Source organism: Caballeronia glebae (genome assembly GCF_001545035.1).
Lineage (GTDB): Bacteria > Pseudomonadota > Gammaproteobacteria > Burkholderiales > Burkholderiaceae > Caballeronia > Caballeronia glebae.
In genome coordinates, this window is the sequence record NZ_FCOJ02000049.1 from 1 (window position 1) to 56877 (window position 56877).

Below are 56877 nucleotides of genomic sequence, written 5' to 3' on the forward strand. Positions count from 1 at the left end.
GGCTGACGCTGCTACGCAGCGCCAGCCTTCACCACAAAACGATTCGTCGGTGACAACTAGCCGGGAGTAACATCATTCCGTGAGGCAACACGGGCGGCCACAGTAGTTGACGCCATACATCAGTTGACCCAACAGGGCGAACGGCTCCGAATCAGCTTCAGCGAGCGTCTGAAAGCGATAGCCTGCGGTTTCATCGTCGCCCGCAAGCTCGAATGCTTCGAGGGACAGCTGATCGCCGAGCAACAAACTGCGAAAGTGAAATTCGTGATCGTTGCCGTCCGCATCCCGGAGACGCAACGGTGTAAAGCTCGGATGTTCGAATCCCTGCATGTCAGCGAACCGCGCCATTTCAGTGTTGAAGCACCGGCTGCAGAGCAGGCGCCAAGTGCCGTCCGACCCCGCGCTCACGAAGTCGTGCGCCGGCCCAGTCGCGCTGCAGTGATCACATCGGGATTGCGTCATTAGAGCACCGGCTACACGTCGTCCATTTTGAGGACATTGTCGCACCAGCTGCCGACGCTGCGCGTGGCCTGAAATGGGTGATGAGACCGGTTTCTCCAGTCGGCATACGAAAGTTCGATCATGTTAATTATGTAAAATGAAGTGTGAACTTCGCCGCGCTGTTGTCCGAAATTGCGCGGGCGGCTGCGGCGCTTCGACTTCAGCCCCGCGTCATATCATTAATCCCCTCGGCCGCGGCCAAGAAAGATTGACCGAGTGGGCTAATATGGACTAGACTAACCTTAGTCCACATGGGGGAAATTATGCAAACCGTCAATATTCACGACGCCAAGACGAACTTTTCGAAGTTGGTCGACGCTGCGGCGGGCGGAGAAGAAATTATCATCGCCAAAGCAGGAAAGCCGACGGCCAAGCTCGTTCCGATCGAGCCGGCGCGGCCGACGCGCGCTTTTGGCCGGCTAAAAGGAAAACTGCACATTGCCGATGATTTCGACGCGCCGTTGCCAGACGACGTGCTCGCTTCTTTTGAGGGTCGTTAATGGTGCGCGTGCTCCTGGATACGCACATCTACCTGTGGGTGCTTCAAGACGATCCGCAACTGAGCCACATCGCCCGCGGCCTGATAACCGAGGCCGACGACGTTTTCGTCAGCAGCGCGTCGATTTGGGAAGCGTCGATTAAAGCGGGGCTGGGGAAGCTCGACGCGGATCCGAAGATGCTGGTAGCGGAGATCGAGGGCAGCGGCTTTCGTGAGCTGCCAGTGCTTGGAAAACATGCGGTGTTGGTTCGCGACCTGCCGGACATTCATCGAGACCCCTTCGACAGACTGCTGGTGGCACAAGCCATGTCGGAACCGCTGATCCTGCTGACGGCCGATGGCCACCTCTCGGCCTACTCCAAGCTGGTCATGACAGTTTGAAAATTGGGAAACGCTAAGATGGCAGACTTAACCCTGGCACTCGCCTGCGGGCCGCGATCAACCGGCTATTCGACTCTGCGGAGTGGAGAAAGCGACCGAGCGGAGATCGACGACGCGTTGATTCAACTGCACCAGCAGGCAGCGGATACGGTGAAGGCCTCTCTGGCTGATCTTCGAGAGTTCGAAAGAAAAAGGCGTGCCCTTTCTGACGCATTGATTGCTGGTCAACTCCATGGAAAATTGCAGAGGTATGGCATGCTCGAATGGGTTTCAAGCGTCGCTGGAGAGTATCAGTCACGGGGGCCATATTTTGTCGGCCTGGGGGCTGTCCTCACAGCGTTTGGCGGTGCGATGAAATGGCAATACGAAATCAGGAAGGCGAAAGCTGAAGCGAAGGCATCACCGAAGGTTGGCGCCTCCCGGTGTTGTTGTTGCCCATTAATTTAGGCGTTTATGGATGTTACCTTATGTGCCTGATATTCCTGCGTAGGAAGTTTCGACTCGCAATTCAGAGGGCCCGCGAAGAAACTTGAACGCACCGTGGCGCCATATTATTTGGCGATGTCATGGCCCGCGGTGAGGCCCCCGACGCCACGTGATCAGCTGCTAGCGACGCGGCCCTTACTTGCATGCGAGAATGCTGTTGAAGATGGGTGCCCAGGGGCACCTTGCTAACGCCCTATTCCTTCCGCTTCCAAGGGCCCGTCAATGTTGAGGATCACTAGGATGGGGTATCATAAAAAAACATTAGGACACCTACAGAAAAAGTGCTGATGTTACTTATGTAAAATCACGACCGTTTTCGCTTACCGAGATACGTGAGTTCACGGACTTTTGAAGGATGACGGGCATGAGAGCGTGCTTTACTGGTCTTCATCAAGGGTAAGCGCCGCCTCGTAATCTTGGCCTCCGTAGAAGACACCAACGATCGAAACGACCTCTTTCTCCACCGTATAGGCGATGATGGTCCGCTTGCGGAAATGAGTGACTCGAAGTCCGGGCAGCAAATCGTCACGTGCGACACCGCGCGCTGGGAATGTCTGGAGCTTCATGCAGAAATCGACGATCGAATCAACGTATCGTTCGGCCGTCATCGGAGCGCCCGCGTTTGCGATGCGCTTTTCAATGCTCTGCAGTTGATCGAGCGCTTCGGGCGCAAACTGAACGCGCCAATTCATTCGTGGCGCGTGCGAGATTTTTTCAGTTCGGCACGTACCTGGTCTGCTGATAGTGCACGGCTTGGATCGTCCCGAAGTGCTTGCGCTGCAGGAACGACTTCGTTTCGTAACCATGCTTCAACGGCACGGTCACGCTCGCGGAGCACGCGAAGCGCGTCTCGCAGCACCTCGCTGTCAGACGCGTAGTCGCCGCTTGCGACCTTTGTGCGGACGAATTCGGCCATCTCGTTGGGTAAAGTGATGCGGAACTGGGCGGCGTCGATCGGGCCGCGCTCGAACGCAACTTGCGCGAACTGGTCGCCCAGCGTCTTTCCCTGCCCACGCAGCGGGTGGATCAGTGGATTCGCTTCGACGTGTTGCCGGAAGTCGCCGCCCGCGAGCTGAAAATAGAAAATGGTCAGCCGGGGTTCATCATGGAAATGCGGGGCTACACGCTGCGCAACCGGCCTCTTTACTATCAGTCCGTGTATTCCGGGCCCTTTGCCGAGCGACTCATCATCCTGCGGGAGCACGAATGACGCGCCATGCGCCACGGACCGTGCAAAAGAAAACGACGAGCTGTGAGACAGAAGAATTGCTTCGTCTCACGGCGCGTCGAAATCGCAGCCGCTGAATAAAGCGCCGTTCAGGCGACCGCCCTCTTTTCCTCTCCGATGAACAACTGACGCGGACGGCCGATCTTCTGCTCCGGATCCGCGATCATCTCGTTCCACTGCGCGATCCAGCCGACCGTACGCGCCATCGCGAAGATGCACGTGAACATCGACGTCGGGATCCCCAGCGCGCGCTGCACGATGCCCGAGTAGAAGTCGACGTTCGGGTACAGCTTGCGCGACACGAAGTATTCATCTTCCAGTGCGATCTTTTCCAGTTCCATCGCGAGCTTGAAGAGCGGATCGTCGTGCAGGCCGAGTTCGTTCAGCACTTCGTGGCACGTTTCGCGCATCAGCTTCGCACGCGGGTCGTAGTTCTTGTACACGCGGTGACCGAAGCCCATCAGCTTCACGCCCGAATTCTTGTCCTTCACCTGCTTGATGAACTCGGGGATGTGGTCGACCGAGCCGATCTCTTCGAGCATGTTCAGTGCGGCTTCGTTCGCGCCGCCATGCGCCGGGCCCCACAGACACGCGATACCGGCCGCGATGCACGCGAACGGGTTGGCGCCCGACGAACCCGCGAGACGCACCGTCGAGGTCGACGCGTTCTGCTCGTGGTCCGCGTGCAGAATCAGGATGCGGTCGAGCGCGCGCACGAGCACGTCGTTGACCTTGTACTCTTCGCACGGGTTCGAGAACATCATGTGCATGAAGTTCGCGCTGTACGACAGTTCGTTCTTCGGATAGACAAACGGCTGGCCGATGCTGAACTTGTATGCCATCGCAACGAGCGTCGGCAGCTTCGCGATCATGCGAATGGCCGACACTTCACGGTGGCGCGGATCGTTGATGTTCAGCGAGTCGTGATAGAACGCCGAAAGCGCGCCCACCGCCGCCGTCAATACCGCCATCGGGTGCGCGTCGCGACGGAAGCCGCGGAAGAAGAAGTGCATCTGCTCGTGCACCATCGTGTGACGCGTGACCGTGTCCACGAATTCCTTGTTCTGCGCCACGTTCGGCAGTTCGCCCTTCAGCAGCAGATAGCAGGTCTCGAGAAAGTCGGCATTCACGGCCAGCTGCTCGATCGGGTAGCCGCGGTACAGCAGCTCGCCCTTGTCGCCGTCGATGTACGTGATCGCGGAATTGCACGCCGCCGTCGACATGAAGCCCGGGTCATACGTGAACTTGCCGGTCTGACCGTACAGCTTGCGGATGTCGATCACGTCCGGGCCCATCGTGCCCTTGTAGATCGGCATTTCGACGCTCGGCGTGTTGTCGCTAAACGATAGCGTGGCTTTGATGTTTGACCGCTTCATGATGCGTTCCATGAGACTTGATGATGAGCGCGCCCAAGTTCAAGCGCGAAATTCGGCTCGTGTAATGACGATCGGCCCGACGGCCGAATCCGTTGCCCTTCTCGCCACGATTTCCATGATCGCGGGTTGTCCGAACGCGAAGGCTTCGCGTCGGGACATGATCTGATCGACGCCGGTTGCGGCGCTCAACGCATGTTCCGTCAGGACGCAGTTGACCGTGACGCCATCGACGATCGCGTCGAAATAGAGGAGGCCTTCGCCTACGTACACGCTGTCGACGTGTGGAAACAGAATATTCACTTGTACCTCTATGGGAATCGCAGCGCCGATGGCGCCATGGGTTATGCCTGCTTCGCGATCCGCCCGCTTTCGATGAAGTCGAGTACGCGCATTCCGCGTCGGCTTTGAGTGCTTCCAGCTGTTCATCCGCTATACGTTCACGTGCGGATCGAGGGATCGTTTCGCGATGTGGTCAGCGTGCGCTGCGTGCCACAACGTAAGGCTAACCAACGCTCGCGAGCCGAACACCTCTCGCCACGGGAGGGATGAGGGAAAACGAGCAGTTCGGTGAAACGCGGAGCGTGTGTCAGACAGACCGCAACGGCGGGTTAATCGTCCCGCCCCGCAAGCCTGGCGCAGCCGTGCGCCGGCGAGCTTCGGGCGCGTCCGGAAGCTCGTGCAGGATCAAGGCTGCGGCTTGGCGGAAGTAGCCAAACTGCGTCTAGCGAGCCATCGAGATGAACGGCTCGTTAATGAATGCATCGATTGAAGCGCGTACGCTCAGGCTGAATAGTCGTACACTCCGCGACCGGATTTACGACCGAGACGTCCGGCCGCGACGAGTTCGCGCAACAGATTGCACGCGCGATATTTCGGATCGCCGAAATCCTTCACGAACACGTCCATCACGGACAGACACACATCCAGCCCAATGAGATCGGCGAGCGCGAGCGGTCCGATCGGATGGTTCGCGCCGAGCTTCATGCCTTCGTCGATTTCCGCCGCGCTCGCCACGCCTTCCTGCAGCACGAAAAACGCCTCGTTGATCATCGGTACCAGAACGCGATTGACGACGAAGCCCGGCGAATTGCGCACGCCGATCGGCGATTTGTCGAAGCGCTCGGTGAGCGCGCGCACGGCTGCCGAAGTTTCATCGCTCGTTTGCAGGCCGCGAATGATCTCGACGAGCGGCATCATCGGCACCGGATTGAAGAAATGCATGCCGAGAAAGCGCGACGGTTCCGCCAGTTGCGCGGCGAGCGCGGTAATCGAGATCGACGACGTGTTCGTCGCGATAATCGCCTCCGGCCGCGCAGCCGCCTCGATCTGCTTCAGAATGCGCCCCTTCAGCTCGACGTTCTCGGTCGCCGCCTCGATGACGATATCGACCGAAGCCAGCAGCGCGTAGTCGGTCGATGTCTCGACGCGTCCGAGCGCGGCCTCCTGCGTCGCCGCGTCGAGCTTGCCCTTCGACACCAGTCGCTCCAGGCTCGACTTGAGCGCCGCGCGTCCCTTGCCGAGCGCAGCGTCGGTGACGTCGATCATTACGACGCGAAGCCCTGCGACGGCCGCGGTTTGCGCAATGCCGCTGCCCATCGTGCCTGCGCCGATCACACCAATCGATTCGATATTCATGCGTGTCTCTCCGTCGATCACTGAAGGTTTTCTAAGATCGCCGCGATCCCCTGACCGCCGCCGATGCACATCGTCACGAGCGCGTACCTGCCGCCGACGCGCTTTAGCTCATAAAGCGCTTTGACGGTGATCAGTGCGCCAGTCGCGCCGATAGGATGGCCGAGTGAAATACCCGAACCGTTCGGATTAACTTTCGCCGGGTCCAGTCGCAGCTCGTTCGTGACCGCGCATGCCTGCGCGGCGAAGGCTTCGTTCGCTTCGATCACGTCGAGCTGGGCAACGTCGAGACCCGCGCGTTCGAGCGCCTTGCGCGTCGCCGGCACGGGGCCGATGCCCATATAGGCCGGATCGACACCCGCATGCGCGTAGGACACGAGCCGTGCAAGCGGCCGCGCGCCGCGCCGCTCGGCCACGCCGCGCTCCATGAGCAGCACGGCCGCCGCCGCGTCGTTGATGCCCGAGGCGTTGCCGGCCGTCACCGTGCCGTTCTCCTTGACGAACACCGGCTTCAGGGTTTCGAAGTCCCTGGCGCTCGCATCGAGGCGCACGTGCTCGTCGGTGTCGAAGACCGCTTCGCCCTTTTTCGTGCGCAACGTGACCGGCAGGATCTGGTCGCGGAAGCGTCCTTCCGCGATCGCACGCTCGGCACGGCGATGCGATTCGAGCGCGAGCGCGTCCTGCGCATCGCGGGCAATGCCGTATTTGCGCGCGACGTTCTCCGCCGTCACGCCCATATGAATCGTCTGGAACGGGTCGTGCAGCGCGCCGAGCATCATGTCGACGAGCTTCCCGTCGCCCATGCGCTGGCCGAAGCGCGCGCCGGGCAACGCGTACAGCGCGCGGCTCATGGATTCAGCGCCGCCGCCGATGGCGATGTCCGCATCGCCCAGCAGAATGGTCTGCGCGGCCGAGATGATCGCCTGCAGGCCCGAGCCGCACAGCCGGTTCACCGTCAGCGCCGGCACATGCTGCGCGACGCCGCCGTTGATCGCCGCGACGCGCGCGAGATACATGTCCTTCGGCTCCGTATGCACCACGTGGCCGAACACGACGTGGCCGACTTCGTCGCCTGTGACGTTCCCGCGCCCGAGCACTTCGCGCACCGTCATCGCACCCAGTTCGGTCGGCGCGAAATCCTTCAGACTGCCGCCGAAATCGCCGATCGCGGTCCGCACGGCGCTCACCACGACTACTTCACGTTTTGCTTCGCTCATTGATTCGCTCCGGTTTGTTTGCGCGTGCGCGCCGCGCGATTACATGTTCGGATAGTTCGGCCCGCCGCCGCCTTCCGGCGTCACCCATACGATGTTCTGCGTCGGGTCCTTGATGTCGCAGGTCTTGCAGTGCACGCAATTCTGCGCATTGATTTGCAGCCGGTCTTCGTCCTTGCCGTCCGTCTCGTCCCTGACGAACTCGTACACGCCCGCCGGACAGAAGCGCGCTTCCGGGCCCGCGTAGGTGCGCAGATTGACGTCGATGGGCACGTTCCCGTCTTTCAGCGTCAGATGCGCGGGCTGGTTCTCTTCGTGATTGGTGTTCGAAATGAACACGGACGACAGCCGGTCGAACGTCAGCTTGCCGTCCGGCTTCGGATAGACGATCGGCGTGCACTGCGCGGCAGGCTTGAGCGTCTCGTGATCCGCGTGCCGGTGATGCAGCGTCCACGGCACCTTGCCGCCCAGCAGCTTCTGCTCGATGCCCACCATCAGCGTGCCGAGGTAGAGGCCCTTGCCCATCCATTGCTTGAAGTTGCGCGCGCGGTGCAGCTCCGTGTGCAGCCAGGAGCGCCGGAACGACTCCGGATAGGCCTCCAGCTCGTCCGATTCCCGCCCGGCCTGCAAGGCGTCGAATGCGGCATCGGCGGCGAGCATGCCGGTCTTGAGCGCCGCGTGCGAGCCCTTGATGCGCGACGCGTTGAGAAAGCCCGCATCGTCGCCGACGAGCGCGCCGCCCGGAAACACCAGCTTCGGCAAGGACATCAACCCGCCCGCCGCGATCGCGCGTGCGCCGTACGACACGCGCTTGCCGCCTTCGAGGAACGTGCGGATTGCCGGGTGCGTCTTGTAGCGCTGAAATTCCTCGAATGGCGAGAGGTACGGGTTCGTATATCCGAGTCCGACGACGAAGCCGACCATCACCTGATGATTGTCGAGGTGATAGAGGAACGAGCCGCCGTAAGTGTCGGTCTGGAGCGGCCAGCCTGCCGTGTGAATGACGAGCCCGGGCTTGTGCTGCGCCGGATCGATCTCCCACAGCTCCTTGATGCCGATGCCGTACACCTGCGGATCGACGCCCTCGCTCAGGCCGAAGCGCGCCGACAGCTGCCGCGCGAGATGACCGCGCGCGCCTTCGCAGAACAGCGTGTACTTCGCGTGAAGCTCCATGCCGAGCTGGAAGGCCTCGGTCGGCTGTCGGTCGCGGTCGACGCCCATGTTGCCCGTCGCCACGCCTTTAACCGAGCCATCATCGTGATAGAGCACTTCGGCGGCGGCGAAGCCCGCGAAGATCTCGACGCCCAGTGCTTCGGCCTGCTGACCCAGCCAGCGCGTCAGGTTCGCGAGGCTGATCACGTAGTTGCCGTGATTCCTGAAGTTCTCCGGCAGCGCCCAGTTCGGCACGGCCCGCGCGCCTGTTTCCGACAGGAACAGAAAGCGGTCCTCGGTCACCGCGACATCGAGCGGCGCGCCTTGCGCTTTCCAGTCGGGAATGAGCTCGTCGAGCGCACGCGGGTCCATGACTGCGCCCGACAGAATATGCGCGCCGATCTCCGAGCCCTTTTCGAGCACGCACACGCTGATCTCGGCGCCCTGCTCCGCCGCACGCTGCTTCAGGCGAATCGCGGCGGACAGTCCGGCCGGGCCGCCGCCGACGATCACCACGTCGTACTCCATCGATTCACGCGGACCGTATTGCTCGATCCAGTTCGTCGACGCCTCCGTGCGGGCGTTGTCCAACGTCATACCGCCTCCTTCTCTCAGGCTCAGGACACGCGTACGCGTCAGAATTGCGCTTCGTTCAATGCGAACAGCGGATCGTCGCCGTGCGCGCAGACGATGGCGGTTTCGAGTCCGCGGGCCTGCGTCAGCACGTATTCGGAGAAGCAGTGCGCGGTCGCGATCTTCGCGCCGTAGAACTGCGGGTCTTCGGCCCGCTTGCGTTGCGCCGCGAGCAGCGCACGCGCCATCTGCCAGCCCGACAGCACGATGCCCGCGAGCTTCAGATACGGCACGCCGCCGGCGAACACCGCGTTCGGGTCGCGCTTGCCCGATTCGAGCACGTAGGCGACGACGTTCGCGAGCGCCTCGCGTCCATCGGCGAGACGCCGGTGCACCGCCTCGAAAACACGCGCGGCGTCGCCGGCATCGGTCGAGCGCAACGATTCGAGCGTCGCGTCGATTTCCTCGAGCAGCGCATGTGCCGCCGCGCCGCTGTCGCGAAGCGTCTTGCGGCCGACGAGATCGTTGGCCTGAATCGCCGTCGTGCCTTCGTAGATCGACAGGATCCGCGCGTCGCGATAGAACTGTGCCGCGCCCGTCTCCTCGATGAAGCCCATCCCGCCATGCACCTGAACGCCGAGACTCGTGATGTCGACGGCCATTTCGGTGCTCCAGCCCTTCACGATCGGCACGAGATATTCGTTAATCGCCTGATGCCGTGCGCGGCTCGCCGCATCCTCGTCGTGATGCGCGAAATCCGCGTGCGCGGCCGCGACATAGGCAAGCGCACGCGCGCCTTCGGTCAGCGCGCGCATGGTGCCGAGCATCCGGCGCACGTCGGGGTGGCGGATGATCGCGACCGAGCCCGCGTCCGAACCGTCGACGGGGCGGCTCTGAATCCGCTCCTTCGCGTACTCGGCGGCCTTCTGATAAGCCGCATCGGACAGCGCGATGCCCTGCAAACCGACGCCGAAGCGCGCCGCGTTCATCATGATGAACATGTACTCGAGACCGCGGTTCTCCTCGCCCACGAGATAGCCGATCGCACCACCCTTGTCGCCGTACTGGAGCACGGCCGTCGGACTCGCCTTGATCCCGAGCTTGTGCTCGATCGACACGCAGTGGACGTCATTGCGCGCGCCGAGGCTGCCGTCGTCGTTCAGCAGGAATTTGGGCACGAGGAACAGCGAAATGCCCTTCACGCCTTCCGGCGCATTCGGGGTGCGAGCCAGCACGAGATGGACGATGTTCTCGGCCATGTCGTGCTCGCCCCAGGTGATGAAGATCTTGGTGCCGGACACCTTGTAGGTGCCGTCGCCCTGCGGTTCGGCGCGCGAACGCACGAGCGACAGATCGGAGCCCGCCTGCGGCTCGGTCAGATTCATCGTGCCGGTCCAGGCGCCCTCGACCAGCTTCGGCAGAAAGCGCGCCTTCAACTCCTCCGAGCCCGCGGTCAGCAATGCCTCGATAGCGCCGTCGGTGAGCAGCGGGCACAACGCAAAGGAAAGGTTGGACGCGTTGAGCATCTCGATGCACGGCGACGCGATAAGCTTCGCGAGGCCCTGACCGCCGAATTCCACCGGATGGCTGATGCCTTGCCAGCCGCCTTCGGTATATTGGCGGTAGGCGTCGCTGAAGCCGGGCGTCGCCGTGACCATGCCGTCGCGCCATTCGCTCGGCCGCTGGTCGCCCGCAGCGTTCAACGGCGCGATGACTTCGGCGGCCAGCTTCGCGCCTTCGTCGAGGATGGCTTGCGCCGTGTCCGCATTCGAATCCGCAAGACCCGAAAGCTGGCTGATTCTTGCAAGACCTGCCAACTCTTCCATGACAAACATCATTTCCTTGACGGGCGGCGTGTAGCTCATCTGATCGCTCCTGGCACACAGCATTCCGAGGAGAGTCTCGCGGCTGCGGCAAACGTTGATATGTTGCGATGCATGGTATCAACGCTGCCCGGCTCCTTTGATACCGGAAGCTGCCTTTTCATTGACAAAACGTGCCAAATGAGGCGAGCCATCGAAGTGAAATGGCCGTGTTGCCGCGAATTAGCCGTCCGTTCTCTGCCGATAGGCGGCGGGCGTGCTGCCGGTCCAGTGACGGAAGGCGCGATGAAACGCGGTCGGATTATCGAAACCGACATCGTAGGCGATCGTCGCGAGGGCATCGTCCGACCGGGTGAGGCGCTGAATCGCAATGTCGCGGCGCACTTCGTCCTTGATCGCCTGGAAGGTTGTGCCCTCCGCTTCGAGACGGCGGCACAGCGTGCGCACCGAATAGTGAAGCTGCTGCGCGACGGCATCGACGGTCGGCGTTGTTGGCAAGCCGCCGGCGATGCACTGGCGCACCCGGTGACACACCACCTCTTCCGTGAACGACACAAAAATCCAGTCCTCCGGCGCACGCTGAAGGAAGGCGTTGAGGTCCGATTTTCGCTGCCGGATCGGGCGATCGAGATAAGCCGCATCGAACGCGATGAGGGTGCGATCGCGCCCGAAACGCACCGGGCCGGGAAACAGATACAGCAGATCGCTGGGCTGCGGGGGGCGCTGAAATTGGAACACTGCTTCGATGAGCGGAATCTTCTCGCGTATCAGCCATGACGCCACGCCGTGCACGAGCTTGAGCATTAGCTCCCGCGCGAGTGCGCTTGCCTGCGGACCGCCCGGGTTCGCTGCGAATTCGACGGTCCCGTGCGGTCCATCGCGGCGCGAGACAAGCTGGAAATCATCGAGAATCAGATGAAAGAACTGCCCGAAACGATGCAGCGCGACTTCGAGCCGTGGCGCGTCGAGCAAACTGAGGCACAGGAACTTGAGCGTGCCGTTGCGCAACGGACGCGCAAAGACGCCGGGCATCTCGTCGTCGAGTTCCATGGCGAGCAGCCGGTAGAGCGTCGAGAATTGCTCCTGCGTGACGCGCGCTGCCGGAATGCCGAGCAACTCGTGCGGGATGCCGGAATGCTCCGCGAGCCGCACGACCGCGGCGCGGTCGGCGCCGGAAAGGAAGCCGTTGACGATTGAAATCGGAACTGTGGCGGGCGGAGGGGCCATGACGAGATCGGCTAGATGCTAAGGCGAGACAGAATTCTGTCATATAAGTCGCGTGGTCCGCCGCGATATCCCGATCTCACGGGGAACGTCCCTATCCGACCCGCTTCGGTCAGATCACCTCCTCCAACGGTCATTCAGCCGATGTCGGTTCCTTCGAACCGAATTGGCCGAACTTCGACGGATGATTACCGTCTCAGTTCGCTCCTCGGCGGCCTTTCGCAGCGGCCTGCCCACGGACAGTTCCTCGCGCCGAAAGAGGCCGTGGGCCGGTCTGCAACGATCACTGCGCTACAATCGCCCCATGTAAATGTGCTTGGCGTAACGGTCATGGCACTGTCGCCGGTCAGCAGTTAGTTCGCCCGACGCGCAGCCCGATCAGGCAGCGCTGCCTTTTTCGACGGACGACTAGAGCCGTCGGTCAGAAAAAGGGATAAATGCGATGGCCAATCAGGTGATTTTCAGCGGCGCACCGTCGCAGGTATGCAACCTTCCGGCGCTCCTTAAGGGGGGCGTTGTCATGGCATTGATTGGCGGAATACATCTCTGCACGTCGAACTCTTTCCCGCTTCAGTGGAATGTGCTGCTTGCACAAGCCGGCGCGGTTTTGATCGGTGTCGGTTTACCGTTCGTCAAGACCGCATTCACTCGAATCGCCATCGATACCGCACGAATTACCTGGACGCAGGGCATTCTGCATCGCCGTGTGTCGACTCTCGAGCTTTCCCGGATTCAAAGCATCACCTCGATCCACCCGTGGTGGCTACGCCTCTTCGGCACCGGCTCGATCATTCTGACGACCAACGATGTAGCGCATCCCGTGAGGCGTTTGCCGGCCATCAGCAACGCGGATCAGCTCTGCAAGAGGCTCGACGAGGCGGTAGCTGTGCATCACGGACGGCATATTCCCCCATACACGAATGATCCGAACGCACCTGGTTACTCTCAGGTGCACAGTATTTGAACGGGCGACATCAGTTCGCAAATGCCAGATCGTTGTTGACAGTTCAATGCAGGCCAGGCTCGGGCTGTCGGCATCGGCTGCACGCGATCAGATGCGCGCTTCAGGACCGAGCGGCCGATGGCGCAAGTGCACGCAAGAGTGCGCGTTCATCGAACGGCTTCTGACAGCGCGAGTGCCGCTGGTAGCGCGGGTCGACCGATTCTTCGCCATAGCCGGTCGCGAAGATGAACCGGATCTTCCGCTGTACGAGGGCGTCGGCGATCGCATACGACTTCTGGCCATGTAGATCCACGTCGAGTATGGCCGCATCCACCTGCTCGCGCCCGCTCTCGACCAACGACAGCGCTTCATCCGCCCAGCCCACGGGGCCGATCACGCTCGCGCCCGCTTCTTCCAGCACACCCGCCACAGCAAGCGCTACCAGGTAGTCGTCCTCCACGACCAGCACCTTGCAACCCTGCAGCGGTTTGCTCTCGTCAGCCACGTTTCGTCTCCTCCCCTGTGCCTGCGCGCGTCCGTACGGGCTGCAGCGGGATCTCGATGTGACATGAAATGCCGTCGTCCCTGAAGACCAGTTCCGTCTGCGCGTGCAGGGTGAACTTGAGGGCCTTTTCGATAAGCTCGCGGCCAAAACCGGCTTTCGTCGAATCCGGCTTTGTGGTCAGCCCGCTCTCGTGCCACCGGATCCGGAGCGCACGCACGCCCTGGGCGTCCGGACCGATGTCCCAGCCGAGTTCGAGCCGCGCGGCACGATCCTTGAGCGCACCGTACTTGATCGCATTCGTCGCCAGCTCATGCAGCACGAGCGCAACCGTCTGCATGCTGCGAAAGCCGAGCGGCGCAGAAGGACCGCTGATGGTAATCCGTTCGCCGTCTGCCACGCCCAGTGCCTCAAACTCCAGCCGCACCATATCCCTGAGGTCGATCAGGTCGCCGTCGGCGTCACCGATCAGCCCCTGCAGCCGGCCCAGCGCCGCCAGGCGGCTCACAAATGTATCGAGCACGGGCCCGCGGCTGAGCGTCTGCTGCGCAATCGACTGGATGACCGACAGCAGGTTGCGCGTTCGGTGCTGCAGTTCCGCGATCAGCACATCCTGCCGTTCCTCGGCGTTGACAAGGCTCGTGATATTGACGAATGCGACGACCACCCCTTCTGTCTTCTGATCGGTGTTGCGATACGGCGTGAGCCGCACCAGATAGTGCGTGGCGCCGTCCGGGCTGCTGACCCGACGTTCCTGCGCCTGCTGCGCGGCAAACACGGCGGCGATGTCCTCTTTCAGGCCCGGCAGGTTGAAGCTGCTGGCGAGTTCCGTAATGGGCCTGCCCATGTCGCCGGGACGGATGTTGAAAATGCCGTCCATCGCCGGTGTGAACGACCTGATGACGAGATGGCGGTCCAGAAACACCGTCGCCACCGAGGTGCTCTCAAACAGGTTTTTGAGGTCGTTGTTCGAACGGTCCAGCGCTTCGATCTTGCCGTTCAGTTCGAAGTTGACGGTATGCAGCTCCTCATTCAGCGAGACCAGCTCTTCTTTCGACGCTTCCAGTTCTTCGTTCGAAGACTGCAGTTCCTCATTGACCGACACCAGCTCCTCGTTCGACGACTTCAGCTCTTCCAGCGCCGTCTCGTACTCCTCGATCATCGATTGCAGGCGCTCGCGGGTGTCGCGCAGTTCCTTTTCAACCTGCAGGGCGGCGCCGTCGTGGGTCGCCTGTGCGCGCGCCAGTGCTTCCTCACGCGTGAGCACGGGCCCCTGGTCGGTGAATACGACCAGATAGCAGATCGCCCGCGGTCTGTCCCGCGAGCGGTTCGACCGTCAGGCTGATGATCTGCACCCGGCCATCGTCGCTATCGACGGCCACGCCATCGCGGGTCACCCGCCGGCCCGACTCGACCGCTTCGCGAAACACCGCCCGCAGATCGAGCCCGAGACCCTTGCGTGCCATCGACACAAGCTGCCGGGACGGCACGCCCGGCGCGGCCTCCAGATACTTGCCGGTGCGCCCCGAGTAATAGACGACTTCGCCCTCGCGTGTGACCAGCACATGCGGCGGCGCAAAACGCTCCAGCATGTGGGCGTCAACCATGTGTCGCAGTGCGGTCGCGCTGGCAGGCGGCCGGCTCGTCGTATGGAGCGCCATCTGTCCGATGCGCGCTGAGGCGAGCGTCGCGGGTACGCGGAGCTGTGGCGACACGTCGTCGCGCCGGCGGAAGATGCGATGCTTCTTGTCGACGGGTGTAAAAAGCTCATCGAACTGGCTGACATTCTCGGAGGTCCCGAGGAACAGGTAGCCGTCCGGGCGCAGCGCGTAGTGGAAGGTCGGGATGACCTGGTTCTGTACCTCAACGCCGAAGTAGATCAGCAGGTTTCGGCAGGAAACCAGATCGATGCGCGAGAAAGGCGGGTCGCGAATGACGCTGTGCGGTGAAAAGACACACAGGTCGCGGATTTCCTTGGCGAGCACGTAGCTGCCGCCATCGGCGACGAAAAACCGCTCGCGTCGTGCCTCTGACACGCCGTCAAGCATCTGGGCAGGGTAACGTGCCGCGCGCGCCACCGAGAGCGCGTGGTCGTCGATATCCGTGGCAAAAACCTGCACGCGCGGCACCGGATCGCGGCCATCGAGCTGCTCGCGCAGCAGCATGGCAAGCGAGTACACTTCTTCCCCCGTCGCACAGCCAGGTACCCACACGCGTACGGTGTAGTCGGGTCCGCGACGCTCGAACAGTTTCGGCAGCACCTCGTTCGCGAGACTGTCAAATGCACTCGCGTCGCGAAAGAAGCTGGTCACGTTGATCAGCAGATCCCGAAACAGCGCGCTCACCTCTTCCGGGTCCGCCGTGAGGCGGGCAATGTAGGCATCGGGAGTTTCAACCTGCAGGACTTGCATGCGTCGCTGCACGCGCCGCAGGAATGTCTTCACCTTGTAGCCGCTGAAGTCGTGCCCCACCTGGTTGCGCAGGATCGTGCAGATTGCGTCGCGCGCCTCGTCAAGCGCCGTACTCTGGGCTGCGTCGTCGTTACCGGCGGCGATGCCGTCGAGCGTAAATGCGCCGCGGGCAAAATCAACTAGACGGGCGCCCATTGCCTCGGCGGGCACCGCAAAGTCAACGAGCCCCGTGGAAATGGCGCTCGCGGGCATGTCGGGATGATGCGGACCGAAACCGTCGGCCGCCTGCGCAAGCGTAAGCCCGCCCGCCTCCTTGATGGCCTTGACGCCCAGTGTGCCGTCCGAATCGCCGCCTGACAGCACCACGCCCGCCGACAGTTCGCCGATATCGGCGGCGAGCGCGCTGAAAAAGACGTCAATATGCTTGCGTTCGCGCTGCAGAGCCTTCTGCGCCTGCATGCGCAGCGTGCGCCTGTCGATGGAGAGCAACGCGTCAGTGGGCAGCAGATAAACGTTGTCGATTTCTACGGCCGTACCGTCGGCAATCGTATGCACAGGCATGGGCGAAAAGCGCGCAACAATCTCCGGCAGCATGCTTTCGCGATCCGGGCTCAGGTGCGTGATGATCACGCACGCGAAGCCCGGATTTTCCGGCACACCGCGAAAGAAGCCTTCGAGCGCTTCCACTGCGCCGGCTGACGCGCCAATCCCGACAATCGGAAAATCGGTTGCTGACATATCTATCGCGCCTCCTGCTTCGCGCGTGGGCGTCGGCCGGGGGGCGCTGTGTCCTGCGCGTGCGAACGGCCCGCTTGGCCGACACCGAACTGATGTTGCGTGCACTCGATATGGCGTTGCTGCAGCGACGCCACGAGGGCGTAATTCTACATTCGGATAGGGATGTCAATACACGTCCATTGCATTCGGACGGCGCTGCCGCGAAACCGGCGTGCAGCCGTCGATGGGCACGGCCGGCGACGCGTACGACAACGCGATGTGCGAATCGTTCTTCGGCACGCTTGAGGCGGAGCTACTCTCCAGAGAACACTTTGCGACCCACGAACAGGCCAGGCAGCGCATCTTCTGGTTCCTGGAGGGCTGGTACAACGTACGCCGCCTGCACAGCAGCATCGGCTACCGTTCGCCGCTTGAATTCGAAAACATCAACGTTAAACGGCAAACCGTATCGCCTTGCGGGTTGCCCACCGGCGGGCAGCGTCATGGTCGAGAGAGGCGACCCGCCGCCCGCCCGTGGACAACCCGCGACTCAACACTCAACGGAGGATAGATCGCATCAAATCGCTGGCCGCAAATCCGTCCGTCGAACCGGGTCAACCTCACGTTGCCACTAAAAGGGGCTGTCGGGATATTGAGCGTCGGCTGTCCGCACAAGAGCGGGCGCCCAAATGTCTAGGCGAGGACATTTTCCAAAGGCCGATAGTGGCCCGACAGCGCACGCTCGCCGGCCACCGGCGATCACACTTCGGTTTGCTCAGCCATTTCAAGTGCATCGTCTACCTCGATCCCGAGGTATCGCACGGTGCTTTCAATTTTTGTATGACCCAACAGCAATTGGACCGCGCGCAGGTTCTTGGTACGTCGATAGATCAACGACGCTTTCGTTCGACGCATGGTGTGCGTACCATACGCGGTGTCATCGAGTCCGATCGACGCGACCCAGCGATCAACGATGCGCGCATACTGGCGCGTCGACACGTGCGCTGAGGCATGTAGTCGACTTGGAAACAAATAGTCAGCAGGCTTCAATCCCCGCGCCGAGATCCAAGCGGAGACACTTTGACGAGTCTGCTCAGTGATTTCGAACTGCACTGGTCGATGCGTTTTCTGCTGCATGAATGTCGCGCGACCTACAACATGACCTCCCATGTAGACGTCCTACACCTGCAAGCGCGTCAGATCGCACGCTCGAAGCTTACTGTCGATCGCGAGATTGAACATCGCCAACTCACGAGCGTTGGACGACATCTGCAGCCTCGTTCGAATCGCCCAGATTTCCCGAAGCTTCAGCGGAGGCTTCTGGCCGGTTAGCCTCCCCTTGTTCCACGGCACCCGACGAGCGCCGGAAGAATTAAGCGGTTCCATGACAATCTCCTCTTCAACGAAGGGAGATCGATTCTGCGCTTGGTGGGGTACAACTGCCGTTCGCCACCATTGCGCCATTTCACCTCGGTACTTGCTCGGGCGCAAGGGAAAGTAAATTCCATATCCTTGCTGGGTGTTGCACCGCGTCCCATGCGGTTTGAGTGTCGCGTGGCACCGAAGATATCAAGCGGAAGGACTTGGTCTTTTGCAACTGAGCATCGCGACTGCATGTCACGGCGTTGAACTAACGCACTGCCCCACAGGGCTTCGTCATGTTGGCGATTGTGGGGCAACCCGTCACCTGATTGAGGCGATTGCTCAAAGGCAGGAGGACAGAAAGATCTGCGTGCGTTCGGGCAAACGAAAGCTTCCGTGAACGTGACAAAGCCCGCGCAGGCCATCCGCACTGCGGAATCCGGTGATGGTCCGCGCATGCCGATCCTGGACATTACCGGCGCCGCCACTCACAGCGAGTCTCTCATGTCGCATTGCTTGTGATGGCAGCGATCAATTCCCTGGTTGTCAATACTTCATGGGCGTAAGTGGGACCATTAATATCCATGGCAGCGCGAGGTGCTTCATGTGAACGCGCAGAGGTCGCATCCCGAACGAGAGTTACGTGATAGCCAAGTTCCATCCCGATGCGGCCCGTCGCTTCAAGGCAGGTGTTCGCAAGCAGTCCAATCAGGATGATCTTTTCCTTGTAGTTCCTCTTAAGCAGTTGATCCAGATCGGTATTTGGAAAGCCGCTGGATGCCCAGTGCTCAGTCGCAACAATGTCCCCTGGCTGCACTTGGAATTCGTCGTGAAACGTACCGCCCCATGTTTCCTTTGCAAAAGCTTGGCGCTCAGCGGCACCAAGCTGGTAAGGCGACGGATATTTCCAGTTCACGTAGTCACCCGACTCCCAACGATGGTGCGGCACGTGAAAAATCGTGACGCCAGAGTTACGCGCCGTTCGTACGATCGTCTGAAGGTTGTCGACCATGTTGTTCTCTTCGGCGATGTCCTTGATCCACGGAAATAGCTTGCCTCCATCACTCAGAAAGTCGTTGTACAGATCCACGCAAAGAACTGCTGTGATCTTGGGGTCATAGCTGGTCATCGAAATCTCCGCTGTTGAACTGCGAGCCGAGCCGGCCAGAGGCGACTCCGGCACTTGCTGAGAATAGATTTAGTGCGCGATCCTTATGGCCGCTGCTTTTTACAAGAGTCTTGAGAAATCCTGTGTCCAAGAAATTGATCCGACTTTCGTGAGGTCGGCGGTCACAGGCGTATCGAGCGCGCTCATGCAAACTTGAGTCCGATCACGCCACCGAGAATCAGCAGAATGAAAAACACCCGCAACGGTGCGGCCGAATCTCCGAGCAAAGCGATGCCAAGCATTGCCGTACCCGCCGCCCCGATTCCGGTCCACACGGCGTAACCGGTCCCGACCGGCACCGTACGAAGTGCCACGGAGAGCAGAACGACGCTCGACAGCCCCGTCGCGACCGTAAGCAGCCCAGGCGTCAGTCGCGTGAAGCCGTCTGAAGCCTTCATCGCAAAGGCGAAAGCGATCTCAAGCACGCCCGCCAGGCCAAGTAGTAGCCATGCCATCAGTGAAACTCCGTACGATATGAGCGATGTCAGGCTTTCGCGTATGCCGCAGCCGGAGCGGTGCGGAAGGCGATCCCGAGACGATTGAAAGCGTTCATCAAGCTGATCGCATAGGTGAGGTCAGCGAGTTCCTTGTCATTGAATTCGGCCGCCACCGCCTGGTAATCTTCATCGGGAGCGTGTGTTTCAGCCACCCGCGTGACCGTTTCCGCCCAGGCGACCGCTGCTTTCTCGCGCGCGCTGAACAGCGTGCCGGCGTCGCGCCAGACCTGCAGAAGGGTGAGCTTTTCCTCCGATACCCCGAGCCTCTTCAGGTCTCGCGTGTGCATATCGATACAGAAAGCACAGCCATTGATCTGCGAGACGCGCAGGTACACGAGGTTGATCAGCTCCTTCGCAAGGCCGCATTTCTGAAGTATCGAATGTACTTCACCGAACGCCCGATACGCGTCCGGCGACGCCTTGCTGTAGTTGATGCGTTGTGTCATGAAGAACCTCTCTGATTGACCGTTTAAGAGGCTTCATCTTGTCTCACCTTGGTCCAGTTCAAAAGGACCATGAACTTGCATCCGCGCTATGCCATGATTCTTGGCGCATGAGTCGAACCGGTCACATCAGCGCCAGGATTCGCTTGCCGAGTTGCGCTGCGGTTGTCTGACTGTCAACGTTCGTGAACCCGACGAGCAGCGCCGATCCGACTTGCCGTCCTTCGCCCCAATCCGAAAGTGCTTCGGCGTACATGCCGCTTTCACCCATACTCGCAACGAGCCGTCGGTCTGACCGGCGGCAGCGTAAGCGCAAGATCAAATGCATGCCGCCTGGTTGCGCATCAATGTCCACGTAGTTGCCCAGTGCACTTTCCAGACCCGCGACCGTTGCATCGCGTCGTTCGGCATAAAGCCTGCGCATTCGCTGAATATGCCGCGCAAAGTGCCCCTCTCTCATGAAAGATGCCACCATCGCCTGAACGAGGTGGGACGTGCCTGTGCCAAGCGTGTGAAAGACCTGCTCGAAGCGTTGGACGAGCGTTCCGGGGACGACGAGATACGCGAGTCGAAGGCTCGGCATCAGCACCTTGCTGAAAGTGCCTGCATAAAGAACTCTTCCGTTTCCATCCAGACTTTTCAGCGCTGGCAAGGGCCGGCTGATATAGCGATACTCGCCATCGTAGTCATCTTCGATAATCCATCCCTCGTTTTGTGCCGCCCATTTCAGCAGGGCTAGCCGGCGGGGCAACGAAAGTGTTACGCATAAGGGGCTTTGATGGGCGGGAGTCACGATCACCGCCCGCGCGCGCGGTGCGAGTTCGATGCCGCAGGCAACATCGATCCCTTCTTCGTCCACCGGAATGGGAACTCCGTCCAGATTCAGCATACCCATCAACTGCCGGGTCGGCGGGTATCCCGGATTTTCATACCACACCTGATCGCCCGCGTTGAAAAGCGCGTGAGAGATGAGTTCGATCGAGTGACGATAGCCTGATGTTACGAACACCTGCGTTGGGGCGCACTTGATGCCGCGCGAGACGTGAACGTATGTCGCGATAGCCGCGCGCAGTTCCTCCAGGCCACACACTTGCGGGTGAACCATGTCGAACGCTTGCATCGCACGAATACGGTTCGCGCCCAGCCGGGCCCAAATTTTTCGGGGAAACATGTCAAGTGCGGGCAAGCCCATCTGAAACGGCAAGATGGAATCGGGACGGAAGCTGGGCGCGTCTGGCGCGGCCTTCAACTTCGGCTGCACTTCGCGTGTTGGAATCCGCGCCCGGAGGCCGGGCGTCACGATGGTTCCCGCCTGACCTCGCGAGACGACGTACCCTTCGGCAGCCAATAGCTCATACGCGGAATTTACCGTGCCCCGGGCCAGACCAAGTTCAGTCATCAGGGCACGCGCGGAGGGTATTCGGTCGCCGGGCTTTAGTGTCCCATCGGCGATGACCGCCACGAGACGTTCATAGATCTGGCGGTAAAGCGGAGTCTCCGCGGTTGGGTCGAGCGGTGAAACAATCGATGTTTTCAATTTGACCATGAGCGGTCGCGTCTGCGCGTCTGAAAAAGGATTGAACCATGGCATGCGAAACAGGCGTTTCTTGCTGCTCGCAGCAATGACAGTTTGGTCTGCCGCTTCGGCATTGTCCGCTATTCATTTCGATGTCGTCATCATGGTCTATACGAAAACGCAATTCTTGGTTCTGTTAGTTGAACCATCCCCTCGTTAGAGTATTCCCACGCGACACCTTCATCAAGCGATCCAGGCGCATCAGAAGAACACAGCACCGCTGCCTTGATCCGGAACATTGGGAACCACATAGATGAACATCCTGCATCTCACATTCAGTGCCCGGGGAGAGTCCTCAGAGAGTCAAAGGCTTTCGAGGAAAATCGTCGAGATGCTTTTTCAAAGAAATCCCAAGGCCGAACTGCTCGTCCGCAGACTTGGTGATGGAGCGCTACCGCACGTCGATGCGGACTACGCGTTCATGCAGCATTCAAACAATGCGGGACCCTACGGAAAGGGGTCGTCCGCCATGTCCGACCAGTTGATCGCGGAGCTTGAGCGGGCGGACGTGGTTGTCATCGGAACGCCCATGCACAATCTCAGCGTGCCGTCCTCCCTTAAGGCGTGGATCGATCATGTGGTTCGTGCGCGAAGGACGTTCACCATGGCAACCTCGGGCAAGAAGGGCATGCTGCACGATCGACCTATGTACATCGCGGTAGCGTCCGGCGGACGCTTTTCCGGAACGAACGCTCATCAGCCGGATTTCCTGACGCCCTATCTGAAGGCCGTTCTGGCGTCGATCGGACTCAACAATCTGCTCTTCTTCTCAGTAGAAGGGACTGGCGCACGCGCGGAGTCCGTGGAACTCGCCCGTCGCGTGGCCGATCAAGCGCTCACGTCCCATTTCAACTCTCTTGAGCTCCAGCATGCCAGCGAAAACCTCGACTGAAACGCCGTCGCGCACAATCAACGCCATCGCCGTTTTCTGCGGCTCGAACTTCGGTTCTTCTGAACAATACGCACAGGACGCACGCAAGCTCGGCCTGGCCTTGGCAGGTGCGGGCATAAAGGTAGTGTATGGCGGGACGACCAAAGGATTGATGGGTGCCGTAGCCGATGCGGCAATATCGGCGGGAGGCCAGGTGGACGGCGTCATCACAGAAAGCCTGCATCGGCGCGGCCATTCGCATTCGGCGCTAACTCATTGCGAGATCGCATCCACGCTAAGAAAGCGCAAGGAGCGGATGGTCGAGCTTGCCGACGCATTCATTGCACTGCCCGGAGGAATCGGAACGATTGAAGAAGTGATGGAAGCCTGGACGATGAACCAGTTGCAGGAAATCGACAAGCCTTTGGGTCTGTTGAACACTGCGAACTTCTTCATGCCCTTCATGGGTTTCATCGATTACATGATTGAGCAGAGATTTTTGCCTTTCGCACATCGTGAATCCATCGCTATCCATAGCCACCCAAACGAATTGATTGAGTCGTTACGTCGCCAGCCACGTATCGATGTACCCAAATGGATTTAGCTGATGAGACCGTCATCTACATCATGAAAATGATCGGATGGCCGCTTACGAGTCTCGAAGAGGCACTCGCATGACCTAAGAGCGGAGGAACTGTACGACCGCTTGTGGCCGATTGTGTGAGATCGCCAAGGGGCCGCTTCGAGGCGCAATACGGGACGCTTTTGGGTATCCTGTCGACGTCTCCTCAGTCGCACGACGTAAGCGCAAGGTCCTCTGGTGCCCAGACGGTCGATGCAAGAAAAGCGGTTACTAGCTCGTGACGAGCAGACCTGCATTTGTCCCAATCGATGAACAGCACGCACTTCCGGAGGTTAAGAACGTCGTCAAACTTAGCGTACTCTCGATATATCAGGGAACGCCATAGCAACGAGCGCCTACACAGGTGCCTGCTGCGAACGCACGAGGATCGGCAGTGGCCGGCCGGATGCGGCCAGCGAAGCAGACCACACGTAGTCGTTAGCATCTGCCAGCAGGTTTTCTGCCGCATTGATCGCAGAGTTGCCAACGTCCGTCACGTGACGCGCGTCCAACGCACGGGCCAGATCGTCCAAGGCCGGCAAGATCCGTCCTCTCGCCGCTCGAATTCGAAAGCCAGCACGCGCCGCATCTAACGGCAATTGCCCGAGAAATTACCCAAGAAAACCAAACTTCTTGTTCTCTTCACGAGACCAAAGGTACCCATGAATAACGGTTTATTTATCGTCTGGCACACGTTAGCTGACTGGCTCTCCGCGATTGCAAACGCCCAAGACCAGATCGGCGTGTTGTGCGTCAGAACCCAATTCGAAGCGGCTCCGGATGGTGGCGTGTAATCACGAGTCTCGCGGCGGGCGCGTATCCCCTTTTCATGGTCGGGCTGTCGAATTGACGGCAGGTGGAACCGTCGGGACCGAGCCCCGAGCGCGCCACCAAGGACTGCTCAGGCCCAGCAGGTGCAAAGTACACGGTCACCTCGCTGCCGCGCCGGAACGGAATCGAGATGCGTGGTCCCCACGCGGATTCGATGATCGGATCGCCGCTGCAATCCGTCGATCCAAAAACACCCGACGACACGGCAAGCCATTGGAAATCGGTCGCTGAGAAGTGATAGCTCGCGTCCTGAACTCGCGTGAGCGGTACGACCGTGGTCGCGTGACCGACCGTGAACGCCACGCCGTTTTCCCCACTGAAACTTGTGAGATCGCCGATAACGCGACCGTTCGCATCAAACACCTTCACGGCGCGACGCTCTGCATGACGTTCATAATCCTCAGCGCTAGATGCGATGGCGAAGCACACCAGCAGTATTGCGGACAGACAGCGCTTCATATCGACCTCCGTCGGCACGAGCGATGGCGTCAATAGACGATGCGCAGCGGTTCGGGATGCCGCTCCGACAGCGGATAGCTGCTTCTCACTGCCCAGTACAGCGCGCCCTCGTCGAATGGCGTCGCGCTGCACGACGTCGCGCCGGTGCTGTCGGTCTGGCGCAGCGAATACACGTGCACGTTTCCGGAATACCCCTTCACCGCGGTATAAACCGTCACGTCGACGCCCGTTCTGACCGCGATCGCCGGAGTCGGACTCCCCGAGTACGGCACGAGCACGCCGCCGCTGCAATCGGTCGACGCATAGCCCACGGATGAATCAGCGACCCACGTGTATTCGGACGCAGAGTATTGCAACGGACCGACGAGTTTGTGATCGACCATCACGAAGACCGGTTCACCGTCGATGGCGATATACACGCCGTTCACGCCGCTGAAATACTCCAGCTGCCCGACCGCCCTTCCCTGCGCGTCGTAAACCATCGGCAGACGCGCTTCGTCGTGTGAATCGCGCTCCCCCGCAAACGTCGCGCTCGCTCCGATGACGAGCAGCGCAACGAGGACTCGGCACATGAACGTCTCCGTCGATTGCATGGATCAGTAGTGGATGGTCAGCGGCTCAGGATAGTGCGCCGACAGCGGATACGTCGTCTCGGACCGGAACGCGGGCACGGGCGCGGTCGACGGCGGCACGTGGCCGATAACAGGCGGCGGCGCGCAGTGGGACCCGTCGGAGACGGCGACGATCTTCGCCGGAGCCGAGACGGTATCGCCCGCGATCAGCAGTGTGACGTCGGTGCCCGTTCTCGTCGCGATGGATGGCCGCGGGCCGCTGCCCGGCGAAATGATCGGCGAATCGCTGCAATCGGTGGTCGAGTAGTTAAACGGCCCGAACGTCCACCATTGAAATTTGGAGGAGTCGATGTGGTCGGGATCGATACGCAGCCAGGTCACTGCAGCGAAGACGGTCGCGCCGTTGATGGAGAGATATACGCCGTCATAGCCATGATAGGAAGCGAGCCGGCCAACGAGCTTGCCTTGCGCATCGAACACTTCCAGGGCACGATGATCCTGGTGCCGGCGCCAATCCTGTGCGTCGTCTGCATGAGCAAGAAGCGACGTTGGGCTCATGACCAAGGCGAGCATGAGCAGTAACCAACGATGCATGTGCGCCTCCTTCGACCAACCGCGCCCTGGAGGCCCGCGGATCGAATCTGTCTGCTCAATGAGGATAGGCTCGCGACGTCCTTATTTCAAGACTGAAAGTCGTTTGATATCGTTCGGATGGCAAGCCTACGGTCGTTGGCAATGGGTTGACGCGCGCGGATCAGAGCTCGCGCTGTTACACGCCGCGACTGAGGTCCCTGATGGATCCTTCGCAAGCTTCACCCGCGCCCCTGCTCAGACTCGCCATCCTCAAAAGACGCTTATACGCCGCGTTGCAGTCATGCGGCGGCGAAAGGCAGAGGCCCCTTGTTGGCCGAGCCCTGTCGGATGACCGACGTGCGAGCTTCGGCCAGCCGGCGCTCACAGCTCATCCTCCATGTGGCTGCAACTCGCCGCTTCGCTGTCGTTCGTGATGCGGCACTGTCGAACGTCGGCATCCGGGATCGGAGAACGAGTCGTGACGACCCGTTGCGGTCGATCAACCCGACGCCGGATAAGGGCCGCTTTCGAGGAGCAACGGTCGTGGACATACCCGCGAGGAACTGGCGACATGGCGTAGAGTTCTCGCAGTCGTAACGGATTGACCTACTGCCGCGCAGTCGTGAACGCGTCGATCGCTGATCACAACGCTGCCCGAAGGCGTGGTCAGCAATTCGATCATTGCATCGCCTCAGCCCTAAGATCACAAACCCTGTCCCGCGATATCTAATAGCTGAACATTTCCGGCCGCAAGTCGCTTACCTCGATGATCACATCAGCCGGCAGATTTGCCCGGCGTGCTGCGGCGCGGATGGCCTCGGCATTGGGTGCCTCGTACAGGCAATAAGTCTTTTTCTTGTCGGCGCTGAGAAACGAAAAGAGCCACTCGACGCCTTCCTCGTCGTTGATTTGCTTCACAGTGGCCGCGCTGTCGCTCGTCACCTCAAGTTGTTCCGCAAAATTGCGTTCAATCATGAACCGTGGCATGGCATCCTCCTCAATATAGACAGCACATCGCACGCTCGAACCGCGCGATATCTTGCTCTAGTTTCGGGCCCCCGCGCCCGTCTGCGCCCCGCTAATGCGCTCGACGAGGGCGAACATTCCGAGTCTCCTGGCTTCGGCTGCCGCGAGCGCAAGCAGGTCTTGCGCTCGCGCCCTGTCTTCGATGCGATTGCGATCCGTCAGCATGAGCGCGTATTCGTGCCTGCTATGCGCGAGCCAGGGCCATGCACGCAAGCGTTCGTCCATGCGCAGCGCATATTCGAAATGCTGTTCAGCGCTCGACCAGTCGCCGAGGGCGTGGGCCAGCATGCCAAGAAACCGTGCCGCCGAACCGCAGCAAAGCGTAAAGACCGGTACCGTGACGGCCTGGTCGCGGAATGGCAGGAGAAGGGCGTAGAGGCTTTCGGCATGCCCGGCATCTTGCAGACGTGCGGCCACTTCCGCCAGATAAGAGAGTGTCACCAGCCGCTTGCTGTCCATGGGGACACCGTATGCCGATTCCGAAAGCCGGTTGAGATTGTCGCGCGCCTGGGCTTCGAAGCCGAGGTCGCTGCATATCAACATGAACCCCGGCCGCCACCTCGCATCCTCGGAATGCGCATCGTCGATAAAGCGCTTGAAGATCGGTGCGACCTCCGCGAGCCGGCCCTGTTCGCGGCGAATCGAGAACATCTGCATGCCGTAGACGCCGGTTGCAAGATTCGCATCGGCGCTCTGCGCCATTCGCAGCGACTCGCGGGTCTTGCGTTCCGCCTCGGCGAAATCGCCGACCAGAATTGCCCGCATCGCCTGCGCCCCAGTCACGCACCACTTGTCCACGAAGTGCTGCCCACTGGCGGCGATTTCCCGGTACCGCTCGAGCGCGCCTTCGAATTGGTCCACCTCACCGATCTCCAGATATCCGGCAAGACATCGAGCGCATGCATGGCCGATGGTGTGTGCATCGCCCAGCGTTTCCGCAATGTGTCTCAGCTCCAGCAACACGTTTGCGCGCTGCACGAAGCTGTCGGCGGACAACGGCAGAGCACCGACATGCATCAACTCGCACGCCAACGCGTCGAAAAGGCTCGGCAGATCGTTCAGTCGTCGGGCGAGCGCGACGGCCTGCAGTGCAAATTCGCTGCTTTGTTCGCGTGCGCCTGTCATATGAATGGTGCGCACGAGCCGACTCAACAGGCGGCAGCGCTCGACCGATTCCTCGGTGCCGGCCTCCGCGAGCGCCTCCTCCAGCAACGCAAGCGATGCATTCCCGGAGCCTTCGAGGAACGTCTCAGCGGTGTCGAACTCCAGTGCCGCCTGCACGAGATACGAGGTCAGCTTATGTTCGCGGGCAATTCGAGCCGCTTCGCGGAAGGTCGCAATCGCCTCGCGTTGTGCCAGCCGGAGTTCTGCCCTGCCTCTTGTCAACAGCAACGGCAGGATGCGGGTCGCTCGGTGAGGTTCGTCGCAAGAGCATCGCTCGACGAGTTCGAGTCCGCGCTGCGCATGGGCGATGGCCTCGTCGTAGGCCGCGCCCGCCAGCGCACGCTCGCCGGCACGCTGCCAGTAGCCGATCGCGCGCTCCGGCAGATCACCCGCGGCGAAGTTCTGAGCGATCAGCTCGGGTTGCCGCTCGGCGATGTCCGGATAATGTTCCTCGAGCGCGGCGGCAATGCGCGCGTGATAGTGTCGCCGGCGCGCGAGCAGGAGCGACTGGTATGCGATCTCCTGGATCAACGCGTGTCGAAACATATAGGCGTCGCCGTCAGCGCGTTTGCCCGCGGCCGGAACGATGATTTCGGCGGCGATCAGGCGATCAAGTTCTTCCCTCAGTTCGTTCTCCGACGTAGACGCGATCAGGCCCAGCAGCTTGGCGTCGAACTCCCGGCCCACTGTGGCCGCGATCTGCGCGGTCTCCTTGACGGCGGGATCGAGCCGGTCGAGCCGCGACAGCAGCGAGCCCTGCAGCGTGTCCGGAATCGCGATCGCCTGCGCCGCGCCTTTCAACTCGTAGCTCATTCCGGCATCCCGCAGCAGATCGCTCTGGAGAACGGCCTTGGTCAGCTCTTCCACGAAGAGCGGCACGCCGTCCGTCTTGGCGACGATCTGATCGAGCACGAGCGCGGGAAAGCGCTTGCCGTCCGTCAGCCGCTCGATCATCGCAACGCAATCTCGGCGCGACAACCGGTCGAGATTGAGCTGTACGAGATGCGGGAACGTCCATCCCGATTCGAACTCCGGCCGTGCCGTGAGCAGGACGAGAAGTCTCGCGGAAGTCAGCCGTTCCACCACCAGTCGAACGAATTCGAATGACGACGGGTCGATCCAGTGCGCATCTTCGATCACGAATAGCACCGGCTGAACGCGCGTCGACGCTTCGAGCAGGGAAACTAGGACGTCCAGCGTGCGGCGCTTGAAGGACGGCGAAGAGGTGTCGACGGTCGGATCACACGTGGCCGCGGGTATGCCTAGCAAATTCGCTAGAACGAGCAGTGTCTCGCTCGCATCGACTCCGAGGCTTGCGATTCCGGCCGTGAGCCGTTCGCTATCGGTGCCGCCCGACCCATCCGCCACATCCGGGCCGACGCCGAAGGTGCGCTGCAGCCAGCGCAGCACTGGCCAGAACGGACTGTTGCGATAGTATGCGGAGCAGTGAAGCGAGACGATCGCATGCGACTCGTCGCCGATGCTGTCGCACAGCGCCCGAAGCACCCGGGATTTCCCGATTCCCGGCTCGCCAGTCAGCAGCACGCAGCGCATTTCGCCTTCGACGCTCTGCTTCCAGCGCTGCCGGATCATGTCGAGTTCGGCAGCCCGGCCGATCAGCGGCGTGATGCCGTGGACCGCCCTGATTGCGAAGCGATCGATTGCGTCGGCCTGCGCAAGAATGCGCTGGACTCGGACCGCCCCGGTGATTCCCTTCAATTCCCGGCAACCCAGGTCTTCGAGCTTGAACGATCCTTCTATCAGGCGTTGCGCGGTCGGCCCCACGACGATCGCATTGGGCGGAGCGATGGCCTGTAGCCTTGCGGCGATGATCGGCGCTTCTCCGACGATCGCCTGCTGATCCAGCGACGATCCCGCACCCACCGCACCTGCGACGACGAGCCCCGCTTCGATTCCGATCCGCACCCGCAGGCGAACGCCGCACTCGGTCTCGATGCGATCGTTCACCTCGCGCAGCGCCGCGATAGCGCCGAGCGCGGCGAGCACCGCGCGCACGGCATCGTCTTCGTGCGCATTCGGGTAGCCGAAATAGACGAGCAGGCCATCGCCGATATAGAGCGCGATATGGCCTTCATGGGCTTCGATTGCTTGCGCACAGGCTTCATGGTAGTCACCCAGAAGGCGTCGCAGCTCCTCGGGATCGAAGCGCTCGGCGAGCGCCGTCGAGTCGATGAGATCGACAAACATCACGGTGACCTGCCGTCGCTCGGCCTCGATGGTCTTAGGTTCTGCCAAGCCGGATGAGCCGTCGCACGCCCTCGCCTGCCCAAGACTCGCAAGCCCTTTTGCGAGCCGCTTGCGATCACCGAGCGTGAGGCCGAGTTCCTTCAGGTCGCACTCGGAAAGATCTCCGAGCACATCCCAGTCGATCCCTTGCGAGATGAACTTCGCCGCATGAGCGCCAAGGCCAATTTGCGCCAACCATGTCTCCAGATTGTCGGTCATCGCTGAAGCTCTGCTGTCGGTCCACCTTCATCATCCGCGCGGCAGTGCGCCTTGTCACGTGCTCCGGCGGCCGCCTCGGGAAAGCCTGCACAGGCACATGGCGATGGGACTCTTTAAGCATCTGAATAACCTTTGCGTCGGCGACCTGGTGAGACGTCGAGCCCTCACGTTGAATACACCGGTACTACGTGAACGGTTTAATTCAAAAGTAGACGTGCCCGCGGCGATCAGTGCGAAGGTCCGGTGTCGCATTCGAGCCGACGCTCAAACGTCTGCGCTGCACCAATATACCGAGGCGACCGACGGGCCACAGCGGGCGAGTGGATGCGTTGCGGTCGCCGAACGGCAGGAGAAGGAGGAACGAGCCACTGCTTCAGCCCTCCCTTCGAGAGAGGGGAGCAATTGATCGCTCGTCTCTAGAATGGACAATTAACCAACGCAACGACTGCTTTGGGCAGCCGCGATCAATTGTCGCCGTTGGCTGCTATGCGTCGGGGCCTGATTTCGGCTTCGCGTTCTGATACCCGCGCTGCGTGGAAATCGCGAAATCGTTGCTTTCGGACTCTTCGCCTGCGCAACGATCAACTCCGCCTTGCGCGGGTCGCCACTACCACTTCTCATCTTGGTCGTCATGAAAATTCAGTCGGTCGATCTCGACGGTCAACTTATTCGCGTCGGCATTTGCCGCGCCAACTCTGCTTTGCCGCCCCTTCTTATCTTCAACGGAATCGGCGCCAATCTGGACTGCTAGAACCTTTTGTCGAGGCGCTGGGCGATGTTGAAGTCATTATTTTCGATGTCCCAGGGGTGGGCGGTTCGCCAACTTCCCGCAAACCATACCGCTTCTCGACGTTATGCGTTCTGACGGATAGGCTGCTAACAGAAAATCGGCTACGACGGGCCGGTTGATGTGCTGGGCGTGTCGTGGGGAGGCGCACTCGCGCAACAGTTCGCGCGTCGGTATCCGAAGCGCTGTCGACGACTCGTGCTAGCGGCCACAACTCCGGGCGTAATCATGTTTCCCGCTCGCCTACCAGTCCTTTTGAAGATGCTAGGTCCCCGTCGGTACCGGGACCCTGCCTTCCTAGAAAAGGTTGGCGCCGAGATATATGGTGGCGCGTACAGACGCGACCCCCAGTTGCTCAAGGAGCACGGCTACCACATACGACCCCCAAAAGGGCGTGGCTACATCTATCAGCTTCTTGCACTGTGGGGATGGAGCAGCTTGCTGTGGCTGCGACGCCTGCCACAGCCCACGCTCGTCATACATGGGGACGACGATCCAATCGTCCCCCCTGATCAATGCGAAAATAATCGCAGCGTGTATTCGGTGCTCTCCCCTTCATGTCATTGATGATGGGCATTTGTTTCTTGTCACGCAAACAGACAGAGTAGCTGGTCTAGTTCGGCACTACCTCCCGCGCCAACCATGTAAATCCTGATCCGACTGCCCACGCTTGGTTTGGCATCTAAAGATGCTTACCGACTGGATCGGCATGTCGAGCTTACTGCCTGGCATCTTTTACAAAGTAGTTTTTACGGAGACGTGCCGCGACGGTAGCTAGTTGCAAAAACATTCAACGGGTCGGGTAATGGGCGCGCTAGGATGGACTTCGCTCATGCATTCGGGTGTGATCAATCCATGGGACGTAAGGCACTCAACTCGCGGCGAGCAGCGCAATTTCCGGGTAGCGCGATTGACTTGTCGCTGGGCTTGTAGAATGGACGGCGTCCCTGTACAAAAATTGAACGACATGTCTCGCACCGAGAACCCGGATGGTCCCGCCGCTGAGTACTGGGCAACGGAGTGGGCCAGGCCCGTCACCGAACTCGCAGTATTCGCCATAACGCCAGATGGCTTCATCTCGACCTGGAACGCCGGAGCAGAGGTCATCTATGGCTACCGCCCCGACGAAATCATTGGAGCGCATTCGACCGTCTTGCTTCCCGATGATCCAAAGGATCGAGAGGCATTTGAAGCCGAACTTCGCCAGGCGCGAGAAAAAGGTAGCTCCGCGATCGAGGGCTGGCGTAAGCGAAAGGACGGATCGGTGTTGTGGGCGAGCGTCGTGACAACTGCGCTCGTAGATACAAACGGCACTCCAGTTGGCTTCGCAAAGCTTGTACGCGACGAAAGCGAGAAACGGAAGGCTCACGAGGCGGTAATCGAAAGCGAGCAACGATTCCGATTACTCGTCGACGGCGTTTCCGACGACGCGATCTACATGCTGTCACCAGACGGTTTTGTCACCAATTGGAACAACGGCGCACGGCGCATCAAGGGCTACAGCGCGCAGGAGATAATGGGCTCGCACTTTTCCCGGTTCTACACGCCGGAAGACGCAGCCGCCGGCCTGCCGCAGCGTGCACTCGAGATTGCAGCCCTTGAGGGACGTTTCGAATCAGAAGGATGGCGTGTGCGCCGCGACGGGACTCGATTTGTCGCCCACGTAATCGTCGATGCGATTCGCGACGACTCCGGCGCCCTGCTTGGATTTGCAAAAATTACTCGAGACGTCACAGAGAAGCGAGAAGCCGACAAGCTCCTCGAGGAGACAAAAGCCGCGCTTTTTCGGGCGCAAAAGATGGAGGCGATCGGCAGGCTGACAGGAGGCGTGGCCCACGACTTCAACAACGTGCTGCAGGTTTTGCGTGGCAATCTCGAACTGCTCCAAACCCGTTGCGCCCGGGATCAGTGGTCAATGGAGCGTTTCGGAAACGCGATTCAGGCGGTCGAGCGCGGCGCAACGCTCGCCTCGCAATTACTGGCGTTTGGACGGCGCCAGGCGCTGCGGCCGGAGCCCGTGAACCTCGCAGCTATGGTCCGCGGCACGGATGACCTGCTGCGCCGGGCACTAGGAGAAACCATCGAAGTGGAAACAGTGGTGTCCGGCGGCCTTTGGAATGCGTTCGTCGACGTTCACCAGCTCGACAACGTTCTGTTGAATCTGGCAATCAACGCGCGCGACGCGATGCCCGATGGCGGCATGCTGACGCTCGAATTGTCGAACGCGATGCTTGACGATGACTACGTGCGCTCGCTTTCGGACGTGCCGGCTGGTCAATATGTGATGCTCGGCGTGACCGACACCGGATGCGGGATGTCGGCCGATGTGCTCGAGAGAGCCTTCGACCCGTTCTTTACCACGAAGCCTGAAGGTCAAGGAACCGGACTGGGTCTCAGCATGGCATACGGCTTTGTGAAGCAGAGCGGCGGACACATCCGCATCTACAGTGAGCCTTAGCATGGCACTACAGTACGCATCTACCTGCCGCGAACGTCTGCCGAAGCGCGCGAAGCGACAACTAGACTTAATGCTCCCGCCATGGGAGGCAGTGAGACGGTGCTCGTAGTCGAGGACGACACCAAGGTGCAAGCGACGGTAATCGCGATGTTTACCGACCTTGGCTACACCGTGTTGAAGGCAGACAACGCCGACCAAGCCATTGCAGTGCTCAGCAGCGGCGTTCACATCGACCTTCTCTTCACAGACGTCGTGATGCCGGGAACGTTGAAGAGTCCTGAAATGGCACGACGTGCTGTACAGCTGCAGCCACATTTGCGCGTTCTTTTCACCTCGGGCTATACGCAAAACGCGATCGTTCACGGCGGCCGGCTAGACCCCAACGTTGAGCTCATCAGCAAGCCGTACAGCCGCAAGGAGCTCGCGGCCAAAGTCCGACAGGTCTTGGGCTCCGAGGGACTGCCTCTCAAAAACGGCGCAGACTCTGTTTCTGCAAGCACGCCCGAGGTCGCGGAGCGCATGGCTCTTCGCGTGCTAGTCGTAGAAGATGACGAGCCGACGCGCGATGCGGTAAGCGAACTGCTGCGACTGTTAGGGCATTGCCCGACAACCGCGTCCAGCGCGCAGTCGGCAATCGACGCATTCGATGAGGCCTCGTTCGACGTGCTTCTCACCGATGTGCACCTGCCCGACCTTTCCGGTATCGAGCTCGCTCATCGCATCGCGACGGTGCACAGGGGCATCTCGGTCATTTTCGCATCCGGTGATACGGTTCAAGACAACAAGCCAGGCGACTTTCATTGGCTGAGCCTTCGCAAGCCCTACGCAGTTGGCCAGTTGGAGGCAGCGCTTCGTAAAGCGCGGAGGGATAACGCTTGAAGGGGAATGCTGGTGCGAGGACGGACGCAGGCAGGACGGCACGACTGAGTCGCGCGCTGCGCTCTGCCGACCATGCCGACGATTCGTCGCACTTGCTGTGCGCAGCTAGACCGCAGCTATGACGGGCCGCTGAGCGACGAGCAGCGGTCATTCGAGGGGCAGGCTGATGGTACCTAAGGAAGTCCGCAATTGGCCGAGAGCGCCAATTCGATAAAGGTGCCGACTTTCAAGTCCTCGCCGCCCGCAGGCCGAACGCGAACAAACGGCCACAGGGCGATGTTAGTCAGCCACCGGACGAGACGTCCGGATGGCCGGTTCACCGTCGGCTATTGACGTTCGATGGTTTGCGTTATACGTCGTCTTTATCGTGGTCCACTATATCGCTGCGTCTGCCACGACAGGCACACTCGGGTTCGCTTCTGGACCTCCTCAAGAGCTCGCATTTGGCGAGCTGTACCGCATCCTTTGCGGCGATTGCCCAAACGCTCCGATAAACGCGCGCCGCATTCTCGAGTCGCCGAACCGGCAAGCACCTACTCCGCTCGGGTTTGTCCCTATCTTGCGATCACAAAATGGAATCGCTTCACGCGGAAATTTAATTGGATTTCTAACGGATGCAGACTTATCGTGCGTCAGTCCAATGCGGTACTGCGCCCGTTCGGATCAAAGAACGGCTTCGCTGATAAAACAAAACATCCAGGAGACAAACGCATGGAACAATCCACCACGGCGCCGCATGGCCCAGAGTCGGGCGCGGGCGGTGCTCAAAGCATCGCATTGAACGACAAGGCTTCACCGAGAGTGCGGCGGATTCAGCGTACCGCACTATCCCTGCTGCTCCTGAGCGGGGTCATCAACTACATCGATCGCGCGACGCTGTCGATCGCGAATCCGCTCATCCGGCAGGATCTCGGCCTTTCAGTCGCGGAAATGGGCCTGCTGCTCTCCGCCTTTCTGTGGGCTTACGCGTTCGCACAACTCCCGGCAGGCGCTTTGGTCGATCGCTTCGGTGCGCGTGTCATGCTTTCCGTAAGCCTTGCCACATGGTCGGTGGCGCAAGCATTCGGCGGAGTCGTGGGCAGTTTCGGCCAGTTCTTCACCGCGCGCATGGTGCTCGGCATCGGCGAGGCGCCGCAGTTTCCCACGAGCGCGAAAGTCGTTCGCGACTGGTTCGGCAAGAAAGAGCGCGGCGCGGCGACCGGTATCTGGAACAGTTCGTCGACGCTCGGCACCGCCATTTCGGCGCCCTTGCTGACGGTCGTCATGTTGACCGTCGGATGGCGATGGATGTTCGGCATTATGGGCATCGCCGGTCTCGTCGTGGCGCTGTGTTTTTACCTCGTGCACCGCGACCCGCGTCAAGTCGATCTGACGCAGCGGGAGCGCGCCTATCTGACCGATGTCGATGGAGAAGTGCAGAGCCGTCCGACATGGCGCGAGTGGCGTCGTCTGTTCGAGTTCGGCACCACGTGGGGCATGCTGCTGGGCTTCTTCGGCACGATCTACGTCTTGTGGCTTTACAACGCGTGGCTGCCGACCTATCTGCAGATGGAATTTCACCTGACCATCGCGAAGACTGGCTGGGTGGCGGCGATTCCGTATCTCTTCGGCGTGGTGGGCAGCCTGTCCGGCGGAAAGATCTGCGACGTGCTCGCGCGCCGCGGGGTATCGGCGGTCAACAGCCGGAAGTATCCGATGGCCGCGTCGCTGTTTGGCGTCTGCGTCTTCACGATACTGACGGGCCTCACGCACAGCGCGACGCTGGCTGTCGTGTTCATCTCAATCTCGATGTTGCTGCTGTACGTGTCGAGCAGCGCGGCCTGGGCAACGGCGTCCGTTGCCGCGCCCGCGAACTGCACCGCGTCGATCGGCGCGATGCAGAACTTCGGCGGCTACTTCGGCGGCGCGCTGGCCCCGGTCGTCACGGGCTTCATCGTGCAGCAGACGCACTCGTTCCAGCCCGCGCTGTTCGTCGGGGCGGGCGTTGCCGCCGTTGCCGTGATCGGCTACTGGTTGCTTGTGCGCGGCCCGATTCCGCCGGCTGCGCTGAGTTACGACGCGTAAAAGTTAAACAGCGCCAGCGGGAGTCCAGCGACTCTCGCCGATGTTCAGTGGATTAGCGCGAGGCAGGAAGCGCGATTCCATGACGCTTCGCGCAGGCTTCGAGCGCCGGGGCGATCGTCGGATGCAGCACGATGCCGTCGCGCAATTGCTCACGCTTGAGGCTCAGTCCGCGATCGCCCGGCATCCGCACGGCCGATGTCCCGGGGCGCGGCGGATTGTTGCGGCACGCATCGCCGAGCCAGTCCATCTGCCGCGCGAACGCGTCCGCGCCGCCAAAAGCCGCCGGATCGTAGAGCGACAGAAACACGGTGGCGCCCCAGCCATCGGCGGGATCGGCCCGACCGTGGCCTGCGAGACCTCCCGTCATCGCTTCGATCAGCAACGCCAGCCCGAAGCCCTTGTGTCCCCACGTCATGCCGCCAACCGGAAGGATGGAGCCCGGCGGTTCGGCGGTTAGCACGCCGGGATCGCCGCTGGGTTGGCCATCTGCATCGAGAAAACACGCTTCCTCGAAGTGGTGTCCCGCTTTATGCCGGCGCGCGGTCATGCCGTTCGTCACGGTCGATGCGGAGATGTCGATCAGAAACGGCGTGCCCGAAGTCGGAATGCCCGCGGCGATCGGATTCGGTGTGAATACGGCGCGCGTGCCGCCGTGCGGCGCCACGCTTTGCACCGCCGGATCGGAACTGCTGAGCAGGATCATAAATCCATCGACGGTCGCCTTCTCCAAATAACTGGCCAGGCACGCGATATGGTGACTGCGCCGGATCACCAGCGTCGCGCTGCCGTACTCTCTGGCCCTCGGCGCGAGCGTTTCGATACCGCTTAAAACCAGCCACGGGCCGGGCAGACGCCTGCCATCCCACAGGAGGCTCGTGCCCTTGTCCGACAAGACCTCCGGCTCGCCGGAGCAGGTCATCGAAGCGCGTTCGATCTCGCCGACATACCCCGGCAGCAACGCGAGGCCGTGCGTATCGTGTCCCATCAGATCGCCGTCCACGAGCGTCCTCGCGACGGCTTGTGCTTTGACATCCTCCATCCCGACCTTGATCAGCAGACGCTGTGCGAAGTCTTGCAGTTCATGGGCGGCGTATCGGACTGTTGAATTCATCTTGATCGCGTTGAGTGAGAGTGAACAACTGGAAAATTTGCCATCGCGATTGTCCTTTGCGCGTTTGATAAGCGTCCAATTGTTAAATGCGTAAAATCGATTCCATCAGGTTATGAGTCGACATGTGTTTACCCCTATGCCGCAAGATTCCACTCTTTCCGCCGCTCAAGTCTTGGCGAAGCTGCGCTTCAGGCATCTTCAATTACTTGAACTGCTCGGGCGCACGCGCAACTTGCGTATCGCCGCGGAGCAGATGCATATCACGCAACCTGCCGCGACAAAAATCTTGAGCGATGTCGAAGCGATGTTCGGCGCACCGCTGTTCGAGCGGCTGCCGCGCGAAATGCGTCCTACTGATCTCGGAGCGCTGTCGTTGCGCTACGCCAGCACGACGCTCTCCAATCTGGGCGAGTTCGCGAGCGAATTTGCGACGCTCAAGAATGGCGGCTATGGCCATCTCACGGTGGGGTTCATTCCGGCTTCCGCCGCGCAACTCGTCACGGCGGCGATCAAGGAAATCCAGCTCCGCCGTCCACGGCTGATCATCAAGCTGGTCGAGCAGAGTAGCGATCAGCTCGCCCGATGGCTGGAGGAAAGGCGTCTCGACATCATGGTCGGGCGTCCGACGGAGCCACGGCACGAAGCGCTGTTCCATGTGGTCGATCTGCTGGCGGAACCGGCGCGCGCGGTCGTCGGGCAGCATCATCCGTTGCGGAAGCAGCGGCGCATGGAGATTGCGGATCTCGGCCAGTGGCCGTGGATTCTGTATCCGCAAGGCACCGCAATGCGGCTGCTATTCGAAGAGACGTTCGCGGCGGCCGGGATGGTCGCGCCGATAGGCATCGTCGAAACGCCGTCGATTTTTTCGACGCTCGAGCTGCTGCAGGCCACCGACATGATTTCACTCCAGCCACAGGCCGCGATGGACAGGTACGTCAAGCATGGCCTTTTAGGGTATCTCGACGTGCCGATACGTCGGACCCTGTCGAACTACAGCGTCATTACTCGGAAGAACGAAACGGCGTCGCAAGCGATGGAGGAGTTCGTCGGTATTTTGTTGGCGATTGCCAATAAATGTTGAGGTGACCCGGGTGTCATGAATTAGAGATTCGTTGCGTCGTAGTGAACACAATGAGCGCTGTCTTTGCTCACTACGTGCAGTCGCGCCGGGGCTTTGCGCGCTCGACGTCGAGGTCGCGGTTCCTCTACCACGTTGTCTGCGTTACCACCTGCGAGTCGAGGATTGTAACGATCGTTCCGTTCGCCATCCTGACGTTTAGGATTGCATATCACCTTGCGCTAAGACCGCCTTATGTCACCCGATCAAACCCGCTCGGCGCGGGCGGTCGCTATGTCGCGCAGCTGCGATACGCGCCCGTTTCGCTGCGGCCTGCTCGACGTCTCCGGGACGGTCGAGCCTGGCAACCGCGCCGAGTCGCCACCTTACCCGCGAACAAGCGGCCGCCCACTGGGTCCGCGTTCAAGCTCCTTTAGTAGGATCGACATGGCGCGCTACACTGACGGATAAAAAGCCCTCGGAACCCGAGAAACGCCTCTCGACCCGACGCGAAAACATGAACCCGTCAAGACCTCTCGCTGCACCTAATGGACTTCACGGCTTTGCGCACTTACTTGAGCGCCTCGTTCCACGGACGGACGGTTCGACGCCGTCCGACTCGGACGTACTGACGCCGGCGCAACAAGGCGTTATCCCCGCGGACGCGGCCCGGCATACGACTCAGGCTACCGTTGCAGCGCGACCGAACCTGAGTCACCGCTGACACGCAGAATGTTCCCCTCTGGCGTGATTTGACGAGGTATATCGTTGAATGTGGGTGGCGCGTGCGGTCGTCCTGCCGCTCTCGGGTACCAACTGGCGGCTGCCGCTCGCACGCCGTGCTTGGCGTTGCTGCGCGGCAATGCCTTCATATGCGCTCGCCGTTTTGCACACGAAGTCATAGTGTCTTAAACGAACTCGGTCAGATCGGCTCCGCCGGGTGGCGCTTCAGAAGCGTCGACGATCTACCGCGAATCAACAGCGATTCGCTTCTCGCAGTTCCATTGACGCGGCGCTTCGATACCATTCCTACGTTATTATCGCTGATGTTCATCATGTCAATTGACCGAAGGTTGCGTTCGCTTCGACAACTGTCATCGCCGCCTATGAGCGTGCTCTGCTGGTCCTCATCTCGGGCAAGCGTTGCCTCGTAATCTTGGTTGCCGTAGAACACATTAACGATCGAGACGGCCTCCGCCTCCAACAGGTAGGCGATGATGGCCCGCTTGCGGAAATGAGGGACTCTCGAAGTCCGGTGGCAGCAGATCGTCACGTGCGACCCACGCGCCGGGAATGTCTGCAGCTTCATGCAGAAATCGACGATCGAATCAACGTATCGTTCTGCCGTCATCGGAGCGCCACCGTTCGCGAAGTGTTTTTTAAGTCTCCGCAGCTGATCGAGCGCTTCGGGCGCAAACGGGACGCGCCAATTCAGGCGCGTGCGAGATTTTTTCAGTTCGGCACGTACCTGGTCGGCTGATCCTACGCGCACGTGAGCGAGGGTCTTCGTCCAGCAGACCTGCTCGCCAATCATGCGGCTCTGCCAAATACGCTAAGCCAAGCGTCGGCAAATCTCCCTTTCCCTAACCGAATCTTAAGTTTCACCGAGTACGGTCTAGTCATGGATCGCGTGCACGGTGCACGTGACTAAGATAATCAAGGGATACCATCATGAAATTGCTGCCAATTTCGATTCTCATCGGCGGCTTGCTAGCGACGCCCCTCACCTCTTTTGCTCAGCAGCAGAATGCAGGCTTGACTCGCGCCCAGGTCCGGGCCGATCTGATTCAAGTAGAGAAGGCTGGCTACAATCCAGCACAGCGTGACAACACAAAATATCCGGGAGACATTCAGGCGGCTGAGATGCGCATTGCCGCGTCCGACCAACCCGCACACGACGGATCTACGGCAGTTGGCGGATCAGTGAACCACACGTCAGATTCCGGACACCGTTGGACAGCCAGTCACGAGAGGAACTCATTGTACGGTCATCACTGAAACGAATACGGACCGCGCCGGCATCATTTGCACGCTATGGTTGTGTCCACGGGCACACCTACGGCATAGGTCGCTTTTGTATCACGGTCCGGCAGTCCTCTTGCGTTTCGAACATGCGTTTTCTTAATCCGTGCCGTGGAAGCATGCGCATGCAGCCGAATGGCAGCGGCTCCCATCGAGGTCGTGGAGCACTCCGACGTACAGAACCCTCGTTGGCTGAATCCGGTCGCTGCCATTCCGAACCAGCAAAAGGTCGGGGATGCCCTGCTGCTCGCTTCGCATCCTCTCGTGGTCGTACCCAGTGCCGTCAGCAAGGAGTCGTTGAACCCTTCCTTATCAACACCTCGATTCGAGCCCAGACTGCCCGCCGCTGCGCGCCGCGCTCAACTTCCGCGCTGCGAGTCCTGAATCTCAGGCGCGATGGCCGCATGGTTGACGATCGCCACCATCGAGATACCGCCGATCATGTTGCCGATGAGCGTCGGCAGCAAAAAAACGCCGAAGTATTCTCCGATGCTCGCAGCATCGCTCATCACCGCAAAAGCCGCCTCCGCCGAACTGGCGATTACATGAGTCAGCTTACTTAGGCCCACCGTATAGGTCACGAGCAGGATGGTGAGCACGCGTGCCGAACGGGCGCTCGGCAACAGCCACACCATGAGCGCGATTAGCCAGCCGGCGAACACCGCGCGCACGAGCGTGACACCGAAGCCGGCCGAAAACGGCGCGTGCGCCACGTCGGCCAGCGCCGCCATGACCTCCGGCCCAAACACGCCCTTGAACTGCAACAGCGCCGCGAAGATGGTCGTGCCAACGAGATTGAAGAACAGAACGATCGCCCAGAGGCGCAAAGTCTTGCCGACGGTCTGGCGATCACGCCGCGTGAGCACGGGTAGCACCGCCGTCAAGGTGCTTTCAGTGAAGAGCTGCTGACGGCCCAGGATCACGAACACGAAGCCAATGGTGTAACCGAGACTCGAAATCAGGTGACGCCAGCTCGATTCCGGCAATGCGCTCTGGAGAATGGCCTGGACGAGAAACGAAAAACCCATCGACAGACCGGCGGCGAGCGCGGACCACATGAGTGCCGAGGCCGTGCGCTCCATGGCGGTCTCACCTTCCTCGCGCACGACTTCATGGATGACGAGCGGATGAGGCGATGCATGATCGGCGGCTTGTTCGCGCTGTTCATCGTCGAGGTGCGGCGAGTCGGCGCCGGCCTGCGGTTCGGGCATGAGCATTTTTCTCCAAAAACCGCCTCGTTGTTCGGCACGAAGGCGCGGCGGTGCCGGCACCGAGCAGGAACAATGCCTGAGCGTGGGAAGGCATGCCTGCGCGCTTTGCCAACGCGTCGACGATGCGACTGGGTAAAGCACATTGAAGGCGAGCAATTCGAATTCTGCGAAAGGACTGCTTCGATGGCACCCCCGCTGGTGCGACTCGGCAGCGGGGCGGGCACCTGCCAGGCAGGCTTCTTGCGAAGGAGCAGCCATTCTTGGCTCGGCCGTCTTCTTGGAACTCCGCATGCGCCTGTCGAATCACCTTGCTGTGGCGTTGGCTTTGCCCTTGGCCGCCTGCGCGATCGGACAATCAAGCTCAAGCGATACAGGCTTCGGCGCGACGCCGTCCCTACCCGCTCCGGAATCTAAGCTGATTCCGATGGTGAACATCGCGCCGACTGAAGCGCGCCCCGTCGGATTCTTGCCCACCGCTCCCGCGGGTTTTGTCGTAACGCGGTTCGCCAGCGGTCTGGCCCACCCGCGATGGCTTTATACCTTGCCCAATGGTGACGTCCTGGTAGCGGAAAGCGACGCACCTCAAGAACACGATGAAGGCAGTGGGATTTTCGGCTGGATTCGACGACAGGTTATGAAGCGCGCGGGTTCAGGCGTGCCGAGCCCCGATCGCATCGTGCTCTTGCGTGCAACGGATGGCGCGGGCGTCGCCCCTATACAAACTGTGTTTCTCAGAGGCTTACATTCGCCTTTTGGGATGGCGCTTATTGGCGACCATCTTTACGTTGCTGACACAGACGCGTTGCTGCGACTCGACTACGTAACGGGGGCTACTGCGATAACGAGCGCCCCGGTCAAGGTCGCCGACTTACCGGCCGGGCCGATCAACCATCATTGGACGAAAAATGTCGTTGCCGATCGCTCTGGCAAGCATCTCTACATCACAGTCGGATCGAACAGCAACGCCGGGGAGAATGGAATCGACGCGGAAAAAGGGCGAGCGAGAATCCTTCAGTTCGATGTCGATACCAGCCGTTTGAAACCCTATGCTACAGGTCTGCGCAACGCGAATGGACTCGCATGGCAACCTGACAGCGGCGCACTGTGGACGGCAGTAAACGAGCGCGATGAGCTCGGAAACAACCTTGTTCCGGATTACATGACCGCCGTGAAAGAGGGAGCGTTCTATGGCTTCCCGTACAGCTACTACGGGCAGCATGTCGACACCCGCGTCAAACTACAACGTCCCGATATGGTTCAAAAGGCCATCGTTCCTGATTATGCCCTTGGCAATCATACGGCTTCGCTGGGTCTGGTTTTCTACGACCGGACGGTGTTTCCGGTTCACTATCGCGGAGGCGTGTTCGTTGGCCAGCACGGATCATGGAATCGCAAGCCGCGCTCTGGATACAAGGTGGTGTTTGTTCCGTTTGTCGATGGACAGCCCGCCGGCGCACCCGAGGATTTCCTGAGCGGTTTCCTGTTAGCAGATGGCCACGCTGTGGGCCGGCCCGTGGGCGTCGCACTGGACGCAGATGGCGCCTTGCTCGTGGCTGACGACGTCGGTAACGCCGTCTGGCGGGTCGCACCACGCAACCAGGCCACATCGACGGCCTCGCCGCCGGTGGCTCAGTGAAGCCACTCACGGTCGCTTGTGGCCGATATCCACGACGTGACCTGAGATAGTAGTGGCCGTCAGTGCCCGGCTGACCGGACCGAACGAATGGCGCGAAAATGCGTCACGAGCAAGTGAGCAAACATGAAGAAATTGTTCATCGTCTTGCTGTGCGCCGCGTTGGGAGGATGTTTCACGCCGGAAATCGTGTTCACCCGGCCGTGAAAGATCTTGAAGGGCCGTACCAGCAACCCTCTGCCCACAACGCACCATGAAACCGGCAACGTCGGTGTAAAGAGTTGCGTCGAGAACGAGGGAGTTAATCTATCGAGTCGGTCGATAATATCGATACCTTATCGAATGCGCTAGATTCATTTATGACAAATTTTCGGTAGTTCCGTTCGCATCGACAACCGTCATTCGCCGCCTATCAGCGTGCTTTACTGGTCATCATCAGGGGCAAGCGCCGCCTCGTAATCTTGGCCGCCGTAGAAAACACCAACGATCGAGACAACGTCCATCTCCAACGTTCCGGGCAGCAGGTCGTCACGTGCGACACCACGCCGGGAATGTCTGGAGCATCATGCAGAAATCAACGATCGGATCAACGTATCGTTCTGCCGTCATCGGAGCGCCAGCATCCGCGATGCGCTTTTCAAGTCTTCGCAACTGATCGAGAGCTTCAGGCGCAAACTGGACGCGCCGATTCATTCGTGGCGCATGCGAGATCTTTTCAGTTCGGCACGTACGTGGTCGGCTGACAGCGCACGGCTTGGATCGTCGCGGAGTGCCTGCGCTGCAGGAATCACTTCACTTCGCAACCATGCTTCAATGGCACGGTCACGCTCGCGGAGCACGCGAAGCGCATCTCTCAGCACTTCGCTGTCAGACGCGTAGTCGCCGCTTGCGACTTTTGTGCGGACGAACTCGGCCATCTCGTTCGGTAAAGTGATGCTCATCTGCTGCGTCGTTCTCATGGCAGCCTCCGGTCAGTAGGATTTAATCCTATTCGCATCCGCCCTCGGGCGCAACTACGAGCGGCCTTCCGGCTCCCAACGGCTGAGGTAGAAATGGGGCGGATTTGTCGGCGATATGTACAGAAGCGCGTTGCGTGTGGTTGATTGGCGTGCGCCCGCTCATGTTCGCGATCACGATGAGAGATCGAATCCCGAAGTGCACTCGGGAAGGGCTTACATTCTCGACTGATCGTGGTTTCAGAAGCTTGGTTCTGGAGCGAGAACGCCTTTGGCGGACCGTCCGTTTCACTGAGTCTGCTCAATGGCGAGATCCTCCGTCGATCTTGTCGCTGCGGCGCCGCGCAGCGTTATCGCGATCGCGATGCAGACTACGCCGCAGCCGATGAGGAACATGAATGCGCCGGTGAACTGTCCTCCGCTCGCCGCGATCAGGAAGCCCATTGCCGCAGGCGAGACGACGCCCGCGAGCTGACTGCCCATGTTGATGACCCCTGCAGTCGAGCCGCTCGCATCGGTGTCATCGAACTTCAATGGCAGCGACCACACCGCGATGAAGCCAAGTTTTAGTGAGAAGGCGATCAGGGCCTGACATAACAGCACGACGGGCAGCAGCGAGACGTTCAGCATGACGACGAGGCATGCCGTACTCACGCTGACCGCGCCAATCAGCAACAGCTTTTCGCGCTCGGCGAACCAGGCGTCGGCGAGCCATCCGCCCGTCAGCATTCCAAGAACGCCAGCGACGCCGGGCACGGCCGCGTACAGGCCGACATGCGGCAGGTCGAGCGCGTGCACTTCGTTCGCTGCGTCATCTGTCGTATGGTGGCGCGCCAGCGGCGCCCGCGCTCATCACCGAGGCGTGGGAGCGGCTTGGGCCGGTGCTCGCTCAAGGCTACGGCGCCGGCGAGACGACGGGCGGTCTCGTGACGCTTAGCGTGGAGGATCACCGGTTCGCTATCGAGCAGGGTCAAGCGCACCTGCTGTCATCGTGCGGCAGGCCGTTCGGTGAATCACAGGTGCTTGTCGTTGATGACGAGGGGCGCGCGTTGCCGCCCGGCGACACCGGAGAAATCGTCGTGCGCGGACCGGACGTGTTCGCCGGCTACTGGCGCGAGCCTGAGCTCACTGCGGCCGCGCTGCGCGACGGTCGCCTGCATACGGGCGATCTCGCGCGCATGGATGACCGCGGTTACATCTATATCGTCGACCGCAAGAAGGAAATGATTATCTCGGGCGGATTCAACGTCTACCCGACAGAAGTCGAGCAGGCGCTGTATCAGCACCCGGCGATCTATGAAGCCTGCGTGATCGGCGTGCCCGATGAAACCTGGGGCGAAGCCATCAAGGCCGTCGTCGTCCTGCGGGGCGGATGCCACGCGAGCGCTGACGATCTGATCCGCCACTGCCAGGGCCTCCTCGCCGATTTCAAGAAGCCGCGCTCAGTCGAATTCGTCGCCGAATTGCCAAAGAACGGTAACGGCAAGCTCGCCCGTAAGGACGTCAGAGAGCGCTACTGGCACGGTCAGCACAGAAGAGTCGCATAAGCGATGTTTAGGTGCGGCCGGCGGTCAGATTCGAACATGATCGAATGCAAGGCGCACCCCCTTCGGATTCCATAGATGGTTCTCTATTGGCGCGAGATGCGAATCATCAAGAAAGTTCGTCACAAAAAAGACAGGAGACACAGAAGACGATGAGGCCAGCCATTCTCATGGGCGGCGCTTGCGCGGTATTCGCGTTCGCATGCACACCAGCTTTTGCTCAGGGCACCGTGACGCTCTACGGTCTGCTCGATGCGGGCGTCAACTATTTGAGCAACGCACAAACCGGCCGTCACGATGGGAAGCTCGAAGGAGGATCGAAGTATTCGCTCGAAGACGGCTCAACAGGCGGGCAGAACGGCAGCCGCTGGGGATTGCTCGGCACGGAAGAACTGGGCGGCGGCTGGCGCGCCGTGTTCCGACTGGAAGGCGGGTTCACGATCAATAACGGTGCGCTCGGACAAGGAGGCGCGGAGATGGGTCGCCAGGCCTATGTGGGTCTCGCGTCGCCCTACGGCACGGTGACCGCGGGACGACAATACGATTTCATAGCCACTCGGGTAGGCACGCTCGCCGCAAGCACACAGTGGGCGGGCTACATCAGCGGTCATGCAAGCGACGTTGACAACTTCCTGCATACGCGCCGCATCAATAACGCGGTCAAATACACGAGCCCGGACTACCGGGGGCTCTCCCTCGGCGCGATGTATAGCTTCGGCGGAGTCGCCGGCAGCGTCGGGCACCAGCAGATCTGGTCGGCGGGGCTCGGCTACGCCAACGGGCCCTTCACGTTCGGAGCCGCCTATCTGAACGCACGCAATCCTAACCTGTCGTTCTACGGCAGCAATCCCTCGGCGGGCACGAGTGTCGCCTCCATGAACACGGGGTCCGTCGGGAGCGCGACGTCGCCGGAGTCGAATCCCGCGTATGCGGGCTATGCGTCGGCAAGCACGCTGCAGATCGCCGCCGCCGGAGGCGCGTGGCGACTTGGCCCGGTCACGCTCGGCGCCACGTACTCGAATGTCCAGTTCCGCGGGCTCGGCGATACCGCCACGTCGGGGCCGAACCCCTTCGGCTACTCGGGCACGGCGACGTTCAATGTCGGCGAGCTCAACATCAGGTGGCAGCTCTCGCCGGCATTTTTGCTGGGCACCGCCTACAGCTACGTGCACAACGGCGGTGCCGATGGCCGTGACAGTGCGATCTATCGACAGGGCTCGCTCGGTGCCGACTATCTGCTGTCTAAGCGCACCGACGTCTATTCGATCGTCGTCTATCAGCACGCGTCCGGAACCGACTCGCTGAATCAGTCTGCGGTTGCATCGATATCCGGGCAGACTGCTTCGGCGAACAATCATCAACTGGCCGTACGGTTTGGTCTGCGGCACCGGTTCTAAGCGCCTACTTGTTCGGCACCACGTCAGCCCGGGCCACTTAGCTCTGATGTTGGCCCCTCGTTGTTCACATTTTTTGATACGGCATAAACATAGGATTACACACAGAAAATCAATGAATTCCTTTATGTTAAACGCCAAGAACGCCAGGCGACCCTCCCGCGTATGGCGGTCGACTTTGCAAAAAGAAAAGCTACGAGTTCGCGGGGCTAAATCGCTGAGGCACCCGCCAGCGAACGCGTTGCATGCAAAGCTTGGCGGGGCGGCCGCGACCAGCCTTACGGCGGGCGGTGCACAGCGCTTGCGCTGGCACTGATGAATAGCCAGTAGGAGAGCTGTTTCGCGTCAGTTCACGGCTCACGGCGGACGGCGAGCGCCCGAGCATTCGGGCCATGGCCCGAATGCTCACATCCTGCTGTCGTAGGCTTGCGATGGCAAGGCGTTCGTCTCAGGTCGAAGATGCTGGTATGAAGTAGTTTCGTCGAGCATTGCAACACCTTATACGAAATAAGTGTTGCACCTCGCTTTTGAGGCCGCCCTTGCAATGCCCCAAAAAAACTTTGCACCAGCACCAGATCGTCGTGACGATTCCGGTGCGGTGTCTCGGCCGTCCGGATGAGGTCGGGTTGATCGTGGCGTGGCTGGCATCGAAAGAGTCCGGCTTCTCGGCCGGTGCGGACTTCTCGCTGAACGGCGGCCTGCATATGGGCTGACGATTGCGACAGCTTGAGGGTCACCGCCGCCCAGCGAGGCGGTCGGTGGATCGTAAGACGGCTCCATCCGCTTGCTTTACTCCAGCGTTGCGGTCGGCAGTGTAAAGCGGGAGCACAGCGGTCTCGATCAGGCCGATCGCCTCCGTCGCCAGATGTGACAAGGTGTGCTGGCTGCTCGTCGCGATGGTGAGACGACTGTGCAGCGTCGGTCGCCGTATGCGCGTAACGGAGAACGGGCGCTTGAGCGGATCGGTGGCTGGCGCATTGATGGGCAACACCGCGTACCCATATCCCTCGCATACGAGGTCGAGGATCGCCCCCACTGCATCCACCTCGAGCGCGATGGTGAGTTTGACACCCTCCTCGGCCGCTCGCGCTTCGACGATCTGCCGCAGCGCATGCATGCGCCCGGGAATGACGAGTGGATAGCGCGCGATGTCCTTCAGGCGGATCTGCTTCGGCGCCTGATCAGCCGCACCGCCTGGCATGCCGATCAGGAATAGTTCCTCTTCGAACACCGCGCGCTTTTCGATGAGTGCGGTGAGCGAAGTGTCGTAAAGCACGGCTGCATCGATGCGGCCCATCATCAGCCACTCTGTCAGGTAAGTGGAAAGCCCCTCGGCCACCGAGATTGTCGCATCAGGAAACCGCTGCCTGAACTGCCGGATCAACTCCTGCGTGGCGACTTTTGCGAAGCTCGGCGCAAGCCCGATGCTGAAGTGTCCGCTGACCGTCCCCTTCAATTGCCGGAGATCGTGCCGCGCGCGCTCGGCCTGCAACAGCATCCCCTTCGCATGACCCAGGATGATTTGCCCCGCATCGCTTGCTATGACGCCGCGCCCGTGCCGCACGAGCAGGGTCTGTCGTAATTCCACCTCGAGCTGTCGCACGAGACGGCTCAAAGTCGGCTGATTGGTATCGAGGATGGTGGCCGCGCGCGTGAAGCTCCCCAGCTCGACCACGTGCACAAAGGCTTCCAGCTGTTTCAGTTCCATTTCAGCTCCTATACAAGAATCGTATATCAGCTAGTCGACTATGTCGATTGTATGGAGTAACCCGCAACGTCACAATGTGCCTCATCGGTTGTCCTGTCACGAAATGTCTCAATGGAGCGCGAACAAATCATGAAGTCCTGCCTTCCGCCAGATCCGAACCCGGTCAGACCCGCGCATGCGCTGCCCGCGCTCGCGTGCGATGCCCACTGTCATGTGTTCGGCCTCGCCGAGCGTTTCCCGTACGCTGAAGATCGCAGCTACACACCACCCGACGCGCCGTTCGAATCGCTGGTGGCCCTGCACGACCATCTGGGCGTCAAGCGCGGCGTGATCGTGCAGGCGAGCTGCCACGGCACCGACAACACCGCGATGCTTGATGCGATCGCCCGGGGCAACGGGCGATACCGGGGCGTTGCCATCGTCGATGCCGCGGTCACTGACGACACGCTGAAGGTGCTCAACGACGCCGGTGTGCGCGGCGTGCGCTTCAACTTCGTCGCCCATCTGGGTGGAGCGCCCGATCTGGACGTATTCGACCGCGTACTGCGGCGGATCGAAGCGCTCGGCTGGCATGTCGTGCTCCACCTCGACGCGCAGGACATTGTCAAATACGCCGATCTCATCGGGCGGATTCGGGTGCCATTCGTGATCGATCACATGGGCCGCGTGCGCGCCGAAGCGGGTCTGGATCAGGAGCCGTTCCGGCAACTGCTGGAACTGATGCGCAATCCGCTCGCATGGGTGAAGGTGTGCGGCTCAGAACGAGTCTCGGCGGGCAAACGGCCTTTCGACGACGCGATTCCCTTCGCGCGGGCACTCGTTCACGCCGCCCCGGATCGTGTGTTGTGGGGCACGGACTGGCCGCATCCGAACATCTCCAAGGACATGCCCAACGACGGTGAGCTGGTCGATCTGCTGTTTCGCATTTGCGAGGATCCCGCGCTGATCCGCAAGATCCTGGTCGAGAACCCCGAACGACTTTACGATTTCGCCCCCAGCAAATAACAGGCGGTCAGAAAGGCCGCGAGACAACATAACGGAGACAAGCATGACGCAAGCCGAATTTCGTTCGCGCGTTAGTTTTGCCGCGAGGCAGCCGCGATGAATGCCACCACTTCATCCCCTGAAACAACTCCGCGTCAGCGCGTCCCCTTTTATCGCCAGCTCTACGTGCACGTGCTGGCCGCCATCCTGATCGGCGTGCTGCTCGGCCACTTCGCTCCGACACTCGCCGTCCAGATGAAGCCTCTCGGCGATGCCTTCATTAAGCTCGTCAAGATGGTGATCGGCCCAATCATTTTCTGCACCGTTGTTACGGGCATCGCGGGCATGGGCGACATGAAGAAGGTCGGGCGCGTCGGCGGCAAAGCGCTGCTCTATTTCGAGGTGGTTTCGACGCTCTCGCTGGTAATCGGCCTCTTGGCAGGGCATCTGCTGCGCCCGGGTGCTGGTTTCAACCTCGATCCATCAAAGATCGATGCTTCCGCGCTGTCCGGCTACGCGACCCAGGCGCATGAGCAGAGCACCGTTGAGTTCCTCATGCACATCATCCCGAACACCGTGGTGGATGCGTTCGTGACGGGCAATGTGCTGCAGATTCTGCTCATCTCAGTGCTTTTCGGCGCATCGCTTGCCGCGTTCGGCGAACGGGGCAAGCCGCTGGTCGAGTTTATTGGCGGCATCGCCAACGTGTTCTTTGGCATCGTTCACATCATCATGAAAACGGCTGCCATTGGGGCCTTCGGTGCGATCGCCTATACCATCGGAACATATGGCGTCGGGTCTGTCTTGCCGCTCCTGAAGCTGATCGGCGCGTTCTACCTGACGCTCTTTGTGTTTGTTGTGGTCGTGCTCGGCGGTATCGGGCGGGTGATGGGCTTCAACATCTTTCGCTTCATGAGCTATATCCGCGAGGAGCTTCTCATTGTTCTCGGCACCAGTTCGTCCGAAGCGGCTTTGCCGGGGATGCTTGCAAAGCTCGAACGCCTGGGCTGCTCCAAGCCGGTGGTGGGGCTTGTGGTGCCCGCTGGCTATTCGTTCAACCTCGATGGCACCAACATCTATCTGACGATGGCGGTCCTCTTTATCGCGCAAGCCTTCAATATCCAGCTGACATTCACGCAGGAAATGACGCTGATCATAGTTGCGATGCTCACCTCGAAGGGCGCGAGCGGCGTGGCCGGTGCTGCATTCATCATGCTCACCTCGACGCTGCTCGTGTTTCCCGTCATCCCGGTGTCAGGCATGGTGCTGATCCTCGGCATTCACCGCTTCATGGGCACCGGGCTCGCGATCGTCAACACGATCGGCAACGGCGTCGCCACGCTGGTTGTCTCCGCCTGGGAGCGTGAACTTGACCGCGACAAGCTCGACGCCGCCATGAAGAATCACATCGTCGTGTAAAGCCCGGCTTCGCATGGAGGCTGCCAATCGAGCGGCCCCTCCAACTCGAATCACAACCAAAACATAAGGAGACTGATCGTGAAGATCAGGGGAACCGTACGTCCTAAGGGTTCAGCGCCAAAGAGATCCCGCCTGCAGGCCAGCGCTTGCGTTGCTTTTGCGTTGTGCGCGACAAGCGCTGGCGCGCAGGTGCAGATCGCGCCACAGGTGGAAGGCGGATCCCAAGTCCAGCTTTATGGACTCGTCGGCACCTACATCGACAGTCTTAAGCGCAGCGACATGGCGCAGTCGCAGGTTCAGATGGGGAGCGGCGGACTTACGACGTCGTTCTGGGGCATTCGCGGCAAAGAAGATCTTGGCGGCGGTGTGAGTGCGATCTTTGCCCTTGAGAGCTTCTTTCAACCGAACACCGGTGCACAGGGGCGCAGCGCAAGCGACCCGTACTGGTCGCGCAACGCCTACGTAGGCTTTACAGGTGCGTTTGGCCGGCTGACCTTCGGCAGGCAGACCAACCCCACCTATGTGGCGATGCAAGCAGTCAATCCGTTCGGCTCGTCCGTGGTGTTTTCGCCGCTGGTCGTGCAGACTTTCGTGACAAGTTACGGTGGTTCGATTATCGGCGATACCGTCTGGAACAACACCGCGCAATACACGAGCCCGTCATACGCCGGAATCGGCGCGACGGTCATTTACGGGCTAGGTGGCGTGGCGGGATCGCCGGGTATCGGCAATCTCGGCCTGCATCTTAGCTACACCGGCGGCGCCCTTACCGCGGTCCTGTCCGCGCAACGCGTGCGCTTCACGCAGGTAGGCCCGGTCGGGGCGCAGTATGCGTATCTCGCAGGTGCGGCGTACGACTTCAAAATCGTGAAGCTCTTTGGCGCAGCAGTGATCACAAGCAACGTCAGCATGCCGATAGGCACGCATACCTACGAGGCTGGCCTTTCGGTGCCGTTCTCGCCAGCGGATTTCCTGCTCGCCGAATATGCGCGCACGCGCCGCTCGGGCCCGGTCGACAATAGTTTGCGCCACACAGCGTCGATCGCATACGACCACTTCCTTTCGAAGCGCACTGACATCTATGCGGTCTATTCCCTTGACCAGTTGAGTGGACATCCGATCGGCAACACATACGGCGTGGGTATACGGCATACCTTCTGAGTCGTGGTTTGAATGAAGGTACGTACGCCCGCGGGGCGACTTCAAAGCCGCACACGGGTCATTAGGGAAGAGGGCGTGCATGGTACTTGTCACATCGCGCCGGTAATCAATTTTTATTCGAACGACCATGATCATCGATATTCACGGCCACTACACCACGGCGCCCAAGGCGCTGGAAGCGTGGCGCAACCGCCAGATCGCAGGCATCAAGAGCCCTTCGGAGAGGCCGAAGGTCTCCGAGCTGCACATCAGCGACGACGAGCTGCGCGAGTCGATCGAAGCGAACCAGCTGAAGTTGATGCGCGAGCGCGGCCTCGATCTCACGATCTTCAGCCCGCGCGCGAGCTTCATGGCGCATCACATCGGCAACTTCGAAGTGTCGAGCACGTGGGCGGCGATCTGCAACGAACTGTGCTTTCGTGTAGCGGAGCTTTTTCCCGACCACTTCATCCCTGCCGCGATGCTGCCGCAAAGCCCGGGCGTCGATACCGCGACGTGCATCCCGGAACTTGTGAAGTGCGTCGAGCAGTACGGCAACGTGGCGATCAACCTGAACCCCGATCCGTCGGGCGGCCACTGGACGAGCCCGCCGCTCTCCGACCGCTACTGGTATCCGATTTACGAGAAGATGGTCGAATACGACATCCCCGCGATGATCCACGTCAGCACGAGCTGCAACGCGTGCTTCCACACGACCGGCGCGCATTACCTGAACGCCGATACGACCGCGTTCATGCAGTGCCTCACCTCCGACCTGTTCCGCGATTTCCCGTCGCTGCGTTTCGTGATCCCGCATGGCGGCGGCGCCGTGCCCTATCACTGGGGACGGTTTCGCGGCCTCGCTCAAGAGATGAAGAAGCCGCTCCTCAAGGACCATCTGCTGAACAACGTCTTCTTCGATACCTGCGTCTATCACCAGCCGGGCATCGACCTGCTGACGCGCGTGATTCCCGTCGACAACATCCTCTTCGCGAGCGAGATGATCGGCGCGGTGCGCGGCATCGATCCGGAGACGGGCAATTATTTCGACGACACGAAGCGTTATATCGAAGCGGCGCACATCGATGCCGATGAGCGCTACAAGATCTACGAAGGCAACGCGCGGCGCGTCTATTCACGCCTCGATGCGGCGCTCAAAACGAAAGGACAGTGATCATGTTTGAACTGGGAGTGGTATACCGCAACATCAATCGCGCCGACGGCGAAGTCGCCACGAAGCTCGGCGCGCTCGGATCGGCGACCGTTCACGAGGCGATGGGCCGCGTCGGCCTGATGAAGCCCTACATGCGCCCGATCTACGCGGGCGCGCAGACGAGCGGCACGGCGGTCACCGTCCTGCTGCAACCGGGCGACAACTGGATGCTGCACGTCGCGGCCGAGCAGATCCGGCCGGGCGATATCGTCGTGGCCGGAGTCACGACCGAATCCACCGACGGCTTCTTCGGCGACCTCCTCGCGACGAGTTTCCAGGCGCGCGGCGCACGAGCGCTCGTGATCGACGGCGGCGTGCGCGACGTGCGCGTGCTGGCCGAGATGAACTTCCCGGTGTGGAGCCGCGCGATCTCGTCGAAGGGCACGGTCAAGGCGACGCTCGGCTCGGTGAACGTGCCGGTCGTGTGCGCGGGCGCGCTCGTGACGCCGGGCGATGTCGTGGTCGCGGATGACGATGGCGTGGTCATCGTGCCGTCGGCGATGGCGCAGAAGGTGCTCGACAAAGCGGCCGCTCGCGAAGCGTTCGAAGGCGAGAAGCGCGCCAAGCTGGCCTCGGGCGTGCTCGGCCTCGATATGTACAACATGCGCGAGCCGCTGCGACAAGCCGGGCTGCGGTACGTCGACTGATTCGGGGAGCGAATATGGACAAGCAAATCACCGGCATCTCGTCGATGGCGACGCGTCAGGTGCTAGCCGAACTCGTCGCCGAGTACGAGCGGCGGTTCGGGCAAGCGGTGACGATCGAATCGGTCGCCGGCGTGGCGGCTCTTCGGCGGGTTCAAGACGGCGAGCCGTTCGATATTGTCGTGCTCGCGGCCGACGCGATCGATCGGCTGGCCGCAGCCGGCCGGATCGACCCGGGCAGTAGGGTCGACGTGGCGCGTTCGGGCGTTGCGATCGCGGTGGCGGCCGGGACGCCGCAGCCGGCGATCGGTACTGAGGCGGCGGTTCGCGACGCCGTTCTGGCCGCACGCAGCATCGGCTATTCGACGGGCCCGAGCGGCGTTCACCTGAGCCGCCTGTTTGAACGATGGGGAATCGCTGAAGCCATGGCGCCGCGCATCGTGCAGGCGCCGCCCGGTGTACCGGTGGGCGCGCTCGTCGCGCGCGGCGAAGTCGAGCTGGGCTTCCAGCAACTGAGCGAATTGATGCACTTGCCGGGGATCGAAGTGATCGGCTCTCTGCCGCCAGAAATTCAGTTCATCACCCTCTTCTCGGCTGCTGTATGCACGGAGTCTGAGCAGCATGAGGTCGCGCAGGATTTCCTCACCTTTGTGACCTCTTCCAACGCTGACTCCGTCAAGCATCGTCATGGTATGGAACCAGGAGAGGTAAGGTAGCAGATACACGTTATACAAGGTCAACGTCGAGACGGCACAAAGCCGCGCCCCCCTCATTGAGCGCGACCCTTTATACAAGGACCGGCCGGGCATTGCGGCGATCGATCTGAATGCCGCGTTAGCGCGAAGTCGGACCGCAGGTCCGACGGCTATTTCACCCGCCTTTGGGCGGCTGCCGCCAAAGCGTTCACCGCACGAATAACCACCAGCGCCTACACATTCGACCTCACCCTTAAGACTATCATCATGGATCAGAACAGCACTCAGCACATTGCACGCATCGCGATAGTTGGTTTTGGCGAAGTCGGGCCCGTTTTTTGCCCGGGCATTGACCGCCGCCGGTCGTAAGGTATCGGTCTTCGACATTAAGCTGAAAGACGACGCGACGCGTGCAACGATTGTGGGGCGGGCGCGCGAATGCGGTGCGCTGGTAGCCGAAGACCTCGCGACGGCATTGCGCGACGCCCAACTTGTCTTCTCTGCCGTCACGGCAAGTCAGGCCGAAGTGGTAGCCACTGCATCGGCCGAACATCTCACGGCAGGCCAGACCTTCATCGACCTGAATTCGGTATCGCCCGCCGTCAAGCAGCGCAACTGCGAGCAGATCGAACGTCACGGCGCTGATTATGTGGAAGCCGCGGTGATGGCGCCGGTCCCGCCACAAGGCGTGCGCGTGCCGATGCTACTGGGTGGGCGCCTCGCCAAGCAAACTGCGGAAATCCTCAACAGTCTGGGTATGCGCACGGAGGCCGTGTCGCAAGACATTGGCCTGGCGTCGGCCATCAAGCTGTGCCGCAGCATCATGATCAAAGGCATGGAAGCGCTATGCGTTCAGTCGATGCTGGCGGCAAAGCAGTTCGACGTGGACGGCCGGGTGCTGGCGTCGCTCGCAGTAAGCTTTCTTGGCGCAGGCTGGGATACGGGCTACGAGGCGTATCTGATCGGACGGGTGGTCGAGCACGGGCAAAGGCGCTCCGAAGAAATGCGCGAAGCTGCGTTGATGCTCGATGGATTGGGAATGTCGAGCGCGCTCGCCACCGCGATTGCCGACGTGCAACAGGAACTCGCATCACGCGCCGCGCCCCTGGTCGAATCGCTCGATCCGAAAGGCAGCCTGCCCGAATGGCGGAAGCTGCTAAAACCTGCCTGAAGCGGTGAACGTCATATCCCGAAGTAGGTACACAGCGCTGAAGTCAGAAATTCGTCAACTCGGGACTTCGGAGCGCCCGATAGCGGGGCGAGCCTGACTCAGCACGCGTTTGCCTGACGCGAAATAAAGTCGTCACATCGCCCTTGAGATGCGGACTTCGACGCACGGCCGCCGATGGTGCTCAAGGAATACTGCGGCCAACGTATGCCAAGCGCATCGGGCTGCACCCGGCCAGAAGCCGACGAAACTGTGGCGTGCTTTCTTTACTGAGCGGAGCGCCGCGCTTTTCCCGGGCATGGCTTCTTTCCTGGCAGGTGTCTTCCATGCCCATGGAGGTCAGCATCACCACACCGTGAACGGCGCCAACGGCATCTCGCTCGCCACGATCCCCATATAGACGAACGTCAAGGACGTCAGACAATCAGTGCCGCCGATCAACGCGACTCCACCGATTCGCGGATTGCGCGGCCATCCACTGCACTGCAATGCCTGCGC

49 protein-coding genes and 7 pseudogenes are annotated in these 56877 nt (G+C 60.8%); 24 read left to right on the plus strand and 32 right to left on the minus strand.

All coding sequences use genetic code 11. From position 1 onward, the window contains the following. Positions 1–72 precede the first annotated feature (72 nt). Together AWB82_RS38065 and AWB82_RS39365 are read right to left on the minus strand one after the other, a co-directional pair. Positions 73–330, minus strand: coding sequence for a DUF7686 domain-containing protein (locus AWB82_RS38065; protein WP_200818210.1), 258 nt, complete (start codon positions 328–330; stop codon positions 73–75). A 6-nt stretch (positions 331–336) separates the two neighbouring features. Continuing rightward, positions 337–462, minus strand: a pseudogene (locus AWB82_RS39365) (DUF7685 domain-containing protein); the annotation flags it as partial. 302 nt (positions 463–764) lie between these two features. Here AWB82_RS39365 and AWB82_RS26900 point away from each other — a divergent pair. The 3 genes from AWB82_RS26900 to AWB82_RS37310 are packed head-to-tail and all read left to right on the plus strand — an operon-like array spanning position 765 to position 1828. After that, complete coding sequence (locus tag AWB82_RS26900; RefSeq protein WP_086972431.1) at positions 765–1001, plus strand: type II toxin-antitoxin system Phd/YefM family antitoxin; 237 nt, start codon at positions 765–767, stop codon at positions 999–1001. Between the two features lie 2 nt (positions 1002–1003). Further along, positions 1004–1381, plus strand: a complete 378-nt coding sequence (locus AWB82_RS26905; protein ID WP_086972432.1) for a type II toxin-antitoxin system VapC family toxin — start codon at positions 1004–1006, stop codon at positions 1379–1381. 18 nt (positions 1382–1399) lie between these two features. Continuing rightward, entirely contained in the window at positions 1400–1828 is a 429-nt protein-coding gene (locus AWB82_RS37310; RefSeq protein WP_143756866.1) for a hypothetical protein, read from the plus strand. 416 nt (positions 1829–2244) lie between these two features. Here the strand turns inward: AWB82_RS37310 and AWB82_RS26910 are convergent, their stop codons facing one another. Next, the gene (locus tag AWB82_RS26910) at positions 2245–2559 is read right to left on the minus strand and encodes a type II toxin-antitoxin system RelE/ParE family toxin (RefSeq protein WP_086972398.1); all 315 of its coding nucleotides are present in this window, start codon (positions 2557–2559) and stop codon (positions 2245–2247) included. Then, entirely contained in the window at positions 2556–2954 is a 399-nt protein-coding gene (locus AWB82_RS26915; RefSeq protein WP_456061741.1) for a type II toxin-antitoxin system ParD family antitoxin, read from the minus strand. The genes AWB82_RS26910 and AWB82_RS26915 overlap by 4 nt, the downstream gene beginning before the upstream one ends. Here AWB82_RS26915 and AWB82_RS26920 point away from each other — a divergent pair. Beyond that, on the plus strand, positions 2844–3077 hold the full coding sequence (locus AWB82_RS26920; protein WP_235023452.1) for a GntR family transcriptional regulator: 234 nt from the start codon (positions 2844–2846) through the stop codon (positions 3075–3077). The genes AWB82_RS26915 and AWB82_RS26920 overlap by 111 nt on opposite strands. Before the next feature lie 107 nt (positions 3078–3184). On the opposite strand, the gene gltA is transcribed toward AWB82_RS26920, so the two are convergent. The 7 genes from gltA to AWB82_RS26955 all read right to left on the minus strand — a co-directional run bounded on the left by gltA (position 3185) and on the right by AWB82_RS26955 (position 12092). After that, positions 3185–4471 carry a citrate synthase gene (gene gltA / locus AWB82_RS26925; protein ID WP_086972433.1) on the minus strand — a complete coding sequence of 429 codons (1287 nt, stop codon included), beginning with the start codon at positions 4469–4471 and terminating at the stop codon, positions 3185–3187. 39 nt (positions 4472–4510) lie between these two features. Beyond that, positions 4511–4897 (minus strand): hypothetical protein, encoded by a 387-nt coding sequence (locus AWB82_RS26930; RefSeq protein ID WP_235023453.1) that lies wholly within the window; start codon positions 4895–4897, stop codon positions 4511–4513. A 354-nt stretch (positions 4898–5251) separates the two neighbouring features. Then, entirely contained in the window at positions 5252–6106 is an 855-nt protein-coding gene (locus AWB82_RS26935; RefSeq protein ID WP_086972402.1) for a 3-hydroxybutyryl-CoA dehydrogenase, read from the minus strand. A gap of 17 nt (positions 6107–6123) precedes the next feature. Then, positions 6124–7320 carry a beta-ketothiolase BktB gene (bktB, locus tag AWB82_RS26940; protein ID WP_086972403.1) on the minus strand — a complete coding sequence of 399 codons (1197 nt, stop codon included), beginning with the start codon at positions 7318–7320 and terminating at the stop codon, positions 6124–6126. 39 nt (positions 7321–7359) lie between these two features. Then, positions 7360–9066: an electron transfer flavoprotein-ubiquinone oxidoreductase gene (locus tag AWB82_RS26945; protein ID WP_086972404.1), complete on the minus strand. Its 1707-nt coding sequence runs from the start codon at positions 9064–9066 to the stop codon at positions 7360–7362. A 38-nt stretch (positions 9067–9104) separates the two neighbouring features. Further along, positions 9105–10907 carry an acyl-CoA dehydrogenase gene (locus AWB82_RS26950; protein WP_086972405.1) on the minus strand — a complete coding sequence of 601 codons (1803 nt, stop codon included), beginning with the start codon at positions 10905–10907 and terminating at the stop codon, positions 9105–9107. A 180-nt stretch (positions 10908–11087) separates the two neighbouring features. Continuing rightward, positions 11088–12092 carry an AraC family transcriptional regulator gene (locus AWB82_RS26955; protein WP_200818211.1) on the minus strand — a complete coding sequence of 335 codons (1005 nt, stop codon included), beginning with the start codon at positions 12090–12092 and terminating at the stop codon, positions 11088–11090. 439 nt (positions 12093–12531) lie between these two features. Here AWB82_RS26955 and AWB82_RS26960 point away from each other — a divergent pair, with 439 nt between their 5' ends. Continuing rightward, positions 12532–13053, plus strand: a complete 522-nt coding sequence (locus AWB82_RS26960) for a PH domain-containing protein (RefSeq protein WP_086972406.1) — start codon at positions 12532–12534, stop codon at positions 13051–13053. A 100-nt stretch (positions 13054–13153) separates the two neighbouring features. Here the strand turns inward: AWB82_RS26960 and AWB82_RS26965 are convergent, their stop codons facing one another. From AWB82_RS26965 to AWB82_RS38525, 3 genes are read right to left on the minus strand one after another with little or no spacing between them, the layout of a single operon-like run. Further along, positions 13154–13537 carry a response regulator gene (locus tag AWB82_RS26965; protein ID WP_086972407.1) on the minus strand — a complete coding sequence of 128 codons (384 nt, stop codon included), beginning with the start codon at positions 13535–13537 and terminating at the stop codon, positions 13154–13156. Then, positions 13530–14801, minus strand: coding sequence for a PAS domain-containing protein (locus tag AWB82_RS38520; RefSeq protein ID WP_235023454.1), 1272 nt, complete (start codon positions 14799–14801; stop codon positions 13530–13532). The genes AWB82_RS26965 and AWB82_RS38520 overlap by 8 nt, the downstream gene beginning before the upstream one ends. Then, complete coding sequence (locus AWB82_RS38525) at positions 14788–16683, minus strand: CheR family methyltransferase (protein ID WP_235023455.1); 1896 nt, start codon at positions 16681–16683, stop codon at positions 14788–14790. The genes AWB82_RS38520 and AWB82_RS38525 overlap by 14 nt, the downstream gene beginning before the upstream one ends. A 211-nt stretch (positions 16684–16894) precedes the next feature. On the opposite strand from AWB82_RS38525, the gene AWB82_RS39240 reads away from it, so the two are divergent. Continuing rightward, positions 16895–17233, plus strand: a complete 339-nt coding sequence (locus AWB82_RS39240; RefSeq protein ID WP_159462628.1) for an integrase core domain-containing protein — start codon at positions 16895–16897, stop codon at positions 17231–17233. A gap of 188 nt (positions 17234–17421) precedes the next feature. On the opposite strand, the pseudogene AWB82_RS26980 reads toward AWB82_RS39240, so the two are convergent. The 5 genes and pseudogenes from AWB82_RS26980 to pdxR all read right to left on the minus strand — a co-directional run bounded on the left by AWB82_RS26980 (position 17422) and on the right by pdxR (position 21678). Then, a pseudogene (locus AWB82_RS26980) lies at positions 17422–18048 on the minus strand (tyrosine-type recombinase/integrase). A gap of 478 nt (positions 18049–18526) precedes the next feature. Further along, positions 18527–19153 carry an isochorismatase family cysteine hydrolase gene (locus AWB82_RS26985; RefSeq protein ID WP_086972409.1) on the minus strand — a complete coding sequence of 209 codons (627 nt, stop codon included), beginning with the start codon at positions 19151–19153 and terminating at the stop codon, positions 18527–18529. 182 nt (positions 19154–19335) lie between these two features. Further along, the gene (locus tag AWB82_RS26990) at positions 19336–19647 is read right to left on the minus strand and encodes a DMT family transporter (RefSeq protein ID WP_086972410.1); all 312 of its coding nucleotides are present in this window, start codon (positions 19645–19647) and stop codon (positions 19336–19338) included. Positions 19648–19676: 29 nt separating this feature from the next. Next, positions 19677–20135, minus strand: coding sequence for a carboxymuconolactone decarboxylase family protein (locus AWB82_RS26995; RefSeq protein WP_086972411.1), 459 nt, complete (start codon positions 20133–20135; stop codon positions 19677–19679). Positions 20136–20256: 121 nt separating this feature from the next. After that, positions 20257–21678 carry a MocR-like pyridoxine biosynthesis transcription factor PdxR gene (gene pdxR, locus AWB82_RS27000; RefSeq protein WP_086972412.1) on the minus strand — a complete coding sequence of 474 codons (1422 nt, stop codon included), beginning with the start codon at positions 21676–21678 and terminating at the stop codon, positions 20257–20259. A 283-nt stretch (positions 21679–21961) separates the two neighbouring features. On the opposite strand from pdxR, the gene AWB82_RS27005 reads away from it, so the two are divergent. Further along, complete coding sequence (locus AWB82_RS27005) at positions 21962–22600, plus strand: FMN-dependent NADH-azoreductase (RefSeq protein WP_086972413.1); 639 nt, start codon at positions 21962–21964, stop codon at positions 22598–22600. Continuing rightward, positions 22578–23183: an LOG family protein gene (locus AWB82_RS27010; RefSeq protein ID WP_086972414.1), complete on the plus strand. Its 606-nt coding sequence runs from the start codon at positions 22578–22580 to the stop codon at positions 23181–23183. Before AWB82_RS27005 ends, AWB82_RS27010 begins: the two co-directional genes overlap by 23 nt. Before the next feature lie 374 nt (positions 23184–23557). Here AWB82_RS27010 and AWB82_RS37745 read toward each other — a convergent pair whose 3' ends face one another. From AWB82_RS37745 to AWB82_RS27035, 6 genes are all read right to left on the minus strand, one after another. Beyond that, entirely contained in the window at positions 23558–23734 is a 177-nt protein-coding gene (locus AWB82_RS37745) for a hypothetical protein (protein ID WP_159462629.1), read from the minus strand. Positions 23735–23954: 220 nt separating this feature from the next. Next, entirely contained in the window at positions 23955–24491 is a 537-nt protein-coding gene (locus AWB82_RS27015; protein ID WP_086972435.1) for a hypothetical protein, read from the minus strand. 29 nt (positions 24492–24520) lie between these two features. Continuing rightward, the gene (locus AWB82_RS27020) at positions 24521–25063 is read right to left on the minus strand and encodes a hypothetical protein (RefSeq protein ID WP_086972436.1); all 543 of its coding nucleotides are present in this window, start codon (positions 25061–25063) and stop codon (positions 24521–24523) included. A gap of 24 nt (positions 25064–25087) precedes the next feature. Beyond that, positions 25088–25657 (minus strand): hypothetical protein, encoded by a 570-nt coding sequence (locus AWB82_RS27025; RefSeq protein WP_086972415.1) that lies wholly within the window; start codon positions 25655–25657, stop codon positions 25088–25090. A 705-nt stretch (positions 25658–26362) separates the two neighbouring features. Continuing rightward, entirely contained in the window at positions 26363–26623 is a 261-nt protein-coding gene (locus tag AWB82_RS27030) for a DUF4242 domain-containing protein (RefSeq protein WP_053572681.1), read from the minus strand. A 57-nt stretch (positions 26624–26680) separates the two neighbouring features. Beyond that, complete coding sequence (locus AWB82_RS27035; protein ID WP_086972416.1) at positions 26681–30292, minus strand: AAA family ATPase; 3612 nt, start codon at positions 30290–30292, stop codon at positions 26681–26683. Between the two features lie 631 nt (positions 30293–30923). On the opposite strand from AWB82_RS27035, the pseudogene phaZ reads away from it, so the two are divergent. The 3 genes and pseudogenes from phaZ to AWB82_RS27050 all read left to right on the plus strand — a co-directional run bounded on the left by phaZ (position 30924) and on the right by AWB82_RS27050 (position 36480). Continuing rightward, positions 30924–31734 (plus strand): annotated as a pseudogene (gene phaZ / locus AWB82_RS27040) (poly(3-hydroxyalkanoate) depolymerase). A 312-nt stretch (positions 31735–32046) separates the two neighbouring features. Continuing rightward, a pseudogene (locus AWB82_RS27045) lies at positions 32047–34416 on the plus strand (PAS domain S-box protein). Between the two features lie 711 nt (positions 34417–35127). Continuing rightward, entirely contained in the window at positions 35128–36480 is a 1353-nt protein-coding gene (locus AWB82_RS27050; protein WP_086972417.1) for an MFS transporter, read from the plus strand. A gap of 52 nt (positions 36481–36532) precedes the next feature. On the opposite strand, the gene AWB82_RS27055 is transcribed toward AWB82_RS27050, so the two are convergent. Beyond that, positions 36533–37591: an Ldh family oxidoreductase gene (locus AWB82_RS27055; protein ID WP_086972418.1), complete on the minus strand. Its 1059-nt coding sequence runs from the start codon at positions 37589–37591 to the stop codon at positions 36533–36535. Between the two features lie 136 nt (positions 37592–37727). Between AWB82_RS27055 and AWB82_RS27060 the strand changes: the two genes are divergently transcribed. After that, entirely contained in the window at positions 37728–38672 is a 945-nt protein-coding gene (locus AWB82_RS27060; protein WP_086972419.1) for a LysR family transcriptional regulator, read from the plus strand. A gap of 898 nt (positions 38673–39570) precedes the next feature. Here the strand turns inward: AWB82_RS27060 and AWB82_RS27065 are convergent. After that, the gene (locus AWB82_RS27065; protein WP_235023456.1) at positions 39571–40182 is read right to left on the minus strand and encodes a type II toxin-antitoxin system RelE/ParE family toxin; all 612 of its coding nucleotides are present in this window, start codon (positions 40180–40182) and stop codon (positions 39571–39573) included. A 137-nt stretch (positions 40183–40319) separates the two neighbouring features. On the opposite strand from AWB82_RS27065, the gene AWB82_RS27070 reads away from it, so the two are divergent. Beyond that, complete coding sequence (locus AWB82_RS27070) at positions 40320–40646, plus strand: DUF4148 domain-containing protein (RefSeq protein WP_086972420.1); 327 nt, start codon at positions 40320–40322, stop codon at positions 40644–40646. 383 nt (positions 40647–41029) lie between these two features. On the opposite strand, the gene AWB82_RS27075 is transcribed toward AWB82_RS27070, so the two are convergent. Next, positions 41030–41881, minus strand: coding sequence for a formate/nitrite transporter family protein (locus tag AWB82_RS27075; protein ID WP_086972438.1), 852 nt, complete (start codon positions 41879–41881; stop codon positions 41030–41032). A 289-nt stretch (positions 41882–42170) separates the two neighbouring features. On the opposite strand from AWB82_RS27075, the gene AWB82_RS27080 reads away from it, so the two are divergent. Continuing rightward, positions 42171–43517 (plus strand): PQQ-dependent sugar dehydrogenase, encoded by a 1347-nt coding sequence (locus tag AWB82_RS27080; protein WP_086972421.1) that lies wholly within the window; start codon positions 42171–42173, stop codon positions 43515–43517. A gap of 686 nt (positions 43518–44203) precedes the next feature. Here AWB82_RS27080 and AWB82_RS27090 read toward each other — a convergent pair. Continuing rightward, a complete protein-coding gene (locus AWB82_RS27090) occupies positions 44204–44473 on the minus strand; it encodes a type II toxin-antitoxin system ParD family antitoxin (RefSeq protein WP_086972422.1) in 270 nt (89 codons plus the stop codon). A 285-nt stretch (positions 44474–44758) separates the two neighbouring features. After that, positions 44759–45268 carry an MFS transporter gene (locus AWB82_RS27095; RefSeq protein ID WP_086972423.1) on the minus strand — a complete coding sequence of 170 codons (510 nt, stop codon included), beginning with the start codon at positions 45266–45268 and terminating at the stop codon, positions 44759–44761. Here AWB82_RS27095 and AWB82_RS27100 point away from each other — a divergent pair. Both AWB82_RS27100 and AWB82_RS27105 read left to right on the plus strand, forming a co-directional pair. Further along, positions 45268–46017 (plus strand): annotated as a pseudogene (locus tag AWB82_RS27100) (AMP-binding enzyme); the annotation flags it as partial. The gene AWB82_RS27095 and the pseudogene AWB82_RS27100 sit on opposite strands and share 1 nt — an antisense overlap. A 149-nt stretch (positions 46018–46166) precedes the next feature. Beyond that, complete coding sequence (locus AWB82_RS27105) at positions 46167–47411, plus strand: porin (RefSeq protein ID WP_086972425.1); 1245 nt, start codon at positions 46167–46169, stop codon at positions 47409–47411. Positions 47412–47631: 220 nt separating this feature from the next. Here the strand turns inward: AWB82_RS27105 and AWB82_RS39245 are convergent. Beyond that, positions 47632–47897 (minus strand): annotated as a pseudogene (locus AWB82_RS39245) (helix-turn-helix domain-containing protein); the annotation flags it as partial. Positions 47898–47980: 83 nt separating this feature from the next. Between AWB82_RS39245 and AWB82_RS27115 the strand changes: the two are divergent. Beyond that, a pseudogene (locus AWB82_RS27115) lies at positions 47981–48121 on the plus strand (beta-ketoacyl-ACP reductase); the annotation flags it as partial. Between the two features lie 20 nt (positions 48122–48141). Here the strand turns inward: AWB82_RS27115 and AWB82_RS27120 are convergent. Beyond that, entirely contained in the window at positions 48142–49116 is a 975-nt protein-coding gene (locus AWB82_RS27120) for a LysR substrate-binding domain-containing protein (protein ID WP_086972426.1), read from the minus strand. 129 nt (positions 49117–49245) lie between these two features. On the opposite strand from AWB82_RS27120, the gene AWB82_RS27125 reads away from it, so the two are divergent. The 7 genes from AWB82_RS27125 to AWB82_RS27155 all read left to right on the plus strand — a co-directional run bounded on the left by AWB82_RS27125 (position 49246) and on the right by AWB82_RS27155 (position 56382). After that, positions 49246–50121 carry an amidohydrolase family protein gene (locus AWB82_RS27125; protein WP_086972439.1) on the plus strand — a complete coding sequence of 292 codons (876 nt, stop codon included), beginning with the start codon at positions 49246–49248 and terminating at the stop codon, positions 50119–50121. A 96-nt stretch (positions 50122–50217) separates the two neighbouring features. Further along, positions 50218–51519, plus strand: a complete 1302-nt coding sequence (locus AWB82_RS27130) for a dicarboxylate/amino acid:cation symporter (RefSeq protein WP_086972427.1) — start codon at positions 50218–50220, stop codon at positions 51517–51519. 162 nt (positions 51520–51681) lie between these two features. Beyond that, positions 51682–52680, plus strand: a complete 999-nt coding sequence (locus tag AWB82_RS27135) for a porin (protein WP_235023458.1) — start codon at positions 51682–51684, stop codon at positions 52678–52680. A 127-nt stretch (positions 52681–52807) separates the two neighbouring features. Then, entirely contained in the window at positions 52808–53833 is a 1026-nt protein-coding gene (locus AWB82_RS27140; protein ID WP_086972428.1) for an amidohydrolase family protein, read from the plus strand. A 2-nt stretch (positions 53834–53835) separates the two neighbouring features. Beyond that, positions 53836–54519 carry a 4-carboxy-4-hydroxy-2-oxoadipate aldolase/oxaloacetate decarboxylase gene (gene ligK / locus AWB82_RS27145; protein WP_086972429.1) on the plus strand — a complete coding sequence of 228 codons (684 nt, stop codon included), beginning with the start codon at positions 53836–53838 and terminating at the stop codon, positions 54517–54519. Positions 54520–54533: 14 nt separating this feature from the next. Further along, positions 54534–55232, plus strand: a complete 699-nt coding sequence (locus tag AWB82_RS27150) for a substrate-binding domain-containing protein (protein WP_086972430.1) — start codon at positions 54534–54536, stop codon at positions 55230–55232. A gap of 295 nt (positions 55233–55527) precedes the next feature. Continuing rightward, positions 55528–56382, plus strand: coding sequence for an NAD(P)-dependent oxidoreductase (locus AWB82_RS27155; RefSeq protein ID WP_235023457.1), 855 nt, complete (start codon positions 55528–55530; stop codon positions 56380–56382). The last annotated feature ends 495 nt before the right edge of the window (positions 56383–56877 follow it).

Excerpts from the sequence above, each read along its gene's own strand:
- AWB82_RS26945 (WP_086972404.1), bottom strand. The coding sequence starts at position 9,066 with ATGACGTTGGACAACGCCCGCACGGAGGCGTCGACGAACTGGATCGAG.
- AWB82_RS38525 (WP_235023455.1), bottom strand. The coding sequence starts at position 16,683 with ATGTCAGCAACCGATTTTCCGATTGTCGGGATTGGCGCGTCAGCCGGC.
- bktB (WP_086972403.1), bottom strand. The coding sequence starts at position 7,320 with ATGAGCGAAGCAAAACGTGAAGTAGTCGTGGTGAGCGCCGTGCGGACC.
- AWB82_RS26910 (WP_086972398.1), bottom strand. The coding sequence starts at position 2,559 with ATGAATTGGCGCGTTCAGTTTGCGCCCGAAGCGCTCGATCAACTGCAG.
- AWB82_RS27105 (WP_086972425.1), top strand. The coding sequence starts at position 46,167 with ATGAGGCCAGCCATTCTCATGGGCGGCGCTTGCGCGGTATTCGCGTTC.
- AWB82_RS27065 (WP_235023456.1), bottom strand. The coding sequence starts at position 40,182 with ATGATTGGCGAGCAGGTCTGCTGGACGAAGACCCTCGCTCACGTGCGC.
- AWB82_RS27150 (WP_086972430.1), top strand. The coding sequence starts at position 54,534 with ATGGACAAGCAAATCACCGGCATCTCGTCGATGGCGACGCGTCAGGTG.
- AWB82_RS26950 (WP_086972405.1), bottom strand. The coding sequence starts at position 10,907 with ATGAGCTACACGCCGCCCGTCAAGGAAATGATGTTTGTCATGGAAGAG.
- ligK (WP_086972429.1), top strand. The coding sequence starts at position 53,836 with ATGTTTGAACTGGGAGTGGTATACCGCAACATCAATCGCGCCGACGGC.
- AWB82_RS27140 (WP_086972428.1), top strand. The coding sequence starts at position 52,808 with ATGATCATCGATATTCACGGCCACTACACCACGGCGCCCAAGGCGCTG.
- AWB82_RS27070 (WP_086972420.1), top strand. The coding sequence starts at position 40,320 with ATGAAATTGCTGCCAATTTCGATTCTCATCGGCGGCTTGCTAGCGACG.
- AWB82_RS27015 (WP_086972435.1), bottom strand. The coding sequence starts at position 24,491 with ATGAAGCGCTGTCTGTCCGCAATACTGCTGGTGTGCTTCGCCATCGCA.
- AWB82_RS27120 (WP_086972426.1), bottom strand. The coding sequence starts at position 49,116 with ATGGAACTGAAACAGCTGGAAGCCTTTGTGCACGTGGTCGAGCTGGGG.
- AWB82_RS27020 (WP_086972436.1), bottom strand. The coding sequence starts at position 25,063 with ATGTGCCGAGTCCTCGTTGCGCTGCTCGTCATCGGAGCGAGCGCGACG.
- AWB82_RS27010 (WP_086972414.1), top strand. The coding sequence starts at position 22,578 with ATGCCAGCGAAAACCTCGACTGAAACGCCGTCGCGCACAATCAACGCC.
- AWB82_RS27025 (WP_086972415.1), bottom strand. The coding sequence starts at position 25,657 with ATGCATCGTTGGTTACTGCTCATGCTCGCCTTGGTCATGAGCCCAACG.
- AWB82_RS37310 (WP_143756866.1), top strand. The coding sequence starts at position 1,400 with ATGGCAGACTTAACCCTGGCACTCGCCTGCGGGCCGCGATCAACCGGC.
- AWB82_RS27130 (WP_086972427.1), top strand. The coding sequence starts at position 50,218 with ATGAATGCCACCACTTCATCCCCTGAAACAACTCCGCGTCAGCGCGTC.
- AWB82_RS38065 (WP_200818210.1), bottom strand. The coding sequence starts at position 330 with ATGCAGGGATTCGAACATCCGAGCTTTACACCGTTGCGTCTCCGGGAT.
- AWB82_RS27090 (WP_086972422.1), bottom strand. The coding sequence starts at position 44,473 with ATGAGAACGACGCAGCAGATGAGCATCACTTTACCGAACGAGATGGCC.
- gltA (WP_086972433.1), bottom strand. The coding sequence starts at position 4,471 with ATGAAGCGGTCAAACATCAAAGCCACGCTATCGTTTAGCGACAACACG.
- AWB82_RS26955 (WP_200818211.1), bottom strand. The coding sequence starts at position 12,092 with ATGGCCCCTCCGCCCGCCACAGTTCCGATTTCAATCGTCAACGGCTTC.
- AWB82_RS26900 (WP_086972431.1), top strand. The coding sequence starts at position 765 with ATGCAAACCGTCAATATTCACGACGCCAAGACGAACTTTTCGAAGTTG.
- pdxR (WP_086972412.1), bottom strand. The coding sequence starts at position 21,678 with ATGGTCAAATTGAAAACATCGATTGTTTCACCGCTCGACCCAACCGCG.
- AWB82_RS27060 (WP_086972419.1), top strand. The coding sequence starts at position 37,728 with ATGCCGCAAGATTCCACTCTTTCCGCCGCTCAAGTCTTGGCGAAGCTG.
- AWB82_RS26960 (WP_086972406.1), top strand. The coding sequence starts at position 12,532 with ATGGCCAATCAGGTGATTTTCAGCGGCGCACCGTCGCAGGTATGCAAC.
- AWB82_RS27075 (WP_086972438.1), bottom strand. The coding sequence starts at position 41,881 with ATGCCCGAACCGCAGGCCGGCGCCGACTCGCCGCACCTCGACGATGAA.
- AWB82_RS27005 (WP_086972413.1), top strand. The coding sequence starts at position 21,962 with ATGAACATCCTGCATCTCACATTCAGTGCCCGGGGAGAGTCCTCAGAG.
- AWB82_RS26930 (WP_235023453.1), bottom strand. The coding sequence starts at position 4,897 with ATGAACAGCTGGAAGCACTCAAAGCCGACGCGGAATGCGCGTACTCGA.
- AWB82_RS27030 (WP_053572681.1), bottom strand. The coding sequence starts at position 26,623 with ATGCCACGGTTCATGATTGAACGCAATTTTGCGGAACAACTTGAGGTG.
- AWB82_RS27080 (WP_086972421.1), top strand. The coding sequence starts at position 42,171 with ATGCGCCTGTCGAATCACCTTGCTGTGGCGTTGGCTTTGCCCTTGGCC.
- AWB82_RS26985 (WP_086972409.1), bottom strand. The coding sequence starts at position 19,153 with ATGACCAGCTATGACCCCAAGATCACAGCAGTTCTTTGCGTGGATCTG.
- AWB82_RS27125 (WP_086972439.1), top strand. The coding sequence starts at position 49,246 with ATGAAGTCCTGCCTTCCGCCAGATCCGAACCCGGTCAGACCCGCGCAT.
- AWB82_RS27055 (WP_086972418.1), bottom strand. The coding sequence starts at position 37,591 with ATGAATTCAACAGTCCGATACGCCGCCCATGAACTGCAAGACTTCGCA.
- AWB82_RS27035 (WP_086972416.1), bottom strand. The coding sequence starts at position 30,292 with ATGACCGACAATCTGGAGACATGGTTGGCGCAAATTGGCCTTGGCGCT.
- AWB82_RS26995 (WP_086972411.1), bottom strand. The coding sequence starts at position 20,135 with ATGACACAACGCATCAACTACAGCAAGGCGTCGCCGGACGCGTATCGG.
- AWB82_RS27050 (WP_086972417.1), top strand. The coding sequence starts at position 35,128 with ATGGAACAATCCACCACGGCGCCGCATGGCCCAGAGTCGGGCGCGGGC.
- AWB82_RS26935 (WP_086972402.1), bottom strand. The coding sequence starts at position 6,106 with ATGAATATCGAATCGATTGGTGTGATCGGCGCAGGCACGATGGGCAGC.
- AWB82_RS26990 (WP_086972410.1), bottom strand. The coding sequence starts at position 19,647 with ATGGCATGGCTACTACTTGGCCTGGCGGGCGTGCTTGAGATCGCTTTC.